Origin of the sequence: Bifidobacterium sp. H6bp9, assembly GCF_032193695.1 — a bacterium.
Lineage (GTDB): Bacteria > Actinomycetota > Actinomycetes > Actinomycetales > Bifidobacteriaceae > Bombiscardovia > Bombiscardovia kimbladii.
In genome coordinates this window covers 1-57,671 of sequence record NZ_JASTZY010000008.1, presented here as the reverse complement: position 1 = coordinate 57,671, position 57,671 = coordinate 1, and the positions used below count along the sequence as shown (strand labels likewise).

At 57.2% G+C, this 57,671-nt stretch carries 39 protein-coding genes and 2 tRNA genes (1 of these 41 running past the window's edge); 23 read left to right on the top strand and 18 right to left on the bottom strand.

Going from position 1 to position 57,671, the window contains the following annotated elements; translation table 11 throughout:
* The 3 genes from QRX40_RS08365 to QRX40_RS08355 form a co-directional block, all read left to right on the top strand.
* Nucleotides 1–249, top strand: the 3' portion of a protein-coding gene (locus QRX40_RS08365) for a sugar ABC transporter permease (protein WP_313837641.1). Its footprint begins 618 nt before the window's first position; the window shows 249 of its 867 coding nt (coding positions 619–867); its start codon lies beyond the left edge, outside the window; its stop codon occupies nt 247–249.
* The gene (locus tag QRX40_RS08360) at nt 246–1,130 is read left to right on the top strand and encodes a carbohydrate ABC transporter permease (protein ID WP_313837639.1); all 885 of its coding nucleotides are present in this window, start codon (nt 246–248) and stop codon (nt 1,128–1,130) included. Before QRX40_RS08365 ends, QRX40_RS08360 begins: the two co-directional genes overlap by 4 nt.
* 137 nt (nt 1,131–1,267) lie before the next feature.
* Nucleotides 1,268–2,374, top strand: coding sequence for a LacI family DNA-binding transcriptional regulator (locus QRX40_RS08355; RefSeq protein ID WP_313837637.1), 1,107 nt, complete (start codon nt 1,268–1,270; stop codon nt 2,372–2,374).
* 35 nt (nt 2,375–2,409) lie between these two features.
* Here QRX40_RS08355 and QRX40_RS08350 read toward each other — a convergent pair whose 3' ends face one another.
* From QRX40_RS08350 to QRX40_RS08320, 7 genes are all read right to left on the bottom strand, one after another.
* A complete protein-coding gene (locus QRX40_RS08350; protein WP_313837635.1) occupies nt 2,410–3,252 on the bottom strand; it encodes a formate/nitrite transporter family protein in 843 nt (280 codons plus the stop codon).
* A 121-nt stretch (nt 3,253–3,373) separates the two neighbouring features.
* Nucleotides 3,374–6,211, bottom strand: a complete 2,838-nt coding sequence (locus QRX40_RS08345) for an ABC transporter ATP-binding protein/permease (protein ID WP_101431746.1) — start codon at nt 6,209–6,211, stop codon at nt 3,374–3,376.
* 104 nt (nt 6,212–6,315) lie between these two features.
* Nucleotides 6,316–9,774: an FtsX-like permease family protein gene (locus QRX40_RS08340; RefSeq protein ID WP_313837633.1), complete on the bottom strand. Its 3,459-nt coding sequence runs from the start codon at nt 9,772–9,774 to the stop codon at nt 6,316–6,318.
* Nucleotides 9,775–9,776: 2 nt separating this feature from the next.
* Nucleotides 9,777–10,478, bottom strand: coding sequence for an ABC transporter ATP-binding protein (locus tag QRX40_RS08335; RefSeq protein WP_045923831.1), 702 nt, complete (start codon nt 10,476–10,478; stop codon nt 9,777–9,779).
* 162 nt (nt 10,479–10,640) lie between these two features.
* Nucleotides 10,641–12,092, bottom strand: coding sequence for an ABC transporter ATP-binding protein (locus QRX40_RS08330; protein WP_313837631.1), 1,452 nt, complete (start codon nt 12,090–12,092; stop codon nt 10,641–10,643).
* On the bottom strand, nt 12,070–12,768 hold the full coding sequence (locus QRX40_RS08325) for an energy-coupling factor transporter transmembrane component T (protein WP_313837630.1): 699 nt from the start codon (nt 12,766–12,768) through the stop codon (nt 12,070–12,072). Before QRX40_RS08325 ends, QRX40_RS08330 begins: the two co-directional genes overlap by 23 nt.
* Nucleotides 12,765–13,373, bottom strand: coding sequence for an MptD family putative ECF transporter S component (locus QRX40_RS08320; RefSeq protein ID WP_045923763.1), 609 nt, complete (start codon nt 13,371–13,373; stop codon nt 12,765–12,767). The genes QRX40_RS08325 and QRX40_RS08320 overlap by 4 nt, the downstream gene beginning before the upstream one ends.
* A gap of 258 nt (nt 13,374–13,631) precedes the next feature.
* Between QRX40_RS08320 and QRX40_RS08315 the strand changes: the two genes are divergently transcribed.
* The 7 genes from QRX40_RS08315 (at nt 13,632) to QRX40_RS08285 (ending at nt 27,568) form a co-directional block, all read left to right on the top strand.
* Nucleotides 13,632–15,473: an ATP-binding cassette domain-containing protein gene (locus QRX40_RS08315; protein WP_313837627.1), complete on the top strand. Its 1,842-nt coding sequence runs from the start codon at nt 13,632–13,634 to the stop codon at nt 15,471–15,473.
* Complete coding sequence (locus QRX40_RS08310; RefSeq protein ID WP_313837625.1) at nt 15,457–17,220, top strand: ABC transporter ATP-binding protein; 1,764 nt, start codon at nt 15,457–15,459, stop codon at nt 17,218–17,220. The genes QRX40_RS08315 and QRX40_RS08310 overlap by 17 nt, the downstream gene beginning before the upstream one ends.
* Before the next feature lie 744 nt (nt 17,221–17,964).
* A complete protein-coding gene (locus QRX40_RS08305) occupies nt 17,965–18,789 on the top strand; it encodes a helix-turn-helix transcriptional regulator (RefSeq protein WP_313837623.1) in 825 nt (274 codons plus the stop codon).
* A gap of 23 nt (nt 18,790–18,812) precedes the next feature.
* A complete protein-coding gene (locus QRX40_RS08300; RefSeq protein ID WP_313837621.1) occupies nt 18,813–20,075 on the top strand; it encodes an aminotransferase class I/II-fold pyridoxal phosphate-dependent enzyme in 1,263 nt (420 codons plus the stop codon).
* A complete protein-coding gene (gene nhaC / locus QRX40_RS08295; RefSeq protein ID WP_313837619.1) occupies nt 20,072–21,553 on the top strand; it encodes a Na+/H+ antiporter NhaC in 1,482 nt (493 codons plus the stop codon). The genes QRX40_RS08300 and nhaC overlap by 4 nt, the downstream gene beginning before the upstream one ends.
* Before the next feature lie 1,570 nt (nt 21,554–23,123).
* Nucleotides 23,124–24,971 (top strand): site-specific DNA-methyltransferase, encoded by a 1,848-nt coding sequence (locus tag QRX40_RS08290; RefSeq protein ID WP_313837617.1) that lies wholly within the window; start codon nt 23,124–23,126, stop codon nt 24,969–24,971.
* Entirely contained in the window at nt 24,971–27,568 is a 2,598-nt protein-coding gene (locus QRX40_RS08285; protein ID WP_313837664.1) for a DEAD/DEAH box helicase family protein, read from the top strand. The genes QRX40_RS08290 and QRX40_RS08285 overlap by 1 nt, the downstream gene beginning before the upstream one ends.
* Before the next feature lie 255 nt (nt 27,569–27,823).
* Here QRX40_RS08285 and QRX40_RS08280 read toward each other — a convergent pair whose 3' ends face one another.
* Nucleotides 27,824–27,994, bottom strand: coding sequence for a hypothetical protein (locus QRX40_RS08280; RefSeq protein WP_313837615.1), 171 nt, complete (start codon nt 27,992–27,994; stop codon nt 27,824–27,826).
* Nucleotides 27,995–28,661: 667 nt separating this feature from the next.
* Here QRX40_RS08280 and QRX40_RS08275 point away from each other — a divergent pair.
* Nucleotides 28,662–29,024, top strand: coding sequence for a hypothetical protein (locus QRX40_RS08275; protein ID WP_313837613.1), 363 nt, complete (start codon nt 28,662–28,664; stop codon nt 29,022–29,024).
* A gap of 1,696 nt (nt 29,025–30,720) precedes the next feature.
* On the opposite strand, the gene QRX40_RS08270 is transcribed toward QRX40_RS08275, so the two are convergent.
* On the bottom strand, nt 30,721–32,766 hold the full coding sequence (locus QRX40_RS08270) for a DNA/RNA helicase domain-containing protein (RefSeq protein ID WP_313837612.1): 2,046 nt from the start codon (nt 32,764–32,766) through the stop codon (nt 30,721–30,723).
* 37 nt (nt 32,767–32,803) lie between these two features.
* The gene (locus QRX40_RS08265; RefSeq protein ID WP_313837610.1) at nt 32,804–33,388 is read right to left on the bottom strand and encodes a hypothetical protein; all 585 of its coding nucleotides are present in this window, start codon (nt 33,386–33,388) and stop codon (nt 32,804–32,806) included.
* A gap of 1,629 nt (nt 33,389–35,017) precedes the next feature.
* Here QRX40_RS08265 and QRX40_RS08260 point away from each other — a divergent pair.
* The 3 genes from QRX40_RS08260 (at nt 35,018) to QRX40_RS08250 (ending at nt 38,338) form a co-directional block, all read left to right on the top strand.
* The gene (locus QRX40_RS08260; protein ID WP_313837608.1) at nt 35,018–35,677 is read left to right on the top strand and encodes a DUF4145 domain-containing protein; all 660 of its coding nucleotides are present in this window, start codon (nt 35,018–35,020) and stop codon (nt 35,675–35,677) included.
* 647 nt (nt 35,678–36,324) lie between these two features.
* Nucleotides 36,325–36,783 carry a TIGR02391 family protein gene (locus QRX40_RS08255; protein ID WP_313837607.1) on the top strand — a complete coding sequence of 153 codons (459 nt, stop codon included), beginning with the start codon at nt 36,325–36,327 and terminating at the stop codon, nt 36,781–36,783.
* A 646-nt stretch (nt 36,784–37,429) separates the two neighbouring features.
* Nucleotides 37,430–38,338, top strand: a complete 909-nt coding sequence (locus QRX40_RS08250) for a hypothetical protein (RefSeq protein WP_313837605.1) — start codon at nt 37,430–37,432, stop codon at nt 38,336–38,338.
* 306 nt (nt 38,339–38,644) lie between these two features.
* On the opposite strand, the gene QRX40_RS08245 is transcribed toward QRX40_RS08250, so the two are convergent.
* The 4 genes from QRX40_RS08245 to QRX40_RS08230 all read right to left on the bottom strand — a co-directional run bounded on the left by QRX40_RS08245 (nt 38,645) and on the right by QRX40_RS08230 (nt 40,040).
* The gene (locus tag QRX40_RS08245) at nt 38,645–38,896 is read right to left on the bottom strand and encodes a hypothetical protein (RefSeq protein WP_313837604.1); all 252 of its coding nucleotides are present in this window, start codon (nt 38,894–38,896) and stop codon (nt 38,645–38,647) included.
* Between the two features lie 51 nt (nt 38,897–38,947).
* Entirely contained in the window at nt 38,948–39,133 is a 186-nt protein-coding gene (locus tag QRX40_RS08240; RefSeq protein ID WP_313837602.1) for a hypothetical protein, read from the bottom strand.
* Between the two features lie 723 nt (nt 39,134–39,856).
* Nucleotides 39,857–39,929 (bottom strand) — tRNA-Ala (locus tag QRX40_RS08235).
* Between the two features lie 37 nt (nt 39,930–39,966).
* Nucleotides 39,967–40,040: transfer RNA gene (locus QRX40_RS08230), tRNA-Ile, on the bottom strand.
* Nucleotides 40,041–40,144: 104 nt separating this feature from the next.
* Here QRX40_RS08230 and QRX40_RS08225 point away from each other — a divergent pair.
* Together QRX40_RS08225 and QRX40_RS08220 are read left to right on the top strand one after the other, a co-directional pair.
* The gene (locus QRX40_RS08225; protein ID WP_313837600.1) at nt 40,145–40,753 is read left to right on the top strand and encodes a SprT family zinc-dependent metalloprotease; all 609 of its coding nucleotides are present in this window, start codon (nt 40,145–40,147) and stop codon (nt 40,751–40,753) included.
* 494 nt (nt 40,754–41,247) lie between these two features.
* Nucleotides 41,248–42,015 (top strand): SDR family oxidoreductase, encoded by a 768-nt coding sequence (locus QRX40_RS08220; RefSeq protein WP_313837598.1) that lies wholly within the window; start codon nt 41,248–41,250, stop codon nt 42,013–42,015.
* A 91-nt stretch (nt 42,016–42,106) separates the two neighbouring features.
* On the opposite strand, the gene QRX40_RS08215 is transcribed toward QRX40_RS08220, so the two are convergent.
* The 3 genes from QRX40_RS08215 to QRX40_RS08205 all read right to left on the bottom strand — a co-directional run bounded on the left by QRX40_RS08215 (nt 42,107) and on the right by QRX40_RS08205 (nt 46,113).
* Nucleotides 42,107–43,753: a Na+/H+ antiporter NhaA gene (locus QRX40_RS08215; protein WP_313837597.1), complete on the bottom strand. Its 1,647-nt coding sequence runs from the start codon at nt 43,751–43,753 to the stop codon at nt 42,107–42,109.
* Between the two features lie 218 nt (nt 43,754–43,971).
* Complete coding sequence (locus QRX40_RS08210; protein WP_015021094.1) at nt 43,972–44,451, bottom strand: Dps family protein; 480 nt, start codon at nt 44,449–44,451, stop codon at nt 43,972–43,974.
* A gap of 261 nt (nt 44,452–44,712) precedes the next feature.
* On the bottom strand, nt 44,713–46,113 hold the full coding sequence (locus QRX40_RS08205) for a hemolysin family protein (RefSeq protein WP_313837596.1): 1,401 nt from the start codon (nt 46,111–46,113) through the stop codon (nt 44,713–44,715).
* Between the two features lie 156 nt (nt 46,114–46,269).
* Here QRX40_RS08205 and QRX40_RS08200 point away from each other — a divergent pair, with 156 nt between their 5' ends.
* Both QRX40_RS08200 and QRX40_RS08195 read left to right on the top strand, forming a co-directional pair.
* Nucleotides 46,270–46,833: a peroxiredoxin gene (locus QRX40_RS08200; protein WP_015021096.1), complete on the top strand. Its 564-nt coding sequence runs from the start codon at nt 46,270–46,272 to the stop codon at nt 46,831–46,833.
* 121 nt (nt 46,834–46,954) lie between these two features.
* On the top strand, nt 46,955–48,706 hold the full coding sequence (locus QRX40_RS08195) for an FAD-dependent oxidoreductase (RefSeq protein WP_101431760.1): 1,752 nt from the start codon (nt 46,955–46,957) through the stop codon (nt 48,704–48,706).
* 147 nt (nt 48,707–48,853) lie between these two features.
* On the opposite strand, the gene QRX40_RS08190 is transcribed toward QRX40_RS08195, so the two are convergent.
* The gene (locus tag QRX40_RS08190; RefSeq protein ID WP_313837595.1) at nt 48,854–49,867 is read right to left on the bottom strand and encodes a LacI family DNA-binding transcriptional regulator; all 1,014 of its coding nucleotides are present in this window, start codon (nt 49,865–49,867) and stop codon (nt 48,854–48,856) included.
* Nucleotides 49,868–50,192: 325 nt separating this feature from the next.
* On the opposite strand from QRX40_RS08190, the gene QRX40_RS08185 reads away from it, so the two are divergent.
* The 5 genes from QRX40_RS08185 (at nt 50,193) to QRX40_RS08165 (ending at nt 57,237) form a co-directional block, all read left to right on the top strand.
* Nucleotides 50,193–51,455, top strand: coding sequence for an ABC transporter substrate-binding protein (locus QRX40_RS08185; protein WP_313837594.1), 1,263 nt, complete (start codon nt 50,193–50,195; stop codon nt 51,453–51,455).
* Between the two features lie 25 nt (nt 51,456–51,480).
* Nucleotides 51,481–52,467, top strand: a complete 987-nt coding sequence (locus QRX40_RS08180) for a sugar ABC transporter permease (protein ID WP_313837593.1) — start codon at nt 51,481–51,483, stop codon at nt 52,465–52,467.
* 1 nt (nt 52,468) lies between these two features.
* Nucleotides 52,469–53,329 (top strand): carbohydrate ABC transporter permease, encoded by an 861-nt coding sequence (locus tag QRX40_RS08175; protein ID WP_313837592.1) that lies wholly within the window; start codon nt 52,469–52,471, stop codon nt 53,327–53,329.
* A 104-nt stretch (nt 53,330–53,433) separates the two neighbouring features.
* Nucleotides 53,434–55,554: an alpha-galactosidase gene (locus tag QRX40_RS08170; RefSeq protein WP_313837591.1), complete on the top strand. Its 2,121-nt coding sequence runs from the start codon at nt 53,434–53,436 to the stop codon at nt 55,552–55,554.
* A gap of 45 nt (nt 55,555–55,599) precedes the next feature.
* Nucleotides 55,600–57,237, top strand: coding sequence for an alpha-galactosidase (locus tag QRX40_RS08165; protein ID WP_313837590.1), 1,638 nt, complete (start codon nt 55,600–55,602; stop codon nt 57,235–57,237).
* The last annotated feature ends 434 nt before the right edge of the window (nt 57,238–57,671 follow it).

Sequence of the window (57,671 nt, the reverse complement as noted above, 5' to 3'; positions counted from 1 at the left end):
CCGGCCGTGACCTTCAATGTGGCCACCTCCCTTCTTGGCTCAATGAACGGGTTTGACACCGTGCAGGCTACAACAGCAGGTGGCCCCGGCGGCTCCACTGAGATCCTCAACCTCTTCGTCTGGAGAACCTTCGGCCAGGGTCTGTATTCACAGTCGACGATGATGAGCCTCCTGCTCTTTATTGTCGTGATGATTATTGCCATTCCTTTGATTTGGTACCTTCGCAGAAGAGAGGCCAAGATACTATGAGCAATGCGAGTTTTGAACCCGTCGCCACCAACTCTGGCGTGCATGCTGCCGGACACAAAGGAGCTCTGGGCAAGAGGGTGCTTCACACCGTTCTCCTGGTCTTTTTGGTTGTAGTCTGCCTAGGGGTGCCTTTCTACCTGCTGGTCATAACGGCGGGCAAGGATCAGGCTGAGGCCCTAAGACTGTCTCTGGCGTTGCCAACCAAGTGGCATCTCTTCGAAAACTTCGGCATTGTCCTTTCTCAGGGCAAGATGATTCCGGCATTCTTCGGTTCTCTCCTGGTGACGCTTCCCTCTGTGGTGGTGGCCCTGATCTTCGGTTCCATGGCTTCATGGATTTTGGCTCGACGAGCCACCAAGGCCATGGCTCTGGTATATGCCTTATGCATATCTGGACTGATTCTGCCGCCGGCCGTGGTTACGGTCATGCTGCTTTTGAAGATGATTGGTCTGGCGGGAACCGCCATCGGCATGATTTGCGTCTATGTGGGGATCTACCTTTCGACGGTCATCTTCTTCGTCACCGGGTTCATTCGCACCATCCCGATCTCCTTAGAGGAAGCTGCTCGAATCGACGGAGCCAAGCCTATGAGGGTCTTCTTTACCATCGTTCTGCCCCTCCTAGGGCCCACAATGGCTTCGGCGACCATCCTGCTCATTCTGTATATATGGAATGATGTCTTCTATGCCCTCTTTATCCTCTCGGGCAAGATGGACACCCTCCCGCTGAACCTCTACAACGTGGCTAATGCTGGACTCTATCTGAATAATTGGCATTACATCTTTGCTTATATTATTCTGATGAGCCTGCCCTTGCTGATTATCTTCGCCGTGGCGCAGAAGAAGATCATCTCAGGGATAACTGGCGGGGCAGTGAAGTGAAGTAGCTCGATCTATGTAAGGACCATACCTTCCTATTGTGACACAATCAGATAGGGTGATTGATGGTTTTGCGTCGGCCGCCTGGCAGCCTGTAATAGGCTTGCCGGGCGTCTGCGTGTTTGAAAGGATGGTTGCAGATGGCTGCGGGGAAAAGACGGGCTCCATCCATCAAGGATGTGGCAAGAAAGGCCGGTGTTTCCGTTTCCACGGTTTCCCGGTATCTCAATGGTGGCCGCAACCTGAGCGACGGCAAACGTAAGGTCATAGCCGAAGCTGTCAAGGACTTGAATTACCGACCCAATACCATTGCTAGAGCCTTGGTATCCAATGAATTTCAGTCCATCGCGGTTATCGCCACGGATATATCCCTATACGGATCCATGCAGCTGGTGCAGGGGATTGAACTGGCTGCACGCCGACGGCATTATCTGGTCACAGTGACCCTGGTCGGCAATGGTCATGAGAAAGTCAAGGAGACTGTAGACCAGCTCATCCAGAACAGGCCGGTTGGATGCATCATTCTGGACGTGGAGCGTTCCAGCCTCCTGCACTCTTTCGCTGGATACATTGCACAATCGCTCCCCACCGTAATCGTGGATGAAGCTGATCTGGCTTCGGGGAGCCTGCTGATAGGTGCCTATGAAGGCGGATACCAGATCACCAAGTACCTGCTGAGATTGGGGCATAAAACCGTTTTCCATGTATCCATTCCCGAAAACGGCAATAAATATACGCGATCCCTGGGTTGGCGGCGTGCTCTGGAGGAAGCGGGGGCTCCTATCGAGGAACCTTTGCCCTGCACCTGGGATTTCCGGAAGGCGGAGCAGATTGGACGCTACCTGTGCTCCTTCCCGGAGATTACAGCAATTTTCGCCGGCAACGATGAGGTGGCCGCAGGTGTCATACGAGGCATTCTTCTCGAGGGCAAGAAGGTTCCCGAAGACGTCAGCGTTGCCGGCTTCGATGGCAACCCCATCGGTGAAGTGACCGTCCCAAGCATTACGACTTGGCGGCAGAACTTCCAGGGAATAGGAGCCAAGGCTGTTGAGCGCTTGGCTCATTGGCCCGACAGTGATGACCAGCCGGAGACCAAGGGGGTTGACGGGACCCACAAGGCGAGTGAAGAGGAGGAGCTAGACCTTGATCAGCTGCAACAGAGCCGCGCGATGGGGGATGAGCAGATCTCGTCGCGACTGATCATTCGGGAGTCCACGGCTCCACCACAGTCAGGACACGGCCGGTGAAAATCGGCTGTAGCAACTGTATGTGGCAGTTTCGATCAGGCCTTGAACCGGCGCTCATCGTTCATGGTGGCGAAGTTCAGACCGATCAGGATGCCGCCGCCTATGTAGTTGCCCAGCATGGCCACTAGGACCACCAGGATCGCCTTCCAGGCGTTGATCCGCCCGAAGACGCCCAGGATGAGGAAGAGAGCCGAATCGGCTATCGAGTGCTCGAATCCGCAGAAGGCGAAGACGAAGACGGCCACGACCATGATGATGCACTTGGTGAAGTCGTTGGAAAGCTTGCCGTTGTAGACCATGAGCATGGCGATGTTGATGCAGAAGTTGCACAGGATGCCGCGCACGAACAGGTCAGCGAAGCCCATGGGACCGCCGGAGACGTAGCCGGTCTTGGTCGCAGCGGCCGCCAGCATCTGGTCCAGGGTGGGGCCGCTGACGATGGATGAGAAGCGCAGGATGACGGCCACGATCAGGGCTCCGGCCAGATTGCCCAGAAGGCAGAGGACCAGGATCCGCAGGGAGGCCAGCCAGCCCAGGCGCTTGTGATAGGCGCCTATGGTGACCACCATCATGTTGGAGGTCAGCAGTTCGGAGTTGGTGTAGTAGATCAGGACCAGGGCCCAGCCGAAGGTGGTCGCCGCCAGAACCCGGCCTGCCAGGATCAGGCCGTGGTCTGCGGGGTTCTGGCCGGCCTGGCCCATGATGACGAAGTAGGCCGTGAAGAAGATACCCACAAAGAGGCCGGCCATGGTGGCTCGTTGCATGTACTTGCCGGTCAGGGCGCCGCTCATGGTCTTCTTGCTCTCGACCACGTCCAGGACGGTGCTGATGAAGGCCCGCCCGGGGAAGAGGGGCTGCCGTTTCTGTTGATCTGTCATCTGATTGGATTGCTCATTCACGGGGTTCATTATGGCATTCCCGAGTAAAAAGGGACCGTCCCCAAGGCCCGACTGTGCGGGAATTCACTTCTTTGCCAGTGTCACCCAGTGTCGCTCGGCCTCACTCGGTGCGCAGGGCGGTGGCGGGATCCTGCTTGGCTGCCTTCCGTGAGGGGATCAGGCCGCCGATCAGGGTCAGGACCACGCTCAGGATGACCAGGGCCACGCCGCCCGATGCAGGCAGGGCCGCGTTCACCTCGGTGGTCCCCATGAAGTGGTGCATGATGCTGTTGGCCGGAATGATCAGCAGCAGGGTGATGCCCACTCCCAGCAGACCTGCCAGAAGTCCGATGAGGCCGGTCTCGGCGTTGAAGACGTTGGAGACGTTCCGCTTGGAGGCGCCCATGGCGCGCAGGATGCCGATCTCCTTGGTCCGCTCCAGAACCGATATGTAGGTGATGATGCCGATCATGATGGAGGAGACCACCAGCGAGACCCCGACGAAGGCTATCAGCACGTAGGTGATGACGTTGATGATGGTGGTGACTGAATTCATCATCAGGCCCACGTAGTCGGTATAGACGATCCTGTTCTTCTCCGCGGCCTTGTCGTTGTAGTGCTTGATGGAGTCGCCCACGGAATTCTTGTTCTCGAAGCTGTCCGTGTAGATGCTGATGCGGGAGGGGGCGTCCCGGGAGATCAGGCCGAAGTCGCTCAGGTTGTCGGCGTAGGTGCCGGTGGAGACATACTGGTTGTAGATGGCGACCAGGGCGTCCTGCGGGGCGGTGGCGATGTACTGGTCGAAGGCCTGGGCCGTCTGCTGTTCGGCAGAGGCCCCCGTGGGGATCCCCGCAGAACCTTGGGCTCTCGCAGCGGCTCCGGCCCGGCCCTGACCCAGACCTTGGGCATCCTGGCCGGCCATGGCTGCCGAGCCCTTCATGATCTCCTGGGCCATGCTGGCCTTCTGGCTGACGCCCAGAGATGCGATATAGGCCTTGGCGTCGTTGGCCTTGGCAGCATCGTCGGCAGGGGCGAAGGCCATCCCGTTGAGGACGCTGTGGCCCTGGTCAGCCTCCTGGTCGGTGACGATGGGGCTGGTCTTGGCCTGGTCAATCAGGTAGTCGGTCAGCTGGCGGGTATACCCGACGCCGACCTTGAGTGGCGTGGCCTTGGCCCCCTGGTTGGGGCGGACGATGCCGACGATGTGCAGCTGCAGGCCCTGGTCGGCGGCCTTGGTCATCTGGTCGGTGTTGTCGCCGATGTAGTGGTAGTGGCCGTCGGTCCCCTTGGCATACTGGTCAGCAGCGGGCACCAGGGAGAGTTTCTGGTCCATGGCCTTGGCGTATTCGATGGGCTTGGTGTCTACCTTGACCTCCTGGCCGCTGTTGAGCTTGTTCATCATGTCGGTGTACTGGCTGGAGGGGAGGATGCCCAGCTTGTAGAGGCTAGTGACGGGCATCTGGTTGTTCTTGTCCAGCACCAGGACCACCTGATCCTTGGCCTTGGGCCAGGTGCCGTTCACCACCTGGTAGTTGTCGGTCACCACCTTGCTGATGGTGGTCTTGGCATCGGCCCCCGGCATGATCTCGCCGAAGATCTCCGGGGCCTTGTTCTTCTCGGTCTTGCCGGTCAGGTAGGACATCTGCATGGACTGGATATCGCCCATGTCGCTGTCGGTGTTGGCTGTGGCCATCTGGCTGGCGGTGGAGCTGGCATCGTCCTGCCCGCCCATGGTCACCTTATCCGCAGAGACCAGCTTGCCGTCCGGATCGTGCCCGAAGACCGAGAACTTGGTGGCGTAGGAGTATTGGATGCCCACGGACCCCACGTATTGGTGGATTTCACTCTTGGGATTATCCAAGTATTTTTTGAAGTCTGTCAGGTTGTTCTGGGTGATGCTGCTGGTCAGGCTGGAGGCCCCCTTGACGCTGGAGTCGTCCGGCTGAATGGCCTTGAGATCCTTGTGGGCCTTGGCCTCCTTCTGGGTTTCCTGGGCGGAGTCCACTATTTTGTTCAGGTCGAAGGACTGCTCCTGAATGGTGATGGGGTAGGAGGTCATGGTCTCCCGCTGTATTCTGTCGATGTAGCGGTTGACCCCGGTGGACACCGACAGGATCAGGGCGATGCCGATGATGCCGATGGACCCAGCGAAGGATGTCAGGGCTGTCCGGGCCTTTTTGGTCCGAAGATTGTTGAAGCTCAGCGACAGGGAGGTCAGCAGCCCCATGGAGGCCTTGCCGAAGGTGCGGTGGCGGGCCCGGCGGATGGGCACCTGGTCGTCGGGCAGGGGGTCGGAGTCGCTGATGACCGAACCGTCGTGCAGCTCCACGATCCTGGTGGCGTACTGGTGGGCCAGCTCGGGGTTGTGGGTGACCATGACCACCAGCCGGTCCTGGGCCACCTCCTTGAGCAGGTCCATGATCTGGATGGAGGTCTCCGAGTCCAGGGCTCCGGTGGGCTCGTCGGCCAGGAGGATGCGAGGGTTGTTGACCAGGGCCCTGGCGATGGCCACCCGCTGCATCTGCCCGCCCGAGAGCTGGTTGGGCCGCTTGTTCACGTGCTGGCCCAGTCCCACCTGCTCCAGGGCCTGCCTGGCCCGTTCGCGCCGCTCCTGCCGGTGCACGCCCGAGATGGTCAGAGCCAGCTCCACGTTGGACAGGATGCTCTGGTGGGGGATCAGGTTGTAGCTCTGGAAGACGAATCCCACGGTGTGGTTGCGATAGGAGTCCCAGTCCCTGTCCTTGTATTTCTTTGTGGAGGTGCCGTTGATGATCAGGTCGCCCTGGTCATAGCGGTCCAGCCCGCCGATGATGTTGAGCAGGGTGGTCTTGCCGGAGCCGGAGGGGCCCAGGATGGCCACAAACTCGTTGTCGCGCAGGTTGACGCTGACATCGTTCAAGGCCTGCTGGACGAAGTCCCCCGTTTTGTACTGTTTGGAGATGTGTTCGATCTGCAGCACCGTCGTCCTCCGCTTTCTGGATTCTCAATGGCTTTAATGGCATGGACTTATGGACTCTTGGAGTGCCAGCTTACGCCATCAGCATGGGTAAATGCCGATATGGTCTAGTCCACCGACTTGAGAGCCTCCAGCATGTCCACATGCTTGAGCTTGTTGTTGACCATCCAGCCCAGGCCGGCCGTGATGACCGTGATCATGACCAGGGGCACGACGAAGGCCACCCAGCTGATGGATGGGTCAAAGAGGACGTTGTCCGGTGGAACGGTGGTGATGATGTAGTGGTGCAGCCAGGCTCCGAATCCGTACCCGGCCAGGACGCCGATAGCTGAAAGAAGGATGGTTTCCCGGTAGATGTACATGGTCACCTCGCGGTCGTAGAAGCCCAGCACCTTGATGGTGCTCAGCTCGCGGATCCGCTCCTCCACGTTCAGGTTGGTCAGGTTGTAGAGGATGACCAGGGCCAGCAGGGTGGCCACGATGATCAGCACCTGCATGATCATGTTCAGGGACCTGACCACGGTGTCGATCTGGCTCATCAGGGTCGTGTTCTGCACCACCCCCTGGATCCCGTCGATCCGCATGAAGGAGGCGGCCTGCCTTCTGGTGTTCTCCGCGCTGGAGTCCTTGAAGGTGACCAGATGGGCGTTGGGCGAGAAGTCCTGGTGGAAGACGGTCCTGTAGGCCGATGGGCTCATGAAGACGAAGTGCCCCAGATACATCTCGCAGATGCCGTCCACCCGCATGGTTCTGTCCCTGCCGCCTGAATCCTGCAGAGTGATCCTGTCGCCGACTTTCGTCCCTGTCAGCTGGGCGATCCGCTCGGAGAGGATCACGCCGTCGCCCTTGAGGCTCAGGGGCTTGTGCCCGGACCGGGTGTCCATGCGGATGAAGTCGTCCAGATGTTCGGCGCTGGCCGGCGCGATCATGGTGATGGACTGCTTGTCGGCGTTGTGGCCGGCTGTCTTGCTCATCTCCTCGTAGCGCACGTTCAGGGAGCGGCTCACATCGGGCTTTTCCAGCCGTTTTTTGATGGATTGACGCTGGTCGGATGTGGCCTGGCTGTTCTCGGCGGCGATCAGGTCATAGCGGATCACCTGGCCGAACTGGTGCTCGTTGATGGCCGAGATGGACCCCTGCACGCCGAAACCGGCCATCAGGAGGGCCACCGAACCGCAGACCCCGAAGATGGTCATCAGCATCCGTTGCTTGTAGCGGAAGATGTTCCGGGCGGTGACCTTGTGGGTGAAGCTGAGCCGGTTCCAGATCAGGGGTATGCGCTCCAGGAAGATCTTCGATCCGGCGCTGGGCGGCTTGGGCAGGAGCAACGCTGACGGCTTCTCGCGCAGCTCCCGCCAAGCGCTCAGGAAGGCGGGGACCACGGCGCTCAGGAAGGCCAGCAGGCAGGCCAGAAGGGTGATGGGCAGGTGGAAGCCGTAGCGGATGGGCGGCATGTCGAAGGCGTGGACATAGGCCTGGTAGACGATCCAGGGCAGGAGGGTGTGGCCGGCGATGATGCCCAGGAGGGCGCCCAGGGCCGAGGCCGCTCCGCCGTAGACCAGGAACTTGGCCATGACATCCCGGTCCCTGTAGCCCAGGGCCTTCAGCGTTCCGGCGTTGATCCGCTCCTCGTCCACAAAGCGCGTCATGGTCGTGAAGGTGACCAGGGCTGCCACCAGATACATGAAGTAGGGGAAGATCTTGGCCAGCGAGTCCACAATGAAGGAGACGGAGGCGTAGACCTTGTAGCCCTCTGAGCCGGGCGCTTCCCGGCGTGAGTCCAGGGCATAGACCGGCTTTTCCAGTCGGCTCAGCTGGTCAGCCGCCTTGTTCAGCTTCTTCTGGGAGTCGTCGATCTTCTTCTGGGCGTCCGGGCTCTCCCTCTTGAATTTGTCCAGTTTGGTCTGGTATTCCGCGGTTTTCTGATCCAGGGTGGCCTGGGCCTGGTCGATCTGCCCCTGGGCCGAGGCGCGGCTGCCGGCCAGCTGCTGCCGGGCCTGGGCCAGTTTGGCCCTGCCCTGGGCAAGCTGATCTGAGGCCTGGTCAAGCTGAGCCTTGCCTCGGGACAGTTGGCGCTCGCCTTCCTCCACCTTGGCTCTTGCCTGGGTCAGCTCCTGGCGCTTTGCGTCCAGGGTCTGCTGGTTGGCTGCCACCTGGGCCATGCCGGGGGTGTATTGGTTGGTCATGAAGGCATCGCGGCCCGCCTTGGCCTTGGCTGCCAGGGCATCGATCTGCGGCGACTGCCGGTTGAACTCGGCAAGTTGGGCCTGGAGCCCGGTCTTTCGGCGGTTGAGCTCCTCCTGCTGCTGGGGGGTCAGCCCGGGGGCGGCCAGCTGGGCGTCGATGGTCTGAATGAGGCCGGTGACCTGTGCGATGCCCTGTCTGCATTGCTTCTGCGCTGCCTGGGCCTGGGCTACAACTTGGTCGGCCTGGGCCTTGCCGCCCTCCAGCTGCTGGCGGGAACCATCAAGCTTGGCCTGTCCCTGGTCGATGGCCTGCTGACCCTGATCGGCCTGCTGCCTGCCCTGGGCCACCTGGTTGGCGGAGGACTGGTACTGCTTCTGCTTTCGGGCCAGCTCAGCCGAGCTCAGGTCCACCTCCTGCTGTCCCTGGTCGATGGCCGCCTGGGCCTGCACCGTCTTGGCGGCCAGTTGGTTCTTGGCGGACTGGATGCCCTGGGCGCCCTGATCCAGATCCTTCCTGGCCTGGTCCAGCTGCTGCCGGTTCCCCCTGAGTTCCGCTCTGGACTGATCCACCTGGTCCTGCCCCTGGTCCAGCTTCTGCTTCAGGGGGGCCTTGATGGCGTTCAGTCTTGCTGTGGGGCGGCCTGAGAGGATCCTGTTCAGATAGTCCTTGTGGGTCTGCAGGGCCTGGATGTACTGGTCGGAATAGTGGTCCCTGATCCGGTCCAGGTCCTTGAAGGTCAGGCGGGCGATCATGTACTCGTCCGAGTCGAAGGCCCCGGGCGTGGTCACTGCGTAGGAGTCCAGGGATCCGGATCCGGCTGTGGAGGGGCCCATGTTGACCTTGCTCAGGATCTCGGTCGACCTGACCGTGCCCACCACGCGCAGCTTGTGGTGCCTCAAGACCTTCCTGCCCAGCTGGTCGGCCTTCTCATCCACCTGGATGCTGCTGCCGATGGGGTGGCTCCCGGCCAGGGCCGTGTCGACCGCTATCTGGTCAGGTCTGGTGGGCATGGATCCATCGACCAGCTCATAGGTGGAGATCCGGTCGGGGGCGGAGTAGATGCGCAGGCTCTTGTCGGTGCCCTTGAGCACCACATCCTTCAGATATCCGTATTCGATTCCTGAGTTGCCGGGGGCGGTGTCGATGGCATCCTGATCCTCCTGGTCGAGCCCGTAGCTGCTGATGACCATCAGGTCGGCCAGATGGTGGTCGGACAGGTAGGCGTTGCCGGCCTGCCGCATGTCCGGCCCGGTCACGCTCAGCCCGACCAGGGCGAAGGAGCCCAGCGCCACCAGGCAGACGATGGAGATGAACCGCCCCAGGGACTTGCGCAGGGAGACCCGGATGTCGTGCCAGAGCACCTTCCTGACGGGCTGCATCCTCACCACTCCACGTTTTCGATGTCTTCGGGGCTGTCATTGGTCTGCACAGCCTGGACCCGGGCGTCATGCATGCGGATGACCCTGTCGGCGATGGGGGCGATGGCCGCGTTGTGGGTGACGATGACCACGGTGGCGCCCTTCTTGCGGCACTGGTCCTGGAGGATGCGCAGCACCTGCTTGCCGGTGCGGTAGTCCAGAGCTCCGGTGGGTTCGTCACAGAGCAGGATCTTGGGGTTCTTGGCCACGGCCCGGGCGATGGCCACACGCTGCTGCTCACCGCCGGAAAGCTGGGCGGGGAAGTTGTCGATCCGGTCGCCCAGACCTACGTCGACCAGGGTCTGGACCGGATCGGCGGCGTCGTCCACGATCTCCGAGGCCAGCTCCACGTTCTCCCTGGCGGTCAGGTTGGCCACCAGATTGTAGAACTGGAAGACGAAGCCCACGTCGTAGCGGCGGTAGGTGGTCAGCTGCCGGGCGTCGTAGCCGGCGATGTCCTTCCCGTCCACGATCACCTGGCCCTCGTTGCAGGTGTCCATGCCGCCCAGAATGTTCAGCACGGTCGATTTGCCAGCCCCTGAGGCGCCGAGGATGACCACCAGCTCGCCCTTCTCGATGGAGAAGGTGACCTCATTGTTGGCCACGATGGTCGTCTCGCCGGTCACATACCGTTTCGTCTCTCCGATGACGTCGATATAGCCCATCATGCCCTCTCGTAACCCTGGCTGTGCGGCGGGGCCGTCCGACGCGAGGGACGCCCCCTGATGCTTTTTCCCCACTACTGTATACGTTCGCGGGGTCCGGAGCACAGGAGAACCGCCTGCCGGGAGGCGTCATGTTCGCCGACCATGCAAGGGTTCGGAGGTTCAGAGGGCTTGCAGGAGGTTGCCCAGTTTGAGGCTGTCCCTGACCGGTCTGCCCTGGCGGAAGGTGATGAACCGCTGGCAGGTCTGGGCCAGGAACTCCTGATCGTGCGAGATGACGATCACCATGACCCCCAGGGAGCGCATGTAGCGGATCATCCCGGTCACCTGATTCATATGGAGCAGGTCCAGGCCGCTGGTGGGCTCGTCCAGAACCACCAGGCGCTTGCCCGACAGTATGGCGGCCGCGATGGCCACCCGTTGCTTTTCCCCGCCGGAGAGGGTGTTGGGGTGCCGGCCCAGGAGCCGCTCCAGGTCCAGCTTTCGTGCCACCTCCTCAAAGAGGTCGGTCCGTTTGGCTCCAAGGAGCATCTCGCCCTCCACGGTCTCGCTGAAGAGCTGGTAGTTGACATCCTGAAAGACCATGTAGAAGTCCTCGACGCGCTCCCTGGCGGTCTGTTTCGTCCCATTCAGGCTGATTTCCGACCTGTCGCCAGGCTTGAGCAGTCCGGTCAGGACCGAGGCGAAGGTGCTCTTGCCGGCTCCGTTGCGGCCGATGATGCCGGTGATGTCATCGCTGGACAGGGTCAGGTCGTCCACATCCAAGGCAGGAGGCTGGTCGTGATGGTAGGCATAGGTCAGGTTCCTGACTCGGAGCAGGTCGGGGGTCCTGTCATCGATGACCCTGGCAGGTGTGCTCGCATTCTCGGTCGCATCCAGGTCCAGGGCCCGCAGCCCCATAGCCTGGCGACTCGGACCATCCAGCCCCCTCATGGCGGCAGGGGTCAGGTGCTCCGCCAGCCTGCCGTCCTTCATGACCAGGAAGTCGTCGGCCAGGCCGTCCAGGTAGTAGAGGCGGTGCTCGATCAGGACCATGGTCAGGCCCCGGTCCTTCAAGCGGCCCAGGATCTGCGCCAGGCTGGCCACCGCTTCCACGTCCAGGTTGCCGGAGGGCTCGTCCAGGACCAAAATCTCCGGGTCCATCATGCAGGAGGAGGCGATGGCGATCATCTGCTTCTCGCCCCCCGACAGGGAGAAGATGTCCCTGTCCATAAGCGGGGCGATGCCGAAAAGGTCGGCCACCTGGTCTATACGCTCCCGGATGGCCTCCGGCTGGACCCCGGTGTTCTCCAGGGGGAAGGCCAGCTCGCTGCGGACATCGGTGGTGAAGAACTGGGTCTTGGGATTCTGGAAGACCGACCCCACCTGCTCCGAAAGCCGGTAGATGGGCCGGGCCGTGGTGGGCTCGCCCCCGATCAGGCACTCTCCCTCCAGCTTGCCCTCGTAGAGTTCGGGAATCAGGCCGTTGATGACCCTGGACAGGGTGGTCTTGCCGCAACCGCTCGGCCCGGTGACCACGGTCAGCCGTCCCTGGCCCATCCGGCAGGAGACCTCCTGGAGGGATGGATGGCTGGCGCCTTCGTAGGTGAAGCTAAGCCTGGAGCATTGCAACATAGGCTCCACATCCCATAAGGACCAGACCCAGGGCGCACATGAGCGCATCCAGTCCGGTGAAGGCGATCCGTTGGATGGAGGTCTTGGGCCCGGGGTCGCCGATCCCCCTGGTCAGGGCGGCCGAGGTCAGGTCGGAGGCCACATTGGTGGCGTTGTTGAGCAGGGGAACGTAGATGTACTCCATGGTCCGCATCGGATGCCGTACCATGTCCCCGGTGGTGACCGCGATCCCTCTGAACTTCATGGCCCGTCTGATCTGGGCGTAGTCGTGCCTGACGGTCGGGAAGAAGCGGAAGAGCACGCTGACGGGGATGACCAGCCACTGGGGGGCGTGGATCTTGCGCAGCAGGTAGACCAGCTCCGAGACCTTGGTGGTGCCCATCATGAAAGCCGCCACCAGCACCAGGGGGAGGATCCTGCCCACGCCGACGAAGAGGAAGAGCAGGTAATGCCCCGGCAGATTCTCGGGAAAGACCATGGCCAGGGAGGCGCCCAGGGCGAAGACCAGACAGACCAGAAGCCAGGCCTGGCCCTTCCTGACCCTGCCCACGATGACCTGGAAGCTGCAGAAGTAGATGTTGATGGCCAGGACCAGCGGGGTGGGCAGGGTGACGAAAATCAGGGCGTTGGCGAAGATGACCAGCAGGAATCTGGTGTAGATGGAGATGGGCCTCATTGCTTGGCGGGTATCCGGTTGAAATGCCTGTCGACGATCTTGGCGCCTATCCATGCCCCAAGCAGGGCGCCGACCAGGGTGGCCAGAATGCAGACCAGGAAGGTGGCTCCGGTGATGGGCGCGAAGACCCCGTCGATGTACTCCTGGCTCTTGCCGCGGCGGACCAGGCTGGCCACGTAGGCGTCCTTCATGAACCAGAGGGGCAGGACAGGGCCGGTGCAGCCGAAGGTGAGGATGACGTAGCTCAGGTAGCGGGCCAGGTTGGGACGGCTCTCCCCGAGCGAGGACTGAACCAGGTCAGCCAGCAGGCCGCAGAAGGCGTAGGGGATGAAGGAGAGGGCGAAGTGGCCGAAGACCAGCAGGAAGAGGCCCATGATGACGCCGACGATGGTGATGGCCCCGAACCTGGGCACCCGGCGGATCATCAGCATGTAGACCGGGCCGGAGACCAGCCCCACCACAGCGGGGATGAAGAGGGAGGACAGGCCGGGCATGACCAGGCCAGCCAGGAAGACGGTGATGAAGTTGCCCACCGCCATGCTGACGAAGTAGAGGGCCGTGAAAATGCCGACGTTGACCAGGTCTTTTGTCTTAAGTGCTTTCATAAAGGATCGCTCCCATCTGGGTGGCGGTCGCTCGGCCCTAGGCCATATCCGCCGATTTCAGGTTGTGCCGTCAAGTTTAGGAGGGCCGGGAGGGAAAGTAAATGATATTTTTTTATGTCTCTTGCCAGTGCTTCACAATCGGGGTATTGCCCGGCGCGCGAGGATTTTGTTAGTGTCCACTGAGAGGGGCGTATCAGAAAGGCGGCACGGAGGACAGGCATGATCAGCAAGCGACTACTTCATCTACCGGGAGCCAGGATGGGCGCTAGCCTCCTGCTGGCCCTCCTGCAGACGATCGGCGCGTTGGCGGAGGTCCTCCTCCTGCCGGTGGCCATCGCGGCCGTGGGCCGTTCCCTTGGCCTGCCTGTCCCTCATGCCCTTGCCTGGGTGCCTGGTCGGCCCGGACCCTTGGCGGCCTTGATAGGTGGGCTGATCCTGGTTCGGCTCATGACCCAGGCGGTCGCCAAGTCCGTCAGCGCCCGGCTGGCTGATGGGATGGGCAAGGCGCTCTCCCAGGCCCTGTATCTATCCGTGTTCGACCCCAACAGGCAGGAGGACGACCTGGGCGTTCCGGCGCAGACCCTGGCCAGACTTTCGACCGAGGGGGTCAAGTCGGTCGTCTCATATTTTACGGCCTACATTCCGGCCTTGGTCCAGACCGCCTTGATGCTGGTCGTGACTCTGATCGTTCTTCTGCCCGTCAGTCCCCTGGCTGCGGCAATCGTCGTGATCGGCATGGTGTCCCTGCCCCTGGCCTCCAAGCCCACCATGGGCGAGAACATCAAGGTGCAGCTGGGCCAGCTGCGCAAGTATGACAAGGTCGGCGTCCACTTCGAGCATGCCCTGAGAGGGCTCAACACCTTGAAGATCTTCGGGGCAGACCAGCGGCAGGCTGATGACCTGGCCGAGGAGTCCGAGGGATTCCGCCGGATAACCATGGGGGTCCTGGCCGGGCAGCTGCGCTCGCTGATCAAGGCCGACGTGGTCATCTACACCAGCCTCATTCTGGCGGTGGCAGCCACGGTCCTGATTGGGCAGGACGGGCCCTCTCGAGTGCTGTCCTGTTTGGTTGTTGCTTTGGCTGGGGTCCGGCTCTTTGCACCTGAGCGCCAGCTGGTCTACATGATGCATTCCGGCATGGTCGCCATCAAGCAGGGCAAGGCCATCGACGATATTCTCCAAGCACGGCAGGGGGGCGACGGGAAGTCGGCGGCTCCAGGGACGACTCCTGAGTCACGCAAGAGTACGGGTTCGGAGACGGCTCCGGAAGCGAGTCTCGAAACTTCTGAGGAAGCAGTTCGGGAGTCTGACTCGGAATCCGCTTCGAAGCAGGAAGATCAGGCGGATATGTCTGGCGATGATTCGCTAGGCATCAGCGCTCGCGATTTGACATACACCTATCCTGACGGCTTCCAGGCCCTGACCGATCTGAACTTCGATCTGCCTGCCAAGGGACATGTGGGCTTGGTCGGTGCTTCGGGCTCCGGCAAGAGCACCTTGGCGGGCCTGCTGTCCGGGCGCCTTCAGGGGTATGCCGGAGAGCTGACCATTGGCGGGCGCCAAATCAGCGACCTGTCGCGCGAGGATCTGGTCGGCCTGCAGACTGTGGTTCGGGGAACCGATCACCTCTTCACCGGAACCATCAGGTCGAATCTGGACCCGGCCGGACTGGGCTACTCGGATTGGGAGCTGCAGGATGCGCTGGACCAGGTCGGCCTGACCGGTCTTGTCCAGAGCAAGGGCGGACTGGACGCTCCTATCGACCCCGAGGGAGGCAACCTTTCCGGAGGGCAGCGCCAGCGCCTGTCCATTGCCCGCGGGCTCCTGCGGCGTTCCCCCGTCTATATCTTCGATGAGGCCACCAGCGCCGTGGACCGCGAGCATGACGCTACACTGGCTGCTCTGATGGATGCGCTGGGCAAGGAGTCCCTGGTCCTGACCATCACCCACCGTTTGGCCGGGGTCCGCAATGCCGATTCCATTCTCTTCCTGCAGGGGGGCCGTCTGGCGGAGTGCGGCGGTTTCCGAGATCTGATGGATGCCGGGGGCGGATTCGCGGCCCAGTGGAAGGAGCAGGCCCAGTATGAGGACGGGGAGTGAAGACATGCAGCAGACGACCGGCAATCTGACGATGATGCGCCGCATGGCCCGGCTGATGAAGCCTCTGGCCGGCACGGAGGGCAAGGCCATCCTCTGCGGCAGTCTGGGCCATCTCTTCGCAGTCTGGAGCATGATGGCAGCCGCAGCGGCCCTGATCGGTCTGGTCATGGACTGGCCGCCGCTGAATGGCCAGTGGGTCGTATGGGCCCTGGTGGCGGTTCTGACTGCTCTTAGCCGTGGGGTCATGGCTTATGGGGAGCAGTACTACAACCACGAGATGGCCTTCAGCATGCTCCGGGACATCCGCACGACGGTCTTCGACAAGATGCGGTCCCTGGCCCCGGCCGGCCTGCGAGACCAAGCGCGCGGAGACATGGTGACAGTGATCACCAACGACATCGAGCTGCTCGAGATCTTCTACGCCCATACGCTTTCGCCCATCGCCATCGCCCTGGTGACCTCTCTGGCCAATTTGGCCCTGCTCACCTGGCTCTCACCCTGGATGGGACTTGCCGCCCTGGTCTCTTACCTGATCGTCGGCCTGCTCATCCCCATCCTGAGCGCCAGGCCCACTTTCAAGGTGGCCATGCAGGAGCGGACGGCCCAGGCCAGCCTGCATTCCCTGCTTCTGGAGACCCTGCAGGGCCGCACCGAACTGGCTGGATTGGGGGCTCTTGGCAATACCCGCCATCGAGTGGGAGCCGCCACCGACCAGATGTTGGATGCCCGCGGGCGCACCTCTGGGCGGACCATCGCCAACGACATGGTCACCAATGTGGTCACTCTGATCTGCGCCGGAGCCTTCACGCTGATGGCCTGCTGGCTTGGCTCTGAGGGGTTGATGGATCCTGCCCGGGGGATGATTGGACTGGTCGGTTTCCTCTCCTCCTTCGCTCCCTTGATACCTGTGGCCCGGCTAGGCGCCGGCCTGCAGCCCACGCTGGCTGCTGCTCGGCGGGTCTTCTCTCTTTTGGACAAGGAGCCACCTGTGCGCGAGGTGGAGTCCGATCATGGGAATTCGTTGGCGGAGTTCACTGGAGAGAATGCCAGGGCAGTTTCCTTTTCCTACGCCGGCAAGACTGACACGGGTAAGGACGATCCAGGCAAGACTGACTCGGGTGAACATAGCGACCGGACTTCGGTTTTGGAGGGTCTGGATCTTTCCATCAAGCCTGGCGAACTGATTGGCATTCAAGGCGCCAACGGGGTCGGCAAGTCCACTCTGATCGACCTGCTGATGAGGTTCCAAGAGCGCAGTGGCGGGGATCTGACGGTTTCCGGCCTGCCTATCGAGACCATTCGCACCGCCGACCTGCGCGCCCGGCAGACTCTGGTGAGCCAGGACACCTACATATTCAGTCTCACGCTGGCAGATAACATCGCCTTGGCTCGGCCCGATGTCAGCAGAGCGGACATTGAGCAGGCAGCTCATGACGCCTGCCTGGACGATCTGATCGATCAGTTGCCCGACGGTTTGGATCACCTGCTTGCCGACAATGGCTCGGACCTGTCCGAGGGGCAGCGGCAGCGGGTGGCTCTGGCTCGCGCCTTTTTGAGCTCGGCGCCATTCATGCTTTTGGATGAGCCCACCAGCAACATGGACGCTCTCTTGGAGGGCCGGGTCTTGACCAGGCTGATCGAGCAGAAGGGCGACCGTACCTGTCTGATTGTCTCCCATCGTTCCTCGGTCCTAGACCGGGTTGATCGTCTGCTGACACTGCAGGACGGAAGACTAGTCTCTGCCTGAACATCCGTATAAAGAATGAGATGTAATTGATAGTGCCGGGTCGAATTGCTGCTCGCAGCTATGATGCTGTCGACACAATTCAAACCTGGCACATTTCAATGAAAGATTCTGGGCGCGAATTCTTTCTGCTGACTCCGCAAATGGGGAGCGTAGTTGGAGTCAGTTCGGAGAAAAGTGGCTCAGCAAAACAGGTGTCTACTCTCACCCGGGGTGGTGATATCTCCGTAAGCTTCCCCTACAAGCGGGGTTCATGGACTCTAGCTGTCTTAGAACAGTTGAAAAAAGGAAGGTTCCTTTCGGCAGAGTTGAGGTAATTCAGTCCATCAGCACAGTTGTCGCTTTACTGATTTGCTTTGTATAGGCGGGAGCCAGCTTTTCCGGTCAGATTGGCATGGGCGCCAGCAGCCAAGGACATAGCCTTAGGCAACTTACTTGGCCGAACCTGTGATTCGTGGATTCCCGGCAGAGCGTTGCCTTTTCGATACTTTGAAGCTCCTATCAACGGTCTAGCTGTCTACTTTGGTTCCTTATCTGCGAATTATGGATGTCTGCCGCCTTGTGTTCAACATCATGTGTTTCGTGGTAAACAGCCGGATTTTCAGCAATTTGCATAGATGAATATCCCCTATGAAGATCGTGAATTCGGAAGAGCGACAGGAAAAATAAACAAATAATAGAAACGCTCAACAAAATGTTTATTAAATGGTTATACTATCTTTGGATACTTCACGAAAGAGATGATGTATGAGCAACGATGCACAATCGGCACGCGACCTCAAGGCGCAGGACAGCGCAGAACGTGCCCTGATAATCCAATCCTTGGCCCAGCTGGTGGAACCGCTGGCATCGCTTATGGCGGATTGTGAGGTTGTGGTGCATGACCTTTCACAGGTGCCTAACACCATCGTTGCTATTGCAGGTGGTTTGACCGGTCGCAAGGTCGGCGATCCGGCGACCGATGTCCTGCTCAAGCAGATGGCTGAGGGTCGAGTGCGCACCATGGTCAACTACAGCTCTGTTCTGCCTGACGGGCGTCGGATTCGTTGTGCCACTATAGCCGTCAAGGATAGCCAAGGGAATCCGGTCGCCGCCTTATGCATCAACAGCAACGTCGAGATTTGGTCCGGGCTTCTGAAAATATGCCAGCAAATGCTCTACGGCAGTGTAGACGCAAGCTCTGAACCAAAGTCGGAAGCTGAACTTGATGAAGACTTGGATCAGAACCAACAGCGTGGCGCCGAGAAGGCTGGATCCGAGACAGGGCAGATAGATCAGGGAACAGGATCGGCCGAAGCGAACTCCACGGGTGAAGCCTTCGTCCACAACCTTGATGACTTGGCAAATATCGTGCTCGACCGTGCTGTTGCCAGCCAGGGTATACCGGTCGAGCTGATGACGAAAAACCATAAGAAGGAGGTGATACGACAAGCCAAAGAACAGGGCTTTTTCTTCCTGCGAGACGCGGCCGAGACCTTGGCCGACCGCTTGCAGATTTCACGGTTCACCGTCTACAACTATCTCAAAGAAATAGACGAGACGACCTCCGGTAAAGATAAGAAAAAGCAATAAGCGGGGGAGGCAGTATCGAGGCCATGGCGGCCTCAGAGGATCACGTTGCTAATGAAGGCAAGGTATCCGGCATAGTTGTAAAGAAGGGAACAGACGTAATCATGGGTCTTCTACATCCCGTTTCAACCCAGGATCTGGGAAGAGTACATAGTATCCGCTGGGATGATGCACATCGTATCTGCGGTGACGATGCCATATCCCTATCGGTGGCAGACATGGATTTCAAAGCCCCGGACCCGTTGGTCCAAGCTGTGGTCGAACGTGCTCAGGTGGGTGATTTCTGCTACACCTACCTGGACCCCTCATATAGACAGTCAGTGTGTGACTGGTTCAAAAGGCGCCACGGCTGGCAGATCAGCCCGGCCAGTCTAGTGCCGGTAGGCAGAATGGTGGAATCCTTGCCAGCCATACTCAGAGAGACTCTGCCGCCTGCCTGCTCGGTAATCGTCCCCTATCCTGCATATTCGCCCACCCCAACGGCGATCAAGGCCGCAGGCTGCAAGGTCCTTCCATGGACGCTGAAGATCGACGGCCAGGGAAAATACCGGTTCGACTTCGATGCGCTTGAAGACCTGCTTGACCAGGCCAGTGCGATGGTAATCACCAATCCGCATAACCCCACCGGCCGCGTATGGACCCGTGACGAACTGGCCAAGGTGGCCAAGGCTGCCGACAAGCATGATGTCCTGGTCATCTCAGATGAGTTCCATGCCGATCTGATCCATACAGGATATCGATTCCAGCCTTATCTGACCTCGACGCCCGAAGCGGCCGGAGGTATCTCCTTTACCTCCCCGGGGAAAACCTTCAACATCGCTGGGCTGGAAACGGCCAACATTGTCGTTCCTGATGCTGATCTGCGGCACAAGGTGGAGAAGGCCATTGATGATGCTGGCTGCCATAATCCCCGCTATTTTGCACAAGTTGCCACTCAAGCGGGATACGATCATTGCGCAGACTGGCTGGACGAACTTCTTGCTGAGCTCGAGAAGCACACCAATCTTTTGCGCGACTGCGTTGCCGGAATGGATGGTGTGAAGCTGATTGAGCCTGAAGGCACCTACCTGGCCTGGATAGATATGAGAGGGCTGGGACTCGAGGATGAGGAAATCGAAAAGCGGCTGGCTGAGCAGGGCCTGATGCTGGATCCGGGGACTGACTTCGGACTGGGCGGCAGCGGCTTTGTGCGCATCAACCTGGCAACAACTACGCCGATTCTGACCGAGGCACTGTCGCGCATGAATCGGGCGCTTGGCACTTCAAGGGGAAAGGCGACCCTGCAATGACGAAGGAAAAGAAACAAAGGGAGCAGCGTTCCCCCTCCCTGCTCTTGGCGCTGACACCGATTATCGCCATGGCAGTGTTCATGGGGGTTGGAGCTATTTGGCTGGAACTTCCCGCTGAGCCGATGCTTATCCTGGCTGCCGTGGTGGCAGCGATCATCGCCTACATGCTCGGCCACGGATACGATGAGATGCTCAACACCATAGCCGAGAAGATCGCCGGGATCATGCCTGCCATGCTGATTCTGATAGTGGTGGGCATGCTTATCGGGTCCTGGATGATCGGTGGAACCATTCCCATGATGGTCTACTTCGGCCTCAAGATCGTATCGCCCAAGTACCTTTATCTGACGGCTCTGCTGGTCACGGCCATCACTTCGGTCTGCACGGGAACCTCCTGGGGCTCCGCAGGTACCATTGGCGTAGCCTTCATGGGAGTGGCGCTTGGCATGGATGGCATCAATCCCGCCATCGTCGCTGGTGCGGTGGTTAGTGGCGCCTATTTCGGAGACAAGCTTTCCCCTCTGTCCGGAGACACTAATCTGGCTGCGGCCATCACCCATGTGAATGTGTTCACGCATATGAAGCACCTGTTGTGGACCACCTTCCCCTCCTTGTTGGTGGCAGCGATAGTCATGTTCGTGGCGGGCCGTGGGGTCCAGTCCACAGGTGGCCGCGGCTTTGACAAGGTCGCCGAGATGAACAACACGCTTTCGCAGGCCTTCACCTGGAACGTGGTCATGCTGCTTATACCCCTCCTGATCATCCTGATCGGGTCGGCGTGGAAGAAGCCGACCATACCGGTCATGCTGCTCTCGTCGGCGGTGGCTATGTTCAATGCCGTCGTCATCCAGCACTTCTCCGTCACCAATGCATTCAACGCCATCGTCAACGGGTTCGACACCTCTATGCTTCCCAAGGGCTTCAACTTGGGCCCAGCAGCCAAGGACATCACCAGTCTGCTGAACCGAGGCGGCATGGAAAGCATGATGAGCACCCTCCTGATTGCGTTCTGCGCCCTCTCCTTCGCAGGGGTGCTTTCGGCCTCCGGAGCTTTGAACAAGATCGTGGAATCCCTGCTCAAGATCAGCAAGAGCACCGGCTCGTTGATTGCCGTCACCCTGCTGACCGGCATCCTGACCATATCCACTACCTGCAACGGCCAGGTCTCCCTCCTGCTGCCTGGCGAGCTGCTGAGGCCTGCATACATTCGCCGAGGTCTGCATCCCTGCAATCTTGGGCGAAGCATAGAGGATTCCGGCACCATATTCGAGCCGATCCTGCCCTGGACAGCCGCTGGCGCCTATATGGCGGCCACCTTGGGCGTACCAACGCTCTCCTATATGCCTTGGGCAACCCTCTGCTGGACCGGCGTGATTTTCGCCACCATCTGGGGATACACCGGAATCGGCATCCGCAAGCTGACACCGGATGAGCAGAAGACCATGCTCGCCGAGCTGGATAAGGAGAAGGAAGCGTAGAGCCGTTTCTCTGCTATAGCTAATCAGCGCTGCAACCGGGCAAATCGTGTTGTGGCGCTTTTCTTGTCAACTGGAAAGATAGGAATTGAGTGCTTATAAACCGTTAGAAAAGCAAGGATTGAATTGGCGCGGTGACTATCGACTTTGAGGTGATTAATACCTCTATTTGTTCTCTCGTTTAATGCAGTTTTGAAATCTGTGATGTTGTAAACCTGCAAATGCGGGATAGATATATCAGTAAGAGCGCAAATTGAGCCATATTGAATAATTGCAAGGATCAGTATCTATACTAAAGGCCCATCGGGTTTTGTAGGGCATATAAAAAGTGAATTGACACCTTAACGCTTGATTTCGCGAATTCGAATTCAGCGTTAACTGTTGTGAGCAATGGACTTGTCGGCGGCCCAGTTTCTTTGTCGACTCCAACCGCGAGTTTGGTTATTTATCTGCGTACCGGGAATGCAGCTTATCCATATCGGCGTGCGTTCAGGACGGATGCGAATTTAGGTTATAAAGTTTAATGCACGGCTCTTTTCTCCATGCGGATCTGGGATTAGTAGACTGATGTTGCTGCAACAAAGGGTCAAGTAAGGGGTGGTAAGCAGGTTACTGAATCATATGCTGGTCCCTTTATAAGGGAACTTTTGTTAAGAATTGCATTGATGCGGGAGGATCATATAGTGAGCGTAACTGGTCATGAATGCCGGCTCGAACTGGCGTGCATCTAGATACCAGTAGCACCTCTTAAGTTCGTGACTACTGCTTTCAGAATACCGTTGAATCCGAGAGGCAGTCAGTAGATCACTGGCACGATCATGGTTATCGCAAGGCGCAAGGCAGACGTCGGGACTGTTTATTGACATCTGGATTACAGATGGTATAAATAGGCTACTTGCCCATGCGCTATTGCTCTGTTTTGACGCCGATTCTGGGACCGGTTTGGTAATATAGACGCCCATCTTAACGCTTGGCTTAAGTGTCAGTTTTACGCTGCTTCTCAATTTTTGCTATTCTCCACAGCGCGCATGATATACTCAACTATCTTATATTTAAGACGTTGTACCTTTAGGGGAATTGATTTACTTCCAGTGCAGTAACAGTATCAGGTTTATTGAACATGACTTTAGGGGGCAGAAACGGGGTAGGGAACTGTTTATGCATAGTTCTTTCTGTGCTCTGCTTAGAAAGTTAAGATTAATGGTCTTCACCTTGTAGAACACAAGCAGGGTCAAAACCTCAACCCCACCGATGCAGCCGAGGCTGTTGATTTTACTGAGAGTAAGATGTGTCCGCTGCGAATATCGGAATGATATACACAGTGTTGCAGAAAATAAATAACCATGACTTATCGTTTGACTACTGGAAGTACCTGTAAGCTAATATGGGTATTGTGAATGCATAAAGACTTTCAAAAATAGGATTGATGGAAGATGACTAGTCTATCGATACCGCCATTGCCCAGCTTGGTCGAGATGGAGGCTGTTTTTACTGAAATTTGTGAAACATTTACCTGCGATATCACTAGCAATGTGAATTTGTCCTCACTGGTTTGAAGGGAGAGACCAAATAAATGACGGCCCAACGTCTACAACTTACTTGGTATAACAAGGACAAAGCACTTATCTCCTCTGAGACTGGCAAGTACAGTTACTTATGGGTCGACCCTTCCGATCCTCGCTATTGCGAGACGCATACTCTGGTATACGACAATTTTGTACGCGGCGAACAGCTTCCTAAGTCTGCAGAGTTTGAATACTCAAAACGGGCTGATCGGGAGCCTCAGGATGACAATCTGCTCATTTTAGGAGAATCCGGTGATGTCCTCGAAGCTCTTACTCGTGTGCCTGAGTTAGCCGAGAAGTACGTTGGCAAGGTAAAACTTATTTATATTGACCCGCCATTTAATACCTCGCAGGCTTTCGCTGATTATGAAGACAACCTTGAGCATTCTGTGTGGCTTACCATGATGCGGGATAGGTTATCCTATATGAGGAAGCTACTAAGTTCTGATGGGTCAATCTGGGTTCATCTCGACGATGTAGAAGTTCATCGGATGCGAGTCCTCCTTGATGAGATCTTCGGTGCAGGCAACTTCATCTGCGATGTGATTTGGGAAAAACGAACAACTCGTGAAAATCGATCTGTGATGTCTGTTTCAACAGATTTTATTCTTGTTTATGCAAAGAAGAGTAGTTGTTGGGCAAAAGTCCGCAATCTTCTTCCAAGGGAGAATTTGTTGGGTTATTCAAATCCTGACAGGGATCCGCGTGGTCCGTGGACATCTGTACCGTTCACGGCTCAGTTTAATCCGGCAGAAAATGAGCGACGGTCACAAAGGTATACGCTTACGACTCCAGGCGGCGCACATTTGAAACCGCCACCGGGATCAGTTTGGAGATTCACTGAGTCTAGGTACAACGAATTGAAGGCTGACAACAGAATTTGGTTTGGTGCAGATGGTAAGGCCGGTCCCCGGTTGAAGAAGTTCGCTTCAGAAGTTCAGGAGGGGCTAGTTCCACATACGCTATGGTCGGCATCAGAGGTAGGCACAACTGATACTTCAAAGCGTGAAATTCAGGCATTATTCCCGGGTCTAGCGGCATTTTCTACTCCTAAACCGGAACGACTGCTCGAAAGAATTATTCATATCGGCTCTAACCCTGGGGACATCGTTCTGGATGCCTTTGCCGGGTCAGGTACTACTGCTGCTGTTGCGCAGAAGATGGGTCGAAGGTGGGTGACATGCGAGCTGGTGAAGGACACATTCGATCGGTTCACGAAAGCACGCCTTGAGAAGGTAGTAGATGGCAAAGATCAAGGTGGAGTAAGTCGTAAAAGTGGAAACCGAATTGCAGCTGATGGTGTCGAACTGCCGGAAGGGGTTAGCGCAGAGGACGCAGCGAAATTTACAAACGTGCTAAACAAGCTTACAGCTGGTGATTCGGAAGCCAAAAAGGATCCCAGAATCAAAGCGTTGAAGTCAGCTTCGAAGACCAAGTATGCAAAGGAAGTGGTCAACTGGCGCGGCGGCGGCGGATTTCAGGTCGCTCACGTGTCTCCAGCATGTTTCAATTATGATCCAGATTTGGATAGAGTTATGCTCACTCCAGAAGCTGCGGGTCGGACCTTGGTTGAGTCAGTGGCGGCGAATCTCGGGTTTACCCTGTTGCGTGCCGATGAAGATTACGTGTTTGATGCCCGTCGTGGCAATGCTTTTCTTAAGGTTGTCGAAGGCGTGGCTACGATTGAGCTTATAGATTTGTTAGTACCCCATATTCATTCAGGTGAGACGATCGTGCTCGCCGCTACGGCTGTAATGGATGGTGTGCGTCAGTACCTGCGTAATGTAGTAAAAGGTTCACGTGTGGTAGCTTTGCCAGATGATATGTTCCGTTATTGCAAAGGTGGTGATTTGTGATGACAACAAAGCTCAATATTTGTTTCGACTCTGAAATGCTTGAGGAGATCAGTTCCGAGTTCGATCTGCGTGCACCCAATAAAGAAGCGCTTCAAAAGTTAATTTTTACCCTTAGTGGGGATTATGACCCATCCGTGATGCAGGTACTCGATCTCGCTACGGGTGTGGGTAAAACTTATTTGATGGCTGCCTTTATGGAGTATCTGCGACGCCAGGGAATCGGTAATGTCGTGATTGTGACTCCGGGCAAAACAGTACAGTCTAAGACGGTGCAGAATTTCACCCCGGGTTCGCCGCGCTATATCAAAGGATCAGCTGTCCCTCCTGATGTGGTGACTCCACAGGACTATTCTGAGTGGGTGGCCAGGCTGGATGGACCTAAACAGCTCACATTCGGGGATGAAGTGCCGATGTTGGCTTTTATCTTCAACATCCAACAATTGATCGCTCCCAAGGATGCTGACGGCAGCACCCACGGAACTACACAAGACGCTATACGTCGAAAGCCTCGAAGATTTGATGAGAATGCCGGTGTGCTATTCGACTACCTGAAAAGCCTCGATGATCTTGTCGTGATTGCTGATGAGTCCCACCTGTATGGTGCAACTGCAGTTGCGTTCAATTCTGCCCTCAAGGAACTTGATCCGGCGGCAGCGATCGGCTTGACGGCTTCTGCGGATAAGAAGACCGACCACGTCATTTACGAGTATCCGCTTTACCGTGCTATAGCGGACAAATACGTCAAGGCGCCGGTGCTGGCATTTCGTAAGGGTGGGTACGGTACTGATAAAGCATCTGAAGAGCAGCAGCTGCGTGACGCGTTACAGTTGCGTGCTTTCAAGCAGACATACTATGACTCATATACGAACAGCCATCATCTGAATCATATAAACGCTGTTGTATTTGTGGTCTGCTCTGATGTTGAGCATGCCACTCAAGTTGCGGATCTGCTACGCACTCCTGAATACCTCGGTAGGAAAGAGGCAGTTTTGCAGGTGGATTCCAAACACGAGGATGAGCTGACGCAGCGTCGTCTTGATGAACTTGACCGCCCACAATCCTCTGTACTTGCTGTCGTAAGCGTCAACAAACTTAAAGAGGGATGGGATGTGAAGAACATCGCCGTCATTGTGACCTTGAGAGCAATGGCTTCGGAGGTGTTGACCCAGCAAACAATGGGGCGAGGTCTACGCTTGCCGTTCGGCAAGTACACGGATGTATGGCAAATTGACCAGCTCGACATCATTGCACATCAGTCCTTCAAAGAGTTGCTCACTGCCGAGAATGTGCTCCAGCAGTTCGGGTTGGAAGAAGCCGTTGCTGAACCGGACCAGGCTCAAATTGGAGAGGCGATTCACAAAGCCGCTGAGATCTCTGGCGTAACAGGTTCAGATAATGCTGTGCCTAGCAGCGGAAACAATCTAATTTCGGCTGGAGTTTCTCATGAGTTTGTCGATGATGTCATAGATAGTTCTGATTCACGATTGGGCACAGTACCACTTAGCGAAGGTAGCGGCAACGGATTGCCTGGTGTCAGGATCCGAGCGATCGGTGATACAGCACATGACTCCAAGCTAGAGTGGCAGACTGTTTCGATTATGCGCAATCCGCGGTTCGCTAGTGTGACTTATCTGTTTCCAGTGACCACGATGACGGTGCAACAGCCGCCTATTGAGCTTTCTGAGATAAGTAATGCCGATGTTGAGCAAGCAGCTCGCCGTGTTACATCGACTGGCGACGTACTCTTTCGCAAAGAGATTGTCGCTGTTCTAGGAAAGGAACTTCGAGCCGAAGATCGTGAAAGCGCTGAGGTCGACTCAGTACATGTCGATGATGAAGAGGCGTGCCATGCACTGGTCAAGCTGGTAATGAACATGTCGCTGGTGCCTAAGACTGAGCGCACCGCTCGCTATGTGAGTAAATTCCTGGTGCCTGAGTTTATGAATGAAGTCACCTTCACTGGTTGGACGGTTAAATCTCTGGGCTCTGCGAGGTATGAGCTGCTTAAACTCGTGCAAGCCTACATATCTAAGACCCTACGCGAAACACGAGAGGTACCAAGTATCCATCCCAAACAGATGCCCGGTGAAGGCTATATGCTCCCGCTTGGTGAGAGCGTGTACCCTCAGATTGAGACTCGCGAGCAGTTCATACGTGGTCGGGTGTACAGTGGCTGGTTCAAATCTTTGTTTGAGGATGAGTCATTCGATTCTTTCACTGGAGAGTATCAACTTGCTCGACTTCTGAATACGTCGCCAAGTATCCAATGGTGGCAGCGATTGCATCCTCAGGATCGTGCTTTCGTGTATTACAACGCCAAGGATCGCTACTTTCCTGACTTCGTAGCCCAAGACACCAGTGATGTGTATTGGATAATTGAAGGCAAGGACGAGCGAGGTCGCGATGATGCCAAGGTTCAGGCTAAGCGCAGGGCTGCTGAGACATTAGTGCGTCGTCTTGTTGCTGAGGAAGCTTATGCAAACCAGCACTGGGGCTATTTGATTGCGTACGAACAGGATATTGCTCAAGCGGACTCGTGGGAAGATCTTAAGACTTTGGCACAACCAGTCAGTAACGTCGTAGATTCAAAGGATTAGCAACTTTTAGTGTTCGGTTCTAGTTTTGCAGGAGTCCAAGCATGAGTTGTTTCACAAGAGCTAGCAAGGGCTAATAGTATGTGCTTCTGGGCATCGAACAGCTACTCAAAAAATGACCTCAACACTTATCTGCATTTACCATGCAAGATATTTGCAACTAGAACGGACCATTCTGATTAGTAAAACTATGAGTTGTATAGCCTATTACTGATCAATGCCAAATTCTATGAGCCGTTCATGGTATGTCTGAGGTTATCAGCGGCGGAGGTCGGGGATGTGCTTGGGCAGCAGATCGGCCAGTTCGACATCGAGCGCCTGGGCGACGGCGAGGATGTTGCACAGTCTGGGGTTGGCAGGGGTGTAAGGGTTCGATTCTCTGCGTTCAAGTTTCCAGTGGGTAAAGCGTGAGAGGCCTACGTCGGCCACGACCCTGTCTTTGAAGTACCCTTTGGCGGTGCGAACCCCGGCGATGTCGATGTCGAGTTCTCGGGCATAGTTCTTCCAGGCCGAATCAGCTTTGTCTATAAGTTCAATGCAGATAGGCTTGCATGGTCATGCATACGTGACATATCGAGCTCAGCGGAGCATCGATGTAAGGTCGGTTCTACTTGAGCCGGATGAAGGGGTCCCTGCCGACATTGGCTTTGGATTCATGGGAAAGGCAATAGTGCAGAAAGCTGAGAACAGTAAAAGTGGTAGCTCAAAGCGTAGACTTAGGATTGCAGCGGCCTTGGTGCTGGTGGTTGCTGGCACCTGTGGCGGGAGTCTGTGGTGGCATCGAAATGCTGTACAGGAGCACGATCAGGCCTTTGCTCCCTAGAACAGGGCAGCGGTCAAAATCTATAAGGCTCAGGAGAGCAAATACGACAAATACCTGACGTCCGACGAGGTGAAGTCTGCCCCAGCGGTTATGGATGATTAGGTCGGCGACGTCAAGACAGTCCAGGCCATGGCCAAGAGCGTGCAGACCGTCAAGCTGGCCTCCAGCGGGTCGGCAGGTGTAAAGACGGACTTGACCGGGGATGCATCCACTGGCGAGTTAAAGAAAGCTACCGATATTCTGAACGCTTAGACCTCGGAGGTGAAATCGAAATTGAAAATCCTCAAGTCCGATGTGCTTGTTGTCATCACTTCCAAGGCACATAAGCAACTTTCTGATGCGGTCGGGAATGAGGATAAGGTTCTGGCTGACTTCGACGGCAAAGTACCAGAAGGTGACCAGAAGCGGAATTCCCTGACCAAGGCCTTGGAATCGGTTAAGAAAACCCTTCAGGACAGGAAGTCGGTTCTCAAGGCTTTTCTGATGCCAAAGCCAATTTGGATGTCAAGGTCAAGGCTGTTAATGATGCAGTCTCAGCCAAAACCCAGACCGATGCCCAGGCTGCTCGAACGCTGGAGGCGGCTACAGCACTCCTACACGCTGAGGGAGCAACCGTTATCGAGCACCTTCCCATAACGGCGGTCATTCCACCTGGAATGGCACTACAGACGGCACTCCAGTACTGCTCATTGGGAAGGCAACAATTTGTATGTTGACACTAAGTTCTGTTGCTTTTTATATGAAGAATTGGGTTCTTTATATGTCTATCCGTATTAGAACTAATGGGCAGAGATATTGGCTGAGCAGGGTCATCCAGATAGCTTATTAGCATAAGAAAAGGCCGACAGCACAATGGCTGCCGGCCTTCGTCCTATGAATGGACCCCAAACGGCCCAATCAGTGATGACACCAGCAAACTAAAGAATTGATATATCCCTATCATCCTTTGTCTTCTGCTGGGTGATGCTGCCATCTCCTGACGGTTATCATTTTACCGGCGTTGGTGTCTGACGGCAACTCTCTGTGCGGTAAAATGATATAGCTGTCTCGCTGGTGGTGCAGCTGAGGCGGCCCGTCTGCCCATCCGGGCTGGCGCGTCCGATGAAAAATACCGAGGTGGTTTGGATGCCTAATGGTAATCCAAACAAGGACGGTCGCGGATCGTACTTCATGGCTGCTGCTCTCGTGGGCGTTCCGGCGCTCGCAGGCAGGATGGACTCCGGCGCTGCTTGGCTGATGTGTTTGGTCATGCTGGTGTGTGCAGTCCTGTATGACGTGTGGCACAGGAAACGATGATGTCCAGGCAGCCCGCCTCACAGGACGGGCTGCTCTCTTTTGTGAATGCGAAAGGTCTAGGCATCTCTGCCCGGCCCATACAGTAAAGCGGAATATAACATTGATTGCGTGACAGACCGGCTTTGTTGAACGCCACTGCTTACGTGCAAGTTATAGGTACGCTTGTGTAGAACACGCACTTGCCAGGCGTTGCCGATCTCAGTGCAGAAGGCGGTTTCCCGCGTTTAGGCCACATGTCCAGTCCAGTCGATTCTGGTTTACCTGAAAGCTGCCACACCCCCGCACGCTTTCATATGCCGGGAGGCTGCCTTACGACCGCCAACCAATCCAGGGATGTCTGCTCAGCACTTCGGGTTGAGTCTGTGCTGTTGATAATTCAATCTAGCAGTAGCTTGGTGCGCAACCTGACACGATGGAGGGCGCCAGCCAAATGGCTCTTAGACAAGGAGCCACTTGTGGGTGAGGACGAATCCAGCCAAAGCAATTCACTGAAGAGAAGGCTAAGACGGTTTCTTTCTTACGCTCGGGCAGGAATGACCCGGGGTAATCATGAAGGGCAGATCTCTGTTTTGGAGGGTTTGGATCTTACATCAAGTCTCGCGAATGGATGTTCATTTGGAGGGACGTTTTCTGACCATGCTGATTGAACGGAAAGGCGACCGTACCTACCTAATCGACACCCGTTGTTCCTCAGTCTGGATTAGGGTTAACCATCTGCTGATGTTAGAAGAGGGCAGACTAGTCTCCGTATGGTTCATTTGCGTGAGCGAAAGAAGCATAAGTGCCGGTGCCGAATCAGAACCATGCCAGTTAATCAAAAAGGCAGACAATTCGATCCGTGGGCTTCCTCGTCGGATCAAGGTTTGGCAAAGGCCGTTTAACGTTGTGACTAGTTTTGCGATAAGGACAAATTGATTCATTAAAGCCGAAGTTGATACCGTCCTTGGTCCTGGCTTGCAGTCATGTCGGCAGCACCTATGAGCTTTGGAGCCTAGCCCTATAGGCTCCAAAGCTCATAGGTGCTGCTGGTAATTGCTTAATTAATGCCCATAATATCCTTGAAATGCTGTTCGAGAGCCTTGTCTTGGAAAAAGACCCTAACGCCATGAATGCCGCGGGTTAGCAGGACGTAGTAGATTCCACGTATTTGTTGATCAAAAGCTTGCTTGTAATGTGCGACGCCGTACTGATCCTTTTCGGATTGAGGGATGATGCCTGCCGTGTGTCGATAGTTTTCAGGTATTCCATGTACATGCTGTCCGTCATAGCCAATATCCCGTGCAACTATTACCCCCGCATAGTCGAGATCCTGTCCCTGAGCCGCAAATATGGATCCGACCTGGTGCCTATGCTCCTCTTCAGAGGATTCTTCGTATACAAAATCTTTCTGTCTATCGTTCCAGGCCCAACTGTTGAGTATATGGCCAGATTCATCGGTATCGAACCAGACCTTTTGACCAGGTTTGTCCCGGTCCCAATCAACTGCATAACTCGCTACTACTCGATTGTGCGATCCAGGGTGCTGTTTCTTTTTCTCGTCAACATAATCGAATAGTTCCTGTATCGAGTTGACAATGCCGAAATAGGGATCAGTGTTTTCGTCTTTTGCTCTTTTCGATTTTTGTTTGAACACTTCGCGATTGAAGTCGTTGTCTGTATCGAGCTGTAGAAAATATCGAATTCCTTTGACAAAATCAGAGCCTGAATCCGAATTCTGGCCCTCTGGGCTAATTCTGTACTGGTGCTCCAGACGGTGAGGAATGAATTGTATGCCATGATAGTTGCACTCATCGCCAGAGAATCGGAAATCCGAATCTCGACCGATGGCACCGCTATAGATCCATTGGTCGGGGTCATAGCAAATCACGACATTTCTGATTCTGCCCTGTGCTTTGAGATAATGGAAGAAATCAATAAAGTCTTTAACTGGTTTACCGCTATATTTCAATTTTCCGGGTAATTCACCATTGAAATATTTGGAAAGAGTGAAGTCAACAGCATTGCCATTTCGGTCTTTGACTGTATATGATCTGTACCATTGAGCACGGAAACCGTTATTGGTTTTGGGCAACCTGCCTTTTTTGAAACTAGGAAGCCCGTGCCCTTCATCTACAAGAATGGTGCTGTAACGAACTTCTTTGGTAGGATCCGCTAGTACTTTAACAGCATCTGAGGTAAAGGAGCCTATAGTATATATTCCAACATTGCCCATATGATATTGCTCTTCAATATCTTTGCCTTCATCTTTAAAGTTACTTTGAAGTATGAGAGCAATTTGTCCATTGGCAGGATCGTCTCTATCGATTACTGCTTGTGCACGTTTGTCAAGCTCAGCCGCAATTTTAAAAAGAAGCAGGGTTTTTCCTGTTCCGGCACCGCCAAGAATAATATGATTATCGTCTGGAGTCTCAACAATGCTATTTAAAATATTCTGTTGCGTCGAGTCTAGGCTGAGCCTAGGAGAGTACTTGCTAATCAATAAATCCCGAATGCTATCTGGTATAGTTTTATTGGAGCATCCGACTTCATGAAGAACATCCCATATTGAACTCAAGATTTCTGGAGTCTCGTCAGGAAAGTTATACGTATCGTCGGAACTTTTCTTTTTGCCCTTGTGACCGCTCCTGTAAAGGTTCGATATCAAAGTGAGAAAATGTTCAAACATGGATATGGAATGCTGGGGCGTAGGTATATTGTCAACGATGTCGAGTTTTTTATTTGTATTCGATCGTGCCCAATCAGCTTTCTTAAGTTCATTGACCAGAGTAGATTCGATAAATGAGATCGAGTCTTTCGTAATTGCTTTTCCGGTAACTAGTAATAACCGGCAGGCCTGATTGAATTTCTTTCCTGCGATTATCTCTTGAAGCCGTCGGTTCCCCGTGTCATTGGCTGATTTGCCCTGTGATCCGATGCATACATAAGAACGATCGCAATAGATGAAAAGTCCCATTTGTTTGGAGTCGGCAACCGTTTTTTTGAAAGGTGCGCTATCAACCAGACAATATTGATCTTTTGATGCCGACCCCAGATCGTAAATATAGCTTCTACCTACGCGTTTAGCGAGCATTTTATCTGCCATTAGTCGCTCCATATGTATTAAACGATTGTGCCCTTTCTTATATTACGGGCTTAAGATCGCCGTTTTCGTTCTTCCAATTACGCCCATTGTTATCTCTGAAGCTGAGGGTTACATCAGATTCAGAAAACTTCACTATTGTTTTGACTGGAATCTTGGCTCCGTCTGCCTCCCAGAAGCAATATCCGGTTGAGCTTTCAAGATCTTTGACTAGTTGCACCGGCTCTTTCCATTTATCTGTACCGAGATGGGTTTCTTCTTCTCGCTTTTCGAAGAACCACATGCCGGGAGGAAGTAGTGCGATGCTTTTCGTTTGCCCACCGCTTGATAGTGTAAAAAATGCATTATATATCGGTGTGTCCGATAAGTTACTTATGATCATACCTTTCCGGTTTGCGTTCTTTTTGTCTGCGCCTCCCGCATACCAGGCACTTACTTTCTTGGCCGATTCCCTTTCGGTTTGGGACTTACTTTGGACGAGCTCTTCTTCCGCCTTAGCGAGTTGTTTATTGTTTTGAAGGCATGTTATATAGCTGACAATAATTGAAACAAGCACTGCTAATATGGAACCAAGTCCTTGAATCCATTCTGAATTAGCATTGAGCCAATTAATCACAGCTATCACCCGCTAGACTTATTGAGTCTGTTAATAGAGATACCTTAAATAAGGTACACCTGATCATTGGTCGGTTAAAAATGATAATCAAACAGGTATGGCTTACCGCAGGTAGAAACTACTTTTACTGCAGTCGTCATGTAGCTTGCGCTGCTTTGTCGCTTTCCCCGTGATAGTTTTATTCTCCCCATGACCACAACTGTGAGTAAGAAATTGATTGGGTCTTAGTTGAAATCGTGCAATTAGCTAGCATGCTGTCGTATAAAAGAACAGATTTTTTATGTACGTCAAACTTTTTTAATCGGGCGGAATAGTTGCAGTGAATCATCAAGTCAGGTGTCTAATGCTGCATTAGCATACATGTAGCGGCAATGAAACTAACTGTATTTTAATCTGCAAGCGGTCGTATTTGTGTTGGTGGCGGTTATTACTAAGGTCATTCGGATTGTGCTGTTTACAACACGGGGTTGATTGGTGAGGGGGCTTGTGGACTGCTCTGATAAGTCAGCGGTTATCGGCGGCGGAGGACTGGGGTGTGTAATGTGCAGCGGATCGGCCAGTTCGATGTTGAGGGCCCGGACGACGGCGAGGATGCCACGTAGTCTGGGGTTGTGAGTGCATCGGGATTCGATTCCTTGCGTTCAAGCTTCCAGTAGGTGAAATCAGAGAAGCCCGCGTTAGGCTTAGCGCTATTCGGGGAACAAACCTTAGTTAGATGAAAGTACTCCTGCTGAGACGGCTCAGGTTTAGGGAAGGCGGAGAGTAAACCGTGGGAAAAATCGAGAATAGTAAAGGCAGCACTTCGAAGCGCAAGCTCAGCATTGTAGAGGTCTGGTGGTGAGGTGTTGCAGTCATCTGTAGTGGAGTCTGTGGTGGCATCGTAATACTGTGCAGGAGCACGATCGGGCTTCTGCCTACTACAGGGCAGCGGCTAAAATCTACAAGGTTGAGGAAGGCGAGTCAAATATATGGCATCTGACGAGGTGAAGTCCGCCTCAGCGGTTACGGATTGACCAGGACAGCTATGCCAAAACTATCAAGGCAATTGTCTGGATAGTGCAGATTGTCAAGCCGGCCTCCAGCAGGACTACTGTTGCGAAAACGGGTTTGACTGGTGTGCGTCCACCAGCGAGTTGAAAAAAGCGATTGAAACTCTAAACTCACAGACTTCGGAGATGGAATCGAGGCTGAAGGCTCTGAAGGCTTATGTGCTAGCTGTCACCACTTCCAAGGCGCATAAGCAACTTTCTGATGTTACACCGGGGAAGGGAATAAGGCCTCGACTGACTCCGACGGCAAAATGCCCGATGAGGACTAGACGCGCAATGACCTGACTCAAGGTTTGGACTCTGCTAAAAATGTCCTGAATAACAAGAAGTCAGTTCTTATTGTTTTCTGATGCCAAGGCCAAGAGTGTGAATGATGCAATACCAGCTAAAGCAGCCCAAGAGGGTGTAAAGGCGAAGTATTGAGAACGTTGCTAAATCAACATTTTTGATTGTGGCTATGTTTAATAGTACTATTTTAGAATTAAGCGCGGAACCTAACTAGATGTAGTAAGGGGTTGGATAGCTAATGGGGATGAAGAATCGTAGTGCACATAAGCAGTATTGTTGGCATTGTGACGATATAGAGGCCATGACTATTGCCGTCAGTAAAGGTCAAGAAGATCGGTTGACGGGGAATGACGGCAATGACAGATGGCACTCTGCTTATCCGAGCGGAGGCTTGAGAAACAATGCAGATTATATTTGCTTTGTTTATGTGTGTAATCGCTGCGGTTATCCGACAGTGGAACGGCGGGAATACAACCATCCACAAAAAGGGAGCGTTGGAGATAAGGCTGATCTTTTTATCTTTACTCCTCACGATTGTGGCGTAATAGAAGACAAGCAACTTGAGGCTGCATACGATGAGGTTTGGGACTGTTTTTCGTGCAAGGCCTATAAAGCCACAGTAATTATGGCTCGCAGTGTTCTAGAAAATATAATTAATGGGTTAATTGGTGACGATCAATTTCATACTACAAATAGGGGGCGGAGAGATAAAGGGCTGAAGGAGAAAATAGATATAGCAGAGAAGAAAGGAGTCATACCGAATCTCGCGACTGAAAATGTGAAGGCTATAAAATGCTTGGGTGACAGTTCTACTCACAATATTACTGCGGACATAACCGAAGAGGATGCCAAGGCGGTTATCAGGCTTCTTAAAGATGTAGTTCATGCCACCTATGAAAGTGAGTCTGAGCGAAAGCAGGTTACTGACAAAGCTGATGCTATAAGAAAGCAGCAAGAATAGCGCAGATGGGATAGCTAGTGGATTGACTGGGCTGTCTTTGCGGTTTTTTGAGTTAATCGTCGCTATAGTTTTATTGGGTCACTGTTCAGTAGCGAGTGAAAACCGATAGAGCCAGTGGAATTATCGATGATCCTAACGATTGGGTGCGAGAGAGCGATAGCCCCAGATATATCATTGATCTGCTCGAATAGGCTGTCACTGTTTCTATCGAGACTATGAAGATCGTTGACTCTTTACCTCCGATTAATGGACAGGACAAACCCTCATTTTGGCCCCTGAGGTGGTAATAATGATTTCAGAACGACTATCTCTGTGGCCCTATGGGGTGCTCAAGAATGTGGCGGCGGTTTTAGCAGATACCAATACAGGGTTGAAGAATAGAGAAATCGGCGATCTTCTTGCTCGTTTGCATATGGTGGACCCCATACCTTCAGCGACAAAACGAGATCGCCTTACAGAGGCCTTCGTAGTACGGCAGAATAAGGACTATAATCCTGCAAGAATCATCACGTTCATCGTGTGTACCATGGAACCAGTAAATTATAGGGACTGCCCTGGGCTGCTCTCTCAGACGCGATCGGCTTAATGAGCGTCTCACTTTCGTAGGTTTGCATATTAATGAGAAAGGTCAGGTCGCGAAAGGTGCTTTGGCGCAGACTTTGGACGAAGCCACGCGAGCTGCTACATCGATAAGAGATGAACTCAATCGTCGCAAGACACACCCTGAAGTTCTGCGCTATTGTTCGCTTGAAGTACTCAAACTCGATAACTTCCACGCCTGTCTGAAAGCGGTTAAAAGCGTCTTTGACCGACTTCGGAAAATATCAGGTGAACAAGGAGATGGTGCAGTTCTCGTGGATGCCACTCTTTCACTGGGGAAAAGTCACCATCCAAAACTGGCAATAAACTCGCTGAACACCCAGACGGAACGTGATGAACAATCCGGATTCGCTAATCTGGTGAAGGGTCTTTCTAGCCTCTACAGAAATCCTACTGCGCATGACCCGCGATTTACGCGTGTCATAATCAAAAACGAACTGTTGGGGGTGCTCACATTGGTCTCAATGATTCATAGAAGATTAGACATAGCGGTACATGAAGCATGAGATGAGTGCCTCTATTAAGGTGATCTTATTTAGAAGCCCGGAAGTTTTATTGCTTAAGATATTGTAATAACGGGGTTGTAGATCTCTCTGTGCCGTTGGGTAACTTTAACATTATTTAACTTAAGCCTAAGGTATCCACACCTAATTGGGGAAATTGTACAGCGCTGAATGAAGCTGAATGAATGAGAGCAAGAGTCATGTTTCGTTTAAAACCTCGTAAAAAGAGTCTCTCATCAACGTCCTAGAACCCCTAACTGTGGAGCTAGCCGGGCTCCGTACATTCACAATTTTACTTGTAATTGCAACGGTTCTCATCAATGAAGATCAAATCGTAACTTATTTCGTAACCTATTACTGAACAAACCTGGGACTTAATGACTCAACATGAACGACTTCAACTCGAAGTTTCTGCCATTGATATGTTTCAGTTTCAGATAAAGTAAAAAGCAAGCAAAAGGAATGTCATGTCTGCGTGGACACGTGTGCATGACATAATAAAAATGCCGCGGCATCCAGTACATGGCACACTAAGTTTGAAACGGCAAGGACGGGCCGTTAACAGGGGACGGCCGTCGGTGGAGAGAGAAGGGCGACTGTGAAGGAAAATGGGAACGGGGGCACCTCGAGACGCAGGCCTGCAGTCATCGTGGCGGTCCTGGTGCTGGCGGTAGCCGTCATCTGCGGCGGGGGACTGTGGTGGCATAACCACACGGTCCGGGAACACGATCAAGCCCTCATCTCATACCGGGCGGCGGTTAGGGACTATGCAAGCCAGGAGAGCCGATACCGCTCATACCTGGACTCCGACGAAGTGAAGTCCGCTTCTGCCGTCAAAGAGGAAGAGGTCAGCGACGCTAAGACGGTCCTGGCCATGTCCAGGGACGTGAAAACCACCAAACCCGCATCGAGCAGAAAGACCAGTGTTAAAACCGGCCTAACGGGGGATGCATCCACCGGGGAGCTGAAGAAGGCGACCGAAAACCTGGTCTCACAGATCTCGAGAATGAAGGCAGAAGTCAGGACCATCAAGGCCAGGGTGCTCGCCGTGAACACTTCTAAGGCCCACAAGCAGCTCTCCGACGCTATCGGTAATGCAGACAAGATCCTCGCTGATTCCAACGGCAAGGTGCCCGATGGGGACCACTCCCGTGATGAACTGACCAAGACCCTTGACTTGGCCAAGAAGACCCTTGAGGACAGGAAATCGGTTCTTAAGACCTTCACTGATGCCAAGACCACCCTTGACACTAAAACTCAGGCTGTAAACAATGCTGTTAATGCTAAAGCCGCTCAGGATGCTGCTGATGCAGCTGCCGCTGCACAAGCCCGGGCTGCGAGCGCTGCTGCTACAAGTGGTGGTTCTTCCTACAGTGGTGGTTCTGGTTACCGTGCACCTTCTGGCGGTGGTAGTGGTTATCGCTCTCCCTCTGGTGGCGGTTCTGCTCCTGCACCTTCTAATGGAGGCGGTCATCCTACTTGGACAGGTACAACTGACGGTTCTAATGCTACTGGCCATTGGGATGGTAATCACTTCATAGGTGAACAAGAGTTCTGATATTCCTTGAAAGAATATCCGGATTCTTCTCTTGTTTATCGGGATTAGAACACACTGTATAACTGAATAAACTGAGTTAGAATTTGGTGATAGGTTTTGATATGAGCTGCTTCTGTTCCTCCCTCCCCATATTAAATGATCGGTTGCCATAAGCGGCTATAGCTGCTGGTGGGGTTCTAGTCTCTGCAATTGAATTATGCTGCCACCAATCTGACGCCTGGTCTGTGTAAATCATGGTTTCAAGAGGCTGATTATCCTGGATGGATCATTGACGAATTCCGATTGCCATGTCTCGGCACTTATGACTTAGACGAGCTTGCTTTTCCCCACATTATCCCAGGTGATGTCCTCATCGCTGGGCCCAGCGGCATGCGAATGGTCGAGGAGCCTGTTCCACAGGCTATCCAGAACCGAGTCTTCCCTCCTGCAACGATGACTGTAGTTCAGCGCCCGACGGCCTTTCATGACCTTCTCGATGGAATGCAGCACACGCCAATACTGCTGGTCGCCCCCCATGGCGCTACTCCAGGTAATTTCACCGGTTGCCTTGTTGGCCACATGAAGCCACGAAGCATCCCATGAGGCATCTTCCCCCTTCCTGAGCGGGAATCAGAACCTGGCCACCCTCTCATCAAGGCACAAGTACGCCAGCAGTTCGAAGAACCCTACCGACTCACCGTGTCCAAGCTTGCCCTGGTCGTTGAGCATCTCCGCTGCCGCATGCCCGGCATCCGCCTTGTTGACACACCTGGATATTCTGTCGGACATCGCGATGGTATTGGTCAACGGCAGCATCGAGAACCCCTGAAGCGAGTAGTCGAAATCGTCGGCTTTCAGACTCTTCTTCCATCGCCCATACAGACGGAATACCCTAGGGGGTGCTGAAGTTGCAGCAGACAATGCAGGTGGAAATGGTAGCCGCTGTCGCAATTCCAGGTGACCTCGACGGTGCTGATCATGCCGCAGGCTCCGAATCTCCTCCGGTCGCCCTGGCTCCGGGATCCCGCTCCAGAACCCACCGGCTGTCAGAGCGCTCCGGGCATGACCCAACGCGTTCATCAGCTTATCCGGCTTGTCAGCAAAGGAATGCCCGATTGTGAATGTGGCGAACAGAACCTGATGGCCGATGCCGTTCCCGAGTCCATATGCATGAACCAGTCCAGCCCCCTCGACAGCTGGTCCACCCTCTCGGCCGCTATCGACTGCGAACACCTGGTACACCGCCTAGAACCGCAGTAGCGCAGGCCGCTGATATGCCGCCTAGCCCTGGTACCCTCACCGATCTGCATCACCGACAATTGGCCTTCACCACCTGTAGAGGCGGCCCGGGGACTACGAGAACAACAGCGGATGGATGGCAGTGATGAAGCGCCCAATTGCAGGGACTTCATCTGCCAGTGCAGCTCTCGCGCAGTGGCATCATCATTCACTACCAGGCCGCCGTCGGATAGTTCCCCTTTTATCAAGGAAAACCATATGAAAAAAGGTCTCCTAGTGGAAACCTGGAAACCCTACCTGTGGAGCTAGCCGGATTCGAACCGGCGACCCTCTGCTTGCAAAGCAGATGCGCTACCAGCTGCGCCATAGCCCCGTAAATGTGAAAAGAACTTCAACCGCGCAAGAATGCGTGGGCCTGGGAGGACTTGAACCTCCGACCTCATCCTTATCAGGGATGCGCTCTAACCAGCTGAGCTACAGGCCCATACCGTGTGACCGAAGAATCACACAAATGGATAGCTTACCATAGTGTCCTCTCAAGTCAATCTCGGCGGCGTCGCGTCGCGTCTTGGCGGAAGAATGGGGGTCATGAGGCGGAAACGGCGTGCGGAACCAGTCCGGTCGGAGCAGTTCGAGGTCGGTGGCGAGACTGTTCTGGTCATCAGGAAGCGGATCGCCAACGTCTATCTGCGGGTCAAGCCGCCTGACGGCCATCTGGAAGTGACGGCGCCTCTGGCCCTGAGCGACGACCGGATTCGCGCCTTTATCGACGGCAAGCACCGCTGGATTGCAACCACTAGAGAACGTCTGGCCCGCTCGCGCGATGTCTACGCCCAACCCGGAGCCTATGGTCAACTGTCGCCGGACCGGTCCGAGGCCGAAGCCAAGAGAATTCTCCAGGAGAGGCTGCCGACTCTGCTGGATCGGTGGGTCCCTGTGGTAGGTCGCCGGCCTGAGCGCATCAGTCTGCGGAAGATGAAAACCCGCTGGGGGTCCTGCACCCCCGCCACTGCCAGCATCCGGCTCAACGCCGACCTGGCCTGGCTGGATCCTGACCTGCTGGAGTATGTGTTGGTTCACGAGCTGACTCACCTCTACGAGCACGGTCACGGCCCCGGCTTCCGCGCGCGAATGGATCGCTATATGCCCGACTGGACCGAGCGCCGTCGTCGACTCAACCGCTATCTGGCATTGTGACCCGCAAAGCTTAGACGTCTGAAGTTATGACTTCGAGATCCATGACTTCTAGATTCATGACTCTTGGAGTCATACACTCCTCATGAGTCCGGAACTTGTGGACTGGGAGCTTGTAAATTACGAATCTGCGGCATCATCCGTGCTGAAGATTTCGTGACCAAACCCTCGCTAGGCCATCTGGTGTGAAGTTGACTCGGTTTTTGATGCGTCCTATCTATCCTGATCTAGACCGACTATACGGTCTGATTCAGCCCGATCTGACTTTGCTCTGTTCTGACTCAACTAATCTGCCTTTGATTCGTTCTGGCTCTACTCAAGCCTGGTTTGATGTGCCACATTGGTCATCGAAGACTGACGGGAGACTGCCGCAGCCCATGTTGGTGCGCTAGCGTTGAGGAAGAGGGATGGCACTGCAGCAGTTAGGCAGGCTCTCTGTAGCCCGGAGGCGCTTGTGGAGCCGATCCGGGGCAATAGATCATGAAGGAGCAGTTGAAATGACGGAATCCAAGAAGACAATCAAGCGTGCCGTGGTGACTGGCGCCTCCAGCGGCATCGGCCAGGCCAGTGTGCGGGCCTTGGTTGACAAGGGCTGGAAAGTGGTCGGCCTGGCCCGGCGCGAGGACAATCTCAAGGCTCTGGCTGACCAGCTGGGCCGGAACTTCACCTATGAGGTCTGCGATGTGACCGACGAGGACTCCACGCAGGCGGCCGTCGATGCCGTGCTCAAGGGCGGGCCGGTCAAGGCTCTGGTCAACTGCGCCGGTGCGGCCTTCGGCAAGGACCCGGTGGCTACCTCCAGCCTGGACGATTGGCGCGGCATGTACGAGCTGAATGTCATCGGCACCCTGCGGGTCATACAGAAGCTGCTCCCGGCTCTGAAAGAGTCGGAGGGCACGGTCCTGGTCATCTCCTCGACGGCAGGCATCGAGCCCTACGAGGGCGGCGGCGGATACTGCGCTTCCAAGGCGGCGGAACGGGTCATGGCACGTATTCTGCGGCTGGAGCTGATCGGTCAGCCGGTGCGCGTGGTCGACATCGCTCCGGGCCTGGTCCACACCGACGAGTTCTCCCTGAAGCGGTTCGGCGGGGATAGCGACCGGGCCGATGCGGTCTACGCCGGAGTGCCCGACCCGCTGACCGCCGACGACATCGCCGGATGCGTCACCTGGGCCCTGGAGCAGCCCGACACTGTGGACATCGACCAAATCGTGGTCCGTCCCCGGGCCGAGGGCTCCTACACCAAGCTCTACCGTCGTAGTTGAGTCTGGTTGGGGGCCGATTCTGTAGGAAACCGAGACTGGCAGGGGAAGATTCTGGCATGGGCTGATTCTGGCAGAGGGGTGAGTCCTGCAGTCAGGATGAGACGTGCCTGGCGGACCGTAACCGACCGGGAATGGTGCCGACGGCCACGATGAGCACGGACAGGACCGACCCCGCCAGCACACCCAGCAAGGCTGATTCTAGGTGTGGGGATCCGGCGAAGGCCAGGTTGGCGATCAGGAAGGACATGGTGAAGCCGATTCCGCAGAGCTGGCAGAGGCCGATCATGTTCCCGGTCGTAGAGCCGGCAGGCCGCCGCAGCCCTAGATGACCTGCCAGGATCAGCATGGTCATGATCCCCAGGGGCTTGCCCAAGGCCAGTCCCAGAGTGGCGCCCCAAAAGACCCGGTCCGTCAGCAGTCCGGGTCCCAGCTGATCCAGGGAGATGGACAGCGAGAAAAAGGCGAAAAGGGGCAGGACCACCAGGGCGCTCAAAGGGGTCAGGAAGTGGTCCAGCCGTTCAGCCGGTGATAGCGTCGGGTTGCGGTTTGGCTCAATCTCAGTTGGTCCAAACCCAGCTGGTTTGGTATTGGCTTGACTGGTCACTGGTGGATGGGTCTCGGTCGGCTCGGTACCGGATGGTTTTGTATCGGTTGGCCTATGCTCGGTTGGCTCAGTTATGTTCGGCGCGGTACTGGCCGAAGGCTCTTCCGCTTCTGCTGCTTCCGCTTCGGCCGCCTTCGACCTGGCGACAGGAGTCAATAGGCCCATTGCAACTCCCGCCAGCACCGGGTGGATTCCAGCCTTGAAGAGGCTGTACCAGGCCAGCAGACCGCCTGCGAGAGCGCCCAACAAGCAGAGAGGTACCAAGGGTCGCCAGACCCGGGCGGAACGGCTCGCCGCTCGGACCAGCAAGGCCCAGACCACTAGGCCGACCAGGCAGGCAAGCAGCCAGCTCGGTTGTCCCAAGCTGGAGTAGCCCAGGGCGATCAGCAGGACGCCGATCAGGTCGTCGAAGATGGCCAGAGTCATCAAAAAGGCCTGCAGGGCGGGCCCGGCCTTGGGCAGGAGCAGTTGCAGAGCCGCCAGGGAGAAGGCTACATCGGTGGCCGTTGGGACAGCCCAGCCGCGCAACCCGGCAGGGGAGCCCAGGTTGAACAGGCAGTAGATCAGGATCGGAACGGCCACACCGCCCAGGGCGGCCAGCATGGGCAGCAGGACCTGCCTGTGGTCGCGCAGAGTGCCTGTGGCAGCCTCCTGGCGCAGGTCAAGGCCCATGGTCAGGAAGAATATGGTCAGCAGCCCGTCCTGTATCCAGTCCTTCAGGGACAGGTTCAGTCCACCGGGCAGGTCCAGAGGGATCCAAGCGGCAAGAGCGTTCAGCCCCGGCCCGGTCTCTGGCAGATTGGCCAGGATCAGCCCGGCCAGGGCGCAGGCCATCATGAATAGCCCGGTGATCCGATCATTTTCAGCCAAAGATGACAGGGCGGCGAAGAAGTTTGAAGGGTGGAGTCGGTTGTGCCGGTCCCTGTCAGATCCGCCCCGCCCACGCTGCGGATTTGATGGCTGGGCATTCGATGGCTTGGAATCCGACGGTCCGGAATTCGGTTGGGGGTCTGACGACCGGGAATCCGACTGCCTGGGATTGAAAGGTTCGAGATTCTGTTGCGAATTCGAATCGTCGTAATCCTGACGACGTGGATTGACAGAGAATGCTGGGAATGTAGGCGTGGGCGGCATGATGCTCCTGGTCGGGCGGATAGGGTTCGGTCTTCCTTGGCCGACCAGTCTTCCCGGCGTGAGGCAGCGCCCGGCCGTCTCCCAAGCGTCAATTCTATCCTGAAGCCCAGCAGTCTATCTCGGTCAGAGAAAATGCCAGCGGCCCCGCACCTTTTACGATGTAGGGCCGCTGGCATATCGCTTATCGGAGCTGTGACGAGCTCTCAGAACTCAGCAACTCAGAACAGGTGGCTGCGCATGAACCACTGGAAGTGCTCGAGCTCCTGCACGTGGTCCTGCAGAATGTTGGAGCTGACGATGTCCAGGTCGTCCAGCTCCTTGATGGCCTCGCGGTCGCGCTTGATGAAGGTGGTGTAGTAGGTGTCCAGGGCCTTCAGGTAGTCCAGGGCATCCTGGCGGCCGGTCATGGTGATGCCATCCCAGTCGCGGTTCTTCATAATGTCGTCAGGGCGCCCGGCGGGGGAGCCTCCCAGGGTGGCGATGCGCTCAGCGGTCTCGTCGGCCATGTTCAGCACCGAATCAACCTCGGGGTCCATCATCTCATGAATGCCGATGAATTCCTTGCCCTTCATGTTCCAATGGGCGTGCTTGAGGATCAGGGCAGTCTCCTGTTCCTGGCTCAGACGGCTCTGCAGGATGGCGATGACCTTCTCGCTGGTCGCTTCGTCGAGTCCCGGTACGGTAAAGTTCAATGCCATAATCGCTCCTTAAATATGAAATTATGCCTGCGGTCGGGTCAGCCCGACCTTGTATCTCCAGACTAGAGGAAAAAGCAAGGAAACGCTTGGATTTTGCGGGAATCAACCAGTGAAATCATTCACGGACCATCGGCTACGCTGATAGTCATTTTTTCTTGACTGGCGTGGGACGGTCCCCGGCTGACTGCCAGCTGGGATTCAGCTAGACGACAGCTGGGCTCTGGTCGTAGCGTCGTCTCGGTCAGATTAGACCTGGTCGGGTTATCCTCGGTCTGCTCCCGCTATGGAATTCGACCTGTCTTCATCTTTCCTGTCTTCATCCACCCCGTCTTCGCTGGCTTCGTCATCATCGCCAGCCTGGTCCTCGGCTTGCTGTCGCCGCCTGACCTCGATGGTCTCGATGCGCCGCCCGTCCACCTTGGTTACCGCCATGTCATACCCGTCGTCGGAGTGGATCACGTCGCCCACCTGCCCCATCCGTCCGGTCTGGGCCAGGAAGTAACCGGCCAGGGTCTCGTAGGGGCCGTCCTCCAGCTCGATCCCGGTCAGGTCCGCGAAGTCCTCGATGGTCATGCCGCCGTCGACCGTGGCAACCCCGTTGACGAAGGCGGTCGCCTGGGGATGTGCAGGGTTCTGCTCCTCGGGCAAGTCGTACTCGTCGCGGATGTCGCCCACCAGCTCCTCGGTCATGTCCTCCAGGGTGACGATGCCGTCGGTGCCCCCGTACTCGTCGATGACCACGGCCAGGTGGATGCCCTTCTTGCGCAGCTTCTCCAGGCTGGGCAGGAGCTTGGAGGTGCCTGGCAGGGCGATGCCGGGCCTGGTCACGTCGGCCACGGTCTTGGCATGGGGGTTGCGCACGTCCATCAGGTCGCGCACGTGGACGAAGCCCAGCACGTCGTCGAAGTCGCGGCCGGTCACCGGGTAGCGCGAGTAGGGCTCGTCGTGCACGAATTCGACCGCCTCCTGCAGCGGCATGTCCCCGGCGATGAAGACCACGTCGGCCCGGGGGCGCATGACCTCGGCCACGCTGGTCTCGGAGGCATCGAAGACGTCGCCTAGGATCATCCGCTCGTCCTTGCTCAGGTTGGTGTTGGAGGAGACCAGCATCCGCAGCTCGTCATCGCTGACCTCGGTGTCGGTCTGCTGGGGGTCGAAGCCCAGGATGCGCACGATGAGGTTGGTGTTCTTGCCGATCAGCCAGATCAGCGGCCTGCACAGGGTGGTGAACACGTCGATGGCCGGAACGACGGCCCGGGCGATGGCCTCGGTGCGCTGCATGGCGATCCGCTTGGGCACCAGCTCGGAGATGACGATGGAGCAGTAGGAGATGATCAGAGTCAGAATCACCGTGGTCAGAGTGCCAGCCAGACCCTCGTGCACGCCCCACCCGGTCAGGACGGGCACCACGTAGGGGGCGATGGATGATGCGCCGAAGGAGGCCGAGAGGAAGCCCGTCAGCGTCACGCCGATCTGCACGGCGGAAAGAAAGGTGTTGGGGTCGCGGGCGATGCGGGCTACCCGGGCTCCGCGCGCGTCCTGCTGCTCCATCTGCTCCAGCTGCGAGCCTCGCAGGGAGACCAGCGCCAGCTCAGTCCCCGAGAAGACGGAACCGAGAAGGAGGAAGAAGAGAATGAGCAGGATGTTCAGCCATAATGCCATGCCTTCAATGCTAGGGTATGGACGCCCCATGTGCCCTATGTCACACCCAAGCGGTGAACAGCCGTCTTCCCCATACAGCGCTACCTGACTAGCATGAAACACGGAAGCAGGTTCGGCTCCAAGCCGGCATTCCCAACGCTCCCGAAAGGATTTTTCATGTCACAGCTTCAGCACGAATTGACTGAGTTCACCACGCAGGCCTACCAGGACAACAAGACCTTCCCGGTCTCCAAGAAGGATCTGCTGGGCCACTGGTCGCTGCTCTTCTTCTACCCTGCGGACTTCAGCTTCGTCTGCCCCACCGAGCTGGAGGACCTGGCCAGCAAGTACGAGGACTTCAAGAAGATCGGCTGCGAGATCTACTCCGTCTCCTGCGACACCGAGTTCGTCCACAAGGCCTGGCACGAGGCCAACGAGAAGATCGCCAAGGTCCAGTACCCCATGCTGGCCGATCCGACCGCAACCCTGGCCAAGGACCTGCAGACCTACAACGAGGCCGAGGGCAAGGCCGAGCGCGGCGACTTCATTCTGACCCCTGAGGGCAAGGTCGTGGCCTACGAGGTCATCTCCTCCAACGTGGGCCGCAACGCCGACGAGCTGTTGCGCCGCGTCCAGGCCTCCCAGTTCGTCTACGAGCACGGCGATCAGGTCTGCCCTGCCAAGTGGGAGCCCGGCGAGGACACCATCGAGCCCAGCCTGGATCTGGTCGGCCAGCTCTGATCCGCAGCTGCCAACATCGGGAACTCGCCGATCGGAAGCGACCAGGGCGGGTTCCCTTTTCTGTATTCACGACCAGCATCCAACACCAGCACATCCGTGCATTCCTTCGGAAGAGGCATTCATGACGGAAGACAAGAATCTTTATGACGTGGTCGTCATCGGCGGCGGCCCTGCAGGCCTGAGCGCAGGCCTCTACCTGGCCCGGGCGCGGTACCGCACCCTGATCCTGGAGAAGGACGACTTCGGCGGCCAGATCACCATCACGGCCGACGTGGTCAACTACCCGGGCGTGGCCAGCACCGACGGCCGCAAGCTGACCGAGACCATGCGCCAGCAGGCCCAGAACTTCGGAGCCGAGTTCATGAGCGCCGAGGCCACAGGCATCGAGGCCCAGGGCGACATCAAGGTGGTCCACACCTCCCGGGGCGACCTGCGCACCTTCGGCATCCTGATCGCCACCGGCGCCAGCCCCCGCAAGATCGGCTTCCAGGGGGAGCAGGAGTACGCGGGCCGCGGCGTGGCCTACTGCGCCACCTGTGACGGCGAGTTCTTCACCGGGCGCGAGGTCCTGGTGGTAGGCGGCGGGTTCGCGGCAGCCGAGGAGTCGGTCTTCCTGACCAAGTACGCCACCAAGGTGACCCTGCTGGTGCGCGAGGAGGACTTCACCTGCGACGCCGCCGTGGCTGACGAGGCCCGGAACAACGACAAGATCGAAATCCACTACTCCACCGAGCTCAAGGGGGTCTCCGCAGGCCCCGGCGGGCTGGTCGAGGCCACTATTCTGGACCGCAAGAGCGGACAGACCACCACCTGGAAGCCCCAGGACGGCGGCACCTTCGGCGTCTTCGTCTTCGCTGGCTACGTGCCCCAGACCGGCATGCTCAAGGGCGTGGTGGATCTGGACGACCACGGCTATGTGCTGACCCACGGCTACCTGGAGACCTCGGTGCCCGGCATCTACGCCGCCGGGGATCTGCGGGTCAAGAACCTGCGCCAGGTCATCACCGCCACCTCCGATGGTGCTGTGGCCGCCGTGGAGCTGGAGCGCTACGCCTCCAACATGTCGGACAAGACTGGTCTGGTGCCGCCGCGGCCCGACGATTCCCCCTATGCCCGCTCCGAGCGGCAGGCCGAGAACTCCGCACTGGCCTCGGGGACCTCGCCCGCGCCTGTGGCCCAGGAGCACGACCAGGCCCCGGCCAAGACCTCCGGCTTCTTCGGGCCGGACATCCGCAAGCAGCTGGACATGGTCTTCGGCAAGATGACCGGAAAACTGGAGCTGGCCCTGGACCTGGACGGCAGCCAGGTCTCCAAGGAGCTGGAGGCCTTCGTGGACGAGCTGGTCGGGCTCTCCGACGGCAAGCTGACCTCCAGGGTGGACTCCCGAACGGATGAGGACGGCAAGGATTACGATCCCGCCGGCGACCTGCCCGATGCCCGCCCCAGCGTGCGCATCTGCCGCGTTGACGACCAGGGCGTCTCCCAGCCGACCGGGCTGGCCTTCCATGGCGTGCCCAGCGGCCACGAGTTCAACTCCTTCGTCCTGGCCCTCTACAATGCGGCGGGCCCCGGCCAGCAGGTGGATCAGCCCACCTCGGACCGGATCGATGCCATCAAGGACCAGGTGGACGTGATGATGCTGGTCTCCCTGACCTGCACCATGTGCCCGACCACGGTTCTGTCCGCACAGCGGGTGGCGGCCCAGAACGGCAAGGTGCGCGCCGAGGCCTACGACCTGGCCCACTTCCCCGAGCTCAAGGACCAGTACCAGGTCATGAGCGTCCCCTGCATTGTGATCCGCAAAGATGGCCAGGAGACCGTGGAGTTCGGCAAGAAGTCCGTTCCCGAAATGCTGGATCTGATCGGAGCCTGACCCTGGATCCGACCCTGAATAGAGTCTGAAAAGGCGCTGGTGTCAATGCCTTTGTGGCGATGACGCCAGCGCCTTTTTGGTGTATATCGCTGGTCTGCATTGATGAAAATCGATGGATATTATCCACGGTTTGCACCATGCGTTCTATCAGCAGCCGCAGGAGTGACGGACGACCAGATCCGCCTTGATGATCTGCACGTCGGGGACCTGGTCCGGCTCCAAGGCCGCATTGATGGCGCAGGAGGCGATTTTCGCAGTGTCCTGCTGCATGGTGGTCAGCTGAGGCCAGGTGTAGAGGGAGTCGATGGTGCCGTCGAAGGAGACAATGGCCACGTCCTCGGGGATGCGCAGCCCGCGCTCATGCAGGGCCCGAAGAGCGCCCATGGCCTCCATGTCGGAACCGGCGAAAATGGCCTGGGGCGGCTTGCCGCTGTCGATCAGGTCCAAGGTGGCGCGATAGCCGCCCTCGCGTGTGAAGAAGGCCTGGCGGATCCTGCCGGCGGGCAGGTTGGCGTTCTGGTGGGCCGCGTACCAGCCCTGGATTCGCGCGTCGCCCCGGTCGTCGGGGGAGCCGCCAAAGAGCATGTCGACGCTGCAGTGCCGGTGCTCGATCAGGTGTTGGGTGGCGGTCAGGCCAGAGTGGAAGAAATCGGTCGACACGCTCTTGGCGTTGGCCACCCGGTGAGGCTGGTCCATGAAGACGAAGCGGCTCTCCTCAAGATGAGCCATGCTCAGCTGTGTGTAACTGCGCGAGGATGAGAGGAAAATGGCATCGACGTTGCGCTCCAGCAGCTGCCTGATGGACTGCTCCTCCAATTCGGGGTCGCTGCGCACGTTCATGAAGAGGACCGAGTACCCCCGCCGCATGGCCACCGTCTGCAGCTCGTCGTAGATGCCGGCGCTGAAGGGGTTGGACGAATCCGGCACGATGACGCCCAGCATCTTGGAATACCCGGTGCGCAGGGCACGCGCCGTGGGGTTGGGGTGGTAGTTCAGCAGCTTCGCCGCCTCGCGCACCCGCTTGGATGTGTCCGGGGCCACTGCCCTGGGTCCGTTGTTGAAGACGTAGCTGACCACCGCCGTGGAGACGTTGGCCAGCTTGGCCACATCCGTGCGTGTGGCCCTTCTGCGTTGTCGGAGTTTCTTATTGTTTGCAGCCATCAGAGCTCGATCCCATCTGCCTATTCACCAGTCTCAATTCATGCTACCCGGAATATAGAATCTACTCGAATTGATATTGTTTTCAAACTCCGTTCTACACCGCTATTGACCTGTCCGCATATGCCTGGCTATAGCTGGAAAATCAAGGGAAATGGCACCAAATTTCCAACCGTTGCGAACGCCCTTGTCTTCAAAAGCAGCTGTTCAGACAACCAGCATCAGATATTTGACAGATGAATCTACTCGTGTATATTAAGAATCACGAATGAGTTCCGGTGCTCTTGGAACGTGTTCGGCAAAGAAGCAACCTACGAAGGAGTGGTTGATGAATAGGATCAAGACGGTGGCGGCGGTCGGCATCTGCTGCGCTATGGCAATAACCTCATTGGCTGCCTGCGGCTCTTCCTCCTCCGGGGGCAAGAAAACCGTGGAATTCATGACCATGCAGTCAACGGGGACCCCCCAGCTCAAGGCTCTTCAGGGTCTGGGCAAGAAGTTCGAAGAAAAGAATCCGGACATCACCATCAAGATGGTTCCGGGCACCAACAACAACGAGAACGACATCAAGGTTCGCCTGGCGGGCCACAATCCTCCGGACATCTGGAACACCCACGGCTGGTCGCGCGACCGGTACGGCAACTTCCTGGAGCCGCTGCAGAACAGGCCCTGGGCCAAGCGGCTCAAGCCGATAGGCAACGAGGTATTCAAGACCAAGGACGGCAAGTTCTACGCCCTGCCCGCCGACATCCAGGTGTCGGGCATCATGTACAACCAGACGGTCCTGGATGCGGTCGGCATCGATCCCAAGTCCATCGACACCTGGGACGCCTTTGAGCAGGCCTGCACGAAGCTGAAGGCCGCCGGATACACCCCGCTCATCTCCTCCAACAAGGACGCAGGCCCCAACGGGGATCTTGCCGACTACATGCTTCCGGGCATGTATGACGAAAGCCAGCTCAAGGATCTTTCCAAGGGCAAGTTCGATACCGCAGTCTACGAGAAGTACACCACCAGGGTGGCCAAGTGGGCCAAGGACGGCTGGTTCAATGTGGACTACACCTCCGCCTCCCAGGATGACATCTCCAGGCTGATGGCCCAGGACAAGGTCGGCTTCTCCTTCCGCGCCAACGGCAGCTCCCAGCTGATCCAGTCCTACAACCCCAACGTCAAGCTGGGCATGATGCCGGTTCCCGCCGAGGTCGGCAAGCCCTACTTCTCCACCGGCGAGGACACTCTGACCTTCGGCGTCTCCAAGACCAGCAAGAACAAGGATGCGGCGCTGAAGTTCATCGACTTCATGGCTGAGCCTGAAAACCTGCAGAAGCTGGTCGACGTGAGCATGAACGATTCGGCTCTGACCGGCGTCAAGTCCGCTCTGGGGCAGTTCGAGCCGACCTACAACTACTGGGTGAACGAGAAGAAGACCAAGCTGGTCCCCTTCTTCGACCGCAAGTACCTGCCCAACGGCATGTACAACACCTTGGCCAAGTCCACCGACGGTCTGCTGACCGGTCAGCTGACTGCACAGGCCGCTGCAGATCAGGTCAAGACCTCCTTCAACAGCCTGTATGGCCAGAAGTCTTCCTGATTAGTCGACCAAGAGGAGTCGAGTCATGACAGATAGTCGCTCAGGGGCGATTCCTTCGCAGGACACCCAATCCGGATCACCGTTACATGGGGATGGCAGGAATGCATCCGTTGGCCACGGCAGGGGTCCCTCCCCGCGTCGTCGCCGCTTCAGGGGTGCCTCGATCAATCTCTTCTATCTTCCTGCCGTCATCCTCCTGGTGGTCTTCATCATCTATCCGCTCCTGTCGGGGATCGGGCTTTCTCTGACCAACTGGGACGGGTACAACGACGCCAAATCCTTCGTGGGGCTGGCCAACTACAAGCAGATGCTGACTGACACCAACTTCAAGCAGGTGGTCATCAACACCTTCATCTACGGCATCGGCAGCACAGTGCTCCAGCAGATCCTGGGCTTGGCTCTGGCGCTGCTGCTGAACGCCAAGATCAAGGGGCGCACCCTGATCAGGGCCATCATCTACCTGCCCGCCCTGGTGGCCCCGGTCATCATGGGCATCATGTACTACTTCGTCTTCCAGTACCAGCAGGGCGCGCTGAACGCCGTCATGACGGCACTGGGTCTGCACAAGGTGGCCTGGTTCAACAATGCGGGGTTCTCGGTCTGCATCATCGTGCTGGTGAATTCCATCCAGTTCGTCGGCGTCTCCATGATCATCTACCTGGCCGGTCTGCAGACCATGGACCAGGAGGTTGTCGAGGCCGCCGAGGTCGATGGGGCATCCGGCTGGAAGAAGTTCTGGAACATCACCCTGCCGCTCCTGTCGCCCGCCTTCACGACCAGCGTGGTGCTGAACCTGATCGGAGGACTGAAGCTCTACGACATGGTCAAGGTGCTGACAGGCGGCGGCCCCGGGTATGCCACCAACTCCATCTCGACCTATATCGGCACGATCTACTTCGACAACCAGGCGGCCGGGTATGCCTCGGCCATCGGGGTCTTCCTCTTCGTCCTGATTGCCATCGTGACCTGGCTGGTCAACAAGGGACTGGCCAAGCTGGATTGGGAGGCCTGACATGGCTAGCAAGAACAAGAATGCGATGACCCCTGCCGAGCGGTCATACCAGCGTGGGCGCTGGGCCATCTACCTCTTCCTGGTCATCGTCTGCCTCTGCCAGCTCCTGCCCTTCTACCTGGCGATCACCACCTCGCTCAAGCCCTCGGATGATCTGAGCTCGGCTCTGAGCATGCGCACCCACGACATGGCATGGTCCAACTGGACCGAGGCCGTCAATGAGGGCGGCATCCTCAAATCCGTGCTCAACAGCGTGGTGGTGACCGTGGGGACGACGGCTCTGGTCTGCGTCCTGGGAGCGGCAGCGGCCTACCCCCTGGCTCGTCGTCTGACCCGGTTCAACAAGCTGGTCTCGGCCTTCATCCTCTCCATGATGATGATTCCGCCCCTGAGCATTCTGGTCCCCCTCTACTCCTTCCTGGTGAAGATCGGCGGGGTGAACAACTACTGGGGCATCATCGCGGTGCTGACGGCCACCAACCTGCCTCTGTCGGTCTTCCTCTACACGGCCTTCATCAAGGCCATACCCCCGGCGATTGACGAGGCCGGCGAGCTGGACGGAGCCAACAAGCTCCAGGTCTTCATGCGCCTGGTCCTGCCCATGCTCAAGCCGGTGACGGCGACCGTGGTCATCATGACCGGCTCGACAGTATGGAACGACTACGCCCTGTCCAGCTACATCCTGACCGACCCCTCGGCCCAGACCATCGCTCCTCGCGTGGCCTCCTTCTTCTCGGCCAATACCAACAATCTGGGCGTCGCTGCAGCGGCATCCCTGATTGCGGCAGCCCCCATGGTGGTCGCCTACATGTTCCTGCAAAAGTACTTCATTGCAGGGATGGTGGCCGGAGCAGTCAAGTAGTCTATCAATCAGGAGCCGCCCAACTGCAGTGGGCTGGGCGGCTCACTGGTTCATCAAGCATCGTTGTTTTGCACATTTGTGCCGTAGTTACTAAAGGATTTTTCATGCTCTTTCCACAGCCGGTCCATTCTGATCAGCCACTCACCTATATGGCCCTGGGGTCCATTACGCCGGGTGCCGATATTCCTGACATCAGGGGGTTCTATGCAGGCCCCGACCTGGATGGCTTGGAACAGACCCCCGCCTGGACCTCGACCCATTCGCCCCTGCTGCTGGAGCATGCACAGAACACCTACCTGCATCCGGGCCTGACCGGGCATCGGATCGCCCAAGGCCCCGAGGGCATCCAGGTCGGGCGTTCCTGGTCGCCCCGTTTCCTGGTGGAAGGTCAGACCGAGCAGACCGCCGACTCGCTGACCATCAAGGCCCGTGACGAGGATGCCCAGCTTGGGTTGGAGACCAGGGTGGAGGCCATGGCCGGCGGTTCCCTGCGGATTCGCCACACCCTGCGCAACCTGGGTGCCGACCCCTTCCTGCTGGAGGGTCTGGAGGTCCGCCTGCCCCTGGACGACCAGCAGACCCAGATTCTGGACTTCGCCGGCAGGCACGAGCGTGAACGCAGCCCCCAGCGCCATGACTTGGCCGACGGGGCCTGGGTGCGTGAGTTCCGCTGGGGCCGCACCGGCTTCGAGGGGCCCGTGGTCATGGTGGGCACCCCCGGCTTCGACTTCCATCACGGCAGGGTGCTCTGTGTTCAGCCGGCCTGGAGCGGGAACACCGTGCTCCGGGTGGACCGGAACAGCGCCACCCCGGCCGGCGTCAGCGCTGGCGAACTCCTCCTGCCCGGCGAAGTGGTCCTGGACCAGGGCCAGGAGTACAGCACGCCCTGGATCGTGGTCACGGCCTCCGACCATGGCATGGATCCGATCATGAACAGCCTGCACGCCTGGGAGCGCACCCTGCCCGAGCATCCCCAAGAGCAACCGGTCATCCTGAACGTCTGGGAGGCCATCACCTTCAACCACGACTTCGACACCCTGCGCGACCTGGCCGACCGGGCCGCACGCATCGGGGTGGAGCGCCTTGTTCTGGATGACGGCTGGTTCCATCTGCGCCGGGACGACACGGCTGGTCTGGGCGACTGGTGGGTGGACCCTGCGGTATGGCCCCAGGGCCTGGAGCCATTAGTTGATTATGTCCACAAACTGGGGATGCAGTTCGGCCTCTGGTTCGAGCCGGAGATGATCAACCCTGATTCGGATGCCTTCCGCGACCACCCTGAGTGGGTCATGAGGGCATCCTCCAGAAACCCGGAGCTGCAGCGCAATCAGCTGGTCCTGGACCTGACCAACCCCCAGGCCTTCAACCACGTGCTCGAGGCGATGACCCGAGTCCTGGAGTCCTGCCACATCGACTACGTCAAGTGGGACCACAACCGCGATCTGCTTGAGGCCGGTTCCCAGGCCCACGGCGGAGCGCCGGCCATCCACGAGCAGACCCTGGCCTACTATCGCCTGCTGGACACTCTCCGCGCTCGCTTCCCCAAGGTGGAGTGGGAGTCCTGCGCCTCGGGCGGCGGCCGCATCGACCTGGGCGTGATCGAGAAGATCCGCCGCTTCTGGAACTCCGACATGACCGATGCCCTGAGCAGGCAGCTGATCCAGCGCTGGACCGAGCAGACCGTGGCCCCCGAGTACATCGGCGCCCACATCTCCCAGCCCTCCTCCCAGCAGACCGGCAGAACCTATAGCCTGGATTTCCGGGCGGCCACGGCCGTCTTCGGGTCCATGGGCATCGAGTGGGACATCCGCCAGGCCAGCGAGGAGGATCTAGAGCGGCTCAAGGAATGGATCGCCTGGTACAAGGCCAACCGGGGCTTCCTCCACTCCGGCCGTGTGGTTCGCCTGGACCTGGCCGACCCCTCGGTCCTGGCCCATGGCGTGGTGGCCCCCGACCGCAGCCGTGCCATCCTGGCCCACGTCCAGTTGGACGAATCCCTGCATAATCGTGGTGTTTATCTACGTATTCCCGGCCTGGACCCCAAGGCCCGGTATCGGCTGGCCTGGACCGGTCCCGCCAAGCCCAGGGCCTCGCTGGAGCACCTGGATCCGACGGGTCCGCTGGGCACCGCTGAGGTCACCGGCACCTATCTGGAGCGCGTGGGCATCCGCATACCCCGCTGCCAGCCCGAGACCATCCGCCTGATCGACCTGGTCCGGGTCTGACCCGCCGCCATCTGCCACACCACAGGGATGAAGGAGCACTGCATCATGAACCCAACCAGCCTCAGCCTGGGAGAGCCGGACTGGATCACGCTGACCACCGATGCCGATAGGGAGACAGCGCCCGCAGGCAGGCCTTTCCACGCAGCCCCCGATGCGAGGGTCAGCCTCAAGGGCGAATCCGCTCTGACGGTCAGCCTGACCGCCGGCTCCACCCCCATCCGGTCCCTGGCCCTGCGCTGGACCAGGCCCATGGCCGCCGACGACCTCTACCTGGGCGACGTCTGGGAGCGTGGCTACGGCCGCATGGGTTTCCAGACCATGCGCGCCAACCGGTTCATGCCCTGGTACTTCCTGGCGGCAGGTCAGGAGCAGGCCCAGGGGTACGGGGTGGCCACCGGTGCCAACGCCTTCTGCTTCTGGCAGGTCGATACGGCCGGCATCACCCTCTTCCTGGACCTGCGCAACGGCGGCAGTGGCCTGGTGCTGGACGGGCGGCAGCTTGAAGCGGCCACCATCATCTGCCTGCAATATCCGCTCCAGGAGCGGGCTGGCGGTCCGGTCTTTGCTGTGGCCAGTGACTTCTGCTCCCGGATCAGCCGCAAGGGCCTTATGCCCCCTGAGCCGGTCTACGGGAGCAATAACTGGTACTACGCCTACGGGGACTCCAGCCGTTCCCGGATTCTTGCCGATGCCGAGTACCTGGCCGACCTGACCCAGGGCAACGCCAACCGCCCCACCATGGTTGTGGACGACGGCTGGCAGGACCACCACCGGCTTGAGGACTACAACGGCGGCCCCTGGCGGCGTGGCAACCAGAAGTTCGGCGACATGGGCGCCCTGGCCGACCAGATCAAGGCCATGGGCATCAAGCCCGGCATCTGGTACCGCCCGCTTCTCAACGAAGACGAGGCCATTGCCGACCAGTTCAGGCTCCCGCACAACGGATGCCTGGACCCCTCGAACCCGCAGGCCCTGGACTACATCCGCCAGGACGTCGCCCAGCTGGGGGAGTGGGGCTACCAGCTGGTCAAGCATGATTTCAGCACCTTCGACCTGCTGGGCAGGTGGGGCTTCCAGATGAACCCCTGGCCCAGCCCGGACGGCTGGCACTTCTACGACCGGAGCCTGACCAGCGCCCAGGTGGTCAAGCAGCTCTACCGGGCCATCTTCGAGCAGGCCACCAAGACCGGGATGCTGGTTCAGGGGTGCAACGTGGTCGGTCACCTGGGCGTCGGCTTCATGCAGATCAACCGGACCGGCGATGACACCAGCGGCCTGCAGTGGGAGCGGACCAGGCAGATCGGGGTCAACACCCTGGCCTTCCGCCTGCCCCAGCACGGAAGTTTCTACGCCACCGACGCCGACTGCGTGGGCATATCCGACTCAATCGACTGGGAGCTCAACCGCCAGTGGATGGATCTCTTGGCGCGGACCGGCACCCCGCTCTTCTTCTCAGCCCGCCCCGGCAGCCTGACCGCCGGCCAGGAGGACCAGCTCAGGCAGGCGCTGGCCCTGGCCTCGACCGGTGGCGCCCATGCCATTCCGTCGGACTGGCTGGTCAACGACTGCCCTGAGATCTGGACTGACGACGGCGGCACCCGCCGATACTCCTGGTATCAGCCGACTGGCCTGGAGTTCGCGGACAAGCCCGAGCGTTACGACGGGTATCTTTCCGCCGTTTAGAAGTAGATGGCGACCGTGCTCGGTTGGGATGGGCACAGCCGCCAGTTCGCCGGATTGCAGTGATGGGAACCCGGCCTTACTCGTGCGAAGTACAGTGGGGAATATTCGATAATGCCATTTACAGAGCCTCCCAAGAACTCTGCCGACTGTCTCCCCAACAGACGGTGCATGTCATCCGTTTCTGCGTCTTTGTCCAGTTGATACAACCTTATCATCGCGCAATGACTATGACAGCCTGATCCAGTGTCGGCGGAACTTATGGTTGACGGAATGAGTAAACAGCGGCCAGGCTGACTGGGGTTGTATGCCCGTGGCCAGCTTGGCCGTGTTTCCCTCTCTCCCAGGCGGGGTCGGGGGCGTGCATGCCTGCCCTCGGCTTCCGCCTGCAGAAGTGTGGTGGGGGCGCGGGAGGGAAGTGTCGGCTCTCTTGGGGT

What these genes read in the sequence shown, in the direction of transcription:
- QRX40_RS08360 (WP_313837639.1), top strand. Translation starts at nt 246, where the DNA reads ATGAGCAATGCGAGTTTTGAACCCGTCGCCACCAACTCTGGCGTGCAT.
- QRX40_RS08355 (WP_313837637.1), top strand. Translation starts at nt 1,268, where the DNA reads ATGGCTGCGGGGAAAAGACGGGCTCCATCCATCAAGGATGTGGCAAGA.
- QRX40_RS08350 (WP_313837635.1), bottom strand. Translation starts at nt 3,252, where the DNA reads ATGACAGATCAACAGAAACGGCAGCCCCTCTTCCCCGGGCGGGCCTTC.
- QRX40_RS08340 (WP_313837633.1), bottom strand. Translation starts at nt 9,774, where the DNA reads ATGCAGCCCGTCAGGAAGGTGCTCTGGCACGACATCCGGGTCTCCCTG.
- QRX40_RS08335 (WP_045923831.1), bottom strand. Translation starts at nt 10,478, where the DNA reads ATGGGCTATATCGACGTCATCGGAGAGACGAAACGGTATGTGACCGGC.
- QRX40_RS08330 (WP_313837631.1), bottom strand. Translation starts at nt 12,092, where the DNA reads ATGTTGCAATGCTCCAGGCTTAGCTTCACCTACGAAGGCGCCAGCCAT.
- QRX40_RS08325 (WP_313837630.1), bottom strand. Translation starts at nt 12,768, where the DNA reads ATGAGGCCCATCTCCATCTACACCAGATTCCTGCTGGTCATCTTCGCC.
- QRX40_RS08320 (WP_045923763.1), bottom strand. Translation starts at nt 13,373, where the DNA reads ATGAAAGCACTTAAGACAAAAGACCTGGTCAACGTCGGCATTTTCACG.
- QRX40_RS08315 (WP_313837627.1), top strand. Translation starts at nt 13,632, where the DNA reads ATGGGCGCTAGCCTCCTGCTGGCCCTCCTGCAGACGATCGGCGCGTTG.
- QRX40_RS08310 (WP_313837625.1), top strand. Translation starts at nt 15,457, where the DNA reads ATGAGGACGGGGAGTGAAGACATGCAGCAGACGACCGGCAATCTGACG.
- QRX40_RS08305 (WP_313837623.1), top strand. Translation starts at nt 17,965, where the DNA reads ATGAGCAACGATGCACAATCGGCACGCGACCTCAAGGCGCAGGACAGC.
- QRX40_RS08300 (WP_313837621.1), top strand. Translation starts at nt 18,813, where the DNA reads ATGGCGGCCTCAGAGGATCACGTTGCTAATGAAGGCAAGGTATCCGGC.
- nhaC (WP_313837619.1), top strand. Translation starts at nt 20,072, where the DNA reads ATGACGAAGGAAAAGAAACAAAGGGAGCAGCGTTCCCCCTCCCTGCTC.
- QRX40_RS08290 (WP_313837617.1), top strand. Translation starts at nt 23,124, where the DNA reads ATGACGGCCCAACGTCTACAACTTACTTGGTATAACAAGGACAAAGCA.
- QRX40_RS08285 (WP_313837664.1), top strand. Translation starts at nt 24,971, where the DNA reads ATGACAACAAAGCTCAATATTTGTTTCGACTCTGAAATGCTTGAGGAG.
- QRX40_RS08270 (WP_313837612.1), bottom strand. Translation starts at nt 32,766, where the DNA reads ATGGCAGATAAAATGCTCGCTAAACGCGTAGGTAGAAGCTATATTTAC.
- QRX40_RS08260 (WP_313837608.1), top strand. Translation starts at nt 35,018, where the DNA reads ATGACTATTGCCGTCAGTAAAGGTCAAGAAGATCGGTTGACGGGGAAT.
- QRX40_RS08240 (WP_313837602.1), bottom strand. Translation starts at nt 39,133, where the DNA reads ATGCTGCCGTTGACCAATACCATCGCGATGTCCGACAGAATATCCAGG.
- QRX40_RS08225 (WP_313837600.1), top strand. Translation starts at nt 40,145, where the DNA reads ATGAGGCGGAAACGGCGTGCGGAACCAGTCCGGTCGGAGCAGTTCGAG.
- QRX40_RS08220 (WP_313837598.1), top strand. Translation starts at nt 41,248, where the DNA reads ATGACGGAATCCAAGAAGACAATCAAGCGTGCCGTGGTGACTGGCGCC.
- QRX40_RS08215 (WP_313837597.1), bottom strand. Translation starts at nt 43,753, where the DNA reads ATGCCGCCCACGCCTACATTCCCAGCATTCTCTGTCAATCCACGTCGT.
- QRX40_RS08210 (WP_015021094.1), bottom strand. Translation starts at nt 44,451, where the DNA reads ATGGCATTGAACTTTACCGTACCGGGACTCGACGAAGCGACCAGCGAG.
- QRX40_RS08205 (WP_313837596.1), bottom strand. Translation starts at nt 46,113, where the DNA reads ATGGCATTATGGCTGAACATCCTGCTCATTCTCTTCTTCCTCCTTCTC.
- QRX40_RS08200 (WP_015021096.1), top strand. Translation starts at nt 46,270, where the DNA reads ATGTCACAGCTTCAGCACGAATTGACTGAGTTCACCACGCAGGCCTAC.
- QRX40_RS08195 (WP_101431760.1), top strand. Translation starts at nt 46,955, where the DNA reads ATGACGGAAGACAAGAATCTTTATGACGTGGTCGTCATCGGCGGCGGC.
- QRX40_RS08190 (WP_313837595.1), bottom strand. Translation starts at nt 49,867, where the DNA reads ATGGCTGCAAACAATAAGAAACTCCGACAACGCAGAAGGGCCACACGC.
- QRX40_RS08185 (WP_313837594.1), top strand. Translation starts at nt 50,193, where the DNA reads ATGAATAGGATCAAGACGGTGGCGGCGGTCGGCATCTGCTGCGCTATG.
- QRX40_RS08180 (WP_313837593.1), top strand. Translation starts at nt 51,481, where the DNA reads ATGACAGATAGTCGCTCAGGGGCGATTCCTTCGCAGGACACCCAATCC.
- QRX40_RS08175 (WP_313837592.1), top strand. Translation starts at nt 52,469, where the DNA reads ATGGCTAGCAAGAACAAGAATGCGATGACCCCTGCCGAGCGGTCATAC.
- QRX40_RS08170 (WP_313837591.1), top strand. Translation starts at nt 53,434, where the DNA reads ATGCTCTTTCCACAGCCGGTCCATTCTGATCAGCCACTCACCTATATG.
- QRX40_RS08165 (WP_313837590.1), top strand. Translation starts at nt 55,600, where the DNA reads ATGAACCCAACCAGCCTCAGCCTGGGAGAGCCGGACTGGATCACGCTG.